The sequence below is a fragment of the Acidovorax sp. T1 genome (assembly GCF_002176815.1).
Classification (GTDB): domain Bacteria; phylum Pseudomonadota; class Gammaproteobacteria; order Burkholderiales; family Burkholderiaceae_C; genus Acidovorax.
Genome location: NZ_CP021648.1, coordinates 1,072,515 through 1,128,616, shown reverse-complemented (window position 1 = coordinate 1,128,616; position 56,102 = coordinate 1,072,515). Strand labels below are relative to the sequence as shown.

At 64.2% G+C, this 56,102-nt stretch carries 57 protein-coding genes and 1 pseudogene (2 of these 58 cut by a window edge); 31 read left to right on the top strand and 27 right to left on the bottom strand.

Annotated elements, in window-relative coordinates:
- The 4 genes from CCX87_RS05425 to CCX87_RS05410 all read left to right on the top strand — a co-directional run.
- Nucleotides 1-313, top strand: the 3' portion of a protein-coding gene (locus tag CCX87_RS05425; RefSeq protein WP_087744415.1) for an Mth938-like domain-containing protein. The gene continues 68 nt to the left of window position 1, outside the view; only the last 313 of its 381 coding nucleotides appear in the window; its start codon lies off the left edge, out of view; its stop codon occupies nt 311-313.
- A gap of 134 nt (nt 314-447) precedes the next feature.
- Nucleotides 448-933 (top strand): peroxiredoxin, encoded by a 486-nt coding sequence (locus CCX87_RS05420; protein ID WP_087744413.1) that lies wholly within the window; start codon nt 448-450, stop codon nt 931-933.
- Nucleotides 934-1,115: 182 nt separating this feature from the next.
- On the top strand, nt 1,116-2,873 hold the full coding sequence (locus tag CCX87_RS05415; RefSeq protein WP_087744411.1) for a PhoH family protein: 1,758 nt from the start codon (nt 1,116-1,118) through the stop codon (nt 2,871-2,873).
- A gap of 2 nt (nt 2,874-2,875) precedes the next feature.
- Complete coding sequence (locus tag CCX87_RS05410) at nt 2,876-3,265, top strand: hypothetical protein (RefSeq protein ID WP_087744408.1); 390 nt, start codon at nt 2,876-2,878, stop codon at nt 3,263-3,265.
- Nucleotides 3,266-3,343: 78 nt separating this feature from the next.
- Here CCX87_RS05410 and dnaB read toward each other — a convergent pair whose 3' ends face one another.
- From dnaB to rpsF, 5 genes are all read right to left on the bottom strand, one after another.
- Nucleotides 3,344-4,762: a replicative DNA helicase gene (gene dnaB, locus CCX87_RS05405; protein ID WP_087744406.1), complete on the bottom strand. Its 1,419-nt coding sequence runs from the start codon at nt 4,760-4,762 to the stop codon at nt 3,344-3,346.
- A 167-nt stretch (nt 4,763-4,929) separates the two neighbouring features.
- Nucleotides 4,930-5,382, bottom strand: coding sequence for a 50S ribosomal protein L9 (gene rplI, locus CCX87_RS05400; RefSeq protein WP_087744403.1), 453 nt, complete (start codon nt 5,380-5,382; stop codon nt 4,930-4,932).
- 12 nt (nt 5,383-5,394) lie between these two features.
- Entirely contained in the window at nt 5,395-5,676 is a 282-nt protein-coding gene (gene rpsR, locus CCX87_RS05395) for a 30S ribosomal protein S18 (RefSeq protein ID WP_005795932.1), read from the bottom strand.
- Between the two features lie 17 nt (nt 5,677-5,693).
- Nucleotides 5,694-5,984, bottom strand: a complete 291-nt coding sequence (priB, locus tag CCX87_RS05390) for a primosomal replication protein N (protein ID WP_087744402.1) — start codon at nt 5,982-5,984, stop codon at nt 5,694-5,696.
- Between the two features lie 20 nt (nt 5,985-6,004).
- On the bottom strand, nt 6,005-6,415 hold the full coding sequence (gene rpsF, locus CCX87_RS05385) for a 30S ribosomal protein S6 (RefSeq protein WP_086927867.1): 411 nt from the start codon (nt 6,413-6,415) through the stop codon (nt 6,005-6,007).
- Nucleotides 6,416-6,657: 242 nt separating this feature from the next.
- Here rpsF and grpE point away from each other — a divergent pair, with 242 nt between their 5' ends.
- The 16 genes and pseudogenes from grpE (at nt 6,658) to accD (ending at nt 25,559) form a co-directional block, all read left to right on the top strand.
- Complete coding sequence (gene grpE, locus CCX87_RS05380) at nt 6,658-7,209, top strand: nucleotide exchange factor GrpE (RefSeq protein ID WP_087744400.1); 552 nt, start codon at nt 6,658-6,660, stop codon at nt 7,207-7,209.
- An 80-nt stretch (nt 7,210-7,289) separates the two neighbouring features.
- Entirely contained in the window at nt 7,290-9,236 is a 1,947-nt protein-coding gene (gene dnaK, locus CCX87_RS05375) for a molecular chaperone DnaK (protein WP_087744398.1), read from the top strand.
- A 105-nt stretch (nt 9,237-9,341) separates the two neighbouring features.
- Entirely contained in the window at nt 9,342-10,484 is a 1,143-nt protein-coding gene (gene dnaJ, locus CCX87_RS05370; protein ID WP_087744396.1) for a molecular chaperone DnaJ, read from the top strand.
- Between the two features lie 281 nt (nt 10,485-10,765).
- Nucleotides 10,766-12,130: an MBL fold metallo-hydrolase gene (locus tag CCX87_RS05365; RefSeq protein ID WP_087744395.1), complete on the top strand. Its 1,365-nt coding sequence runs from the start codon at nt 10,766-10,768 to the stop codon at nt 12,128-12,130.
- A 132-nt stretch (nt 12,131-12,262) separates the two neighbouring features.
- Nucleotides 12,263-13,201 carry a LysR family transcriptional regulator gene (locus tag CCX87_RS05360; RefSeq protein ID WP_087744393.1) on the top strand — a complete coding sequence of 313 codons (939 nt, stop codon included), beginning with the start codon at nt 12,263-12,265 and terminating at the stop codon, nt 13,199-13,201.
- Nucleotides 13,202-13,237: 36 nt separating this feature from the next.
- Nucleotides 13,238-14,659: a 3-isopropylmalate dehydratase large subunit gene (gene leuC, locus CCX87_RS05355; protein WP_087744391.1), complete on the top strand. Its 1,422-nt coding sequence runs from the start codon at nt 13,238-13,240 to the stop codon at nt 14,657-14,659.
- A gap of 11 nt (nt 14,660-14,670) precedes the next feature.
- Entirely contained in the window at nt 14,671-14,796 is a 126-nt protein-coding gene (locus tag CCX87_RS05350) for an entericidin A/B family lipoprotein (protein ID WP_087744389.1), read from the top strand.
- Nucleotides 14,797-14,807: 11 nt separating this feature from the next.
- Nucleotides 14,808-15,458 (top strand): 3-isopropylmalate dehydratase small subunit, encoded by a 651-nt coding sequence (gene leuD, locus CCX87_RS05345; RefSeq protein WP_087744387.1) that lies wholly within the window; start codon nt 14,808-14,810, stop codon nt 15,456-15,458.
- A 77-nt stretch (nt 15,459-15,535) separates the two neighbouring features.
- Nucleotides 15,536-16,606, top strand: coding sequence for a 3-isopropylmalate dehydrogenase (leuB, locus tag CCX87_RS05340; protein ID WP_087744386.1), 1,071 nt, complete (start codon nt 15,536-15,538; stop codon nt 16,604-16,606).
- Between the two features lie 311 nt (nt 16,607-16,917).
- Nucleotides 16,918-18,048: an aspartate-semialdehyde dehydrogenase gene (gene asd / locus CCX87_RS05335; protein WP_087744384.1), complete on the top strand. Its 1,131-nt coding sequence runs from the start codon at nt 16,918-16,920 to the stop codon at nt 18,046-18,048.
- 285 nt (nt 18,049-18,333) lie between these two features.
- The gene (locus CCX87_RS05330; RefSeq protein ID WP_232476490.1) at nt 18,334-20,874 is read left to right on the top strand and encodes a FimV/HubP family polar landmark protein; all 2,541 of its coding nucleotides are present in this window, start codon (nt 18,334-18,336) and stop codon (nt 20,872-20,874) included.
- Entirely contained in the window at nt 20,874-21,743 is an 870-nt protein-coding gene (truA, locus tag CCX87_RS05325; protein WP_087744381.1) for a tRNA pseudouridine(38-40) synthase TruA, read from the top strand. Before CCX87_RS05330 ends, truA begins: the two co-directional genes overlap by 1 nt.
- A pseudogene (locus CCX87_RS05320) lies at nt 21,740-22,502 on the top strand (phosphoribosylanthranilate isomerase). Before truA ends, CCX87_RS05320 begins: the two are co-directional and overlap by 4 nt.
- Nucleotides 22,480-23,775 (top strand): tryptophan synthase subunit beta, encoded by a 1,296-nt coding sequence (trpB, locus tag CCX87_RS05315; RefSeq protein WP_087744377.1) that lies wholly within the window; start codon nt 22,480-22,482, stop codon nt 23,773-23,775. The pseudogene CCX87_RS05320 and the gene trpB overlap by 23 nt, the downstream one beginning before the upstream one ends.
- Nucleotides 23,772-24,581, top strand: a complete 810-nt coding sequence (gene trpA / locus CCX87_RS05310) for a tryptophan synthase subunit alpha (protein ID WP_087744376.1) — start codon at nt 23,772-23,774, stop codon at nt 24,579-24,581. Before trpB ends, trpA begins: the two co-directional genes overlap by 4 nt.
- A gap of 105 nt (nt 24,582-24,686) precedes the next feature.
- A complete protein-coding gene (gene accD / locus CCX87_RS05305; protein ID WP_087744375.1) occupies nt 24,687-25,559 on the top strand; it encodes an acetyl-CoA carboxylase, carboxyltransferase subunit beta in 873 nt (290 codons plus the stop codon).
- Nucleotides 25,560-25,694: 135 nt separating this feature from the next.
- Here accD and CCX87_RS05300 read toward each other — a convergent pair whose 3' ends face one another.
- Nucleotides 25,695-26,243 carry a YggT family protein gene (locus CCX87_RS05300; protein WP_087744374.1) on the bottom strand — a complete coding sequence of 183 codons (549 nt, stop codon included), beginning with the start codon at nt 26,241-26,243 and terminating at the stop codon, nt 25,695-25,697.
- Nucleotides 26,244-26,320: 77 nt separating this feature from the next.
- On the opposite strand from CCX87_RS05300, the gene CCX87_RS05295 reads away from it, so the two are divergent.
- From CCX87_RS05295 to lysS, 10 genes are all read left to right on the top strand, one after another.
- On the top strand, nt 26,321-26,959 hold the full coding sequence (locus CCX87_RS05295; protein WP_087744372.1) for an LON peptidase substrate-binding domain-containing protein: 639 nt from the start codon (nt 26,321-26,323) through the stop codon (nt 26,957-26,959).
- 4 nt (nt 26,960-26,963) lie between these two features.
- Entirely contained in the window at nt 26,964-28,889 is a 1,926-nt protein-coding gene (locus CCX87_RS05290) for a polysaccharide biosynthesis protein (protein WP_087744370.1), read from the top strand.
- Entirely contained in the window at nt 28,886-30,118 is a 1,233-nt protein-coding gene (locus tag CCX87_RS05285) for a lipopolysaccharide biosynthesis protein (protein WP_087744367.1), read from the top strand. Before CCX87_RS05290 ends, CCX87_RS05285 begins: the two co-directional genes overlap by 4 nt.
- The gene (locus tag CCX87_RS05280; protein WP_087744364.1) at nt 30,102-30,704 is read left to right on the top strand and encodes an acyltransferase; all 603 of its coding nucleotides are present in this window, start codon (nt 30,102-30,104) and stop codon (nt 30,702-30,704) included. Before CCX87_RS05285 ends, CCX87_RS05280 begins: the two co-directional genes overlap by 17 nt.
- A 1-nt stretch (nt 30,705) precedes the next feature.
- Nucleotides 30,706-31,755, top strand: coding sequence for a glycosyltransferase (locus tag CCX87_RS05275; protein ID WP_087744362.1), 1,050 nt, complete (start codon nt 30,706-30,708; stop codon nt 31,753-31,755).
- The gene (locus tag CCX87_RS05270; protein WP_087744360.1) at nt 31,752-32,780 is read left to right on the top strand and encodes a glycosyltransferase family 2 protein; all 1,029 of its coding nucleotides are present in this window, start codon (nt 31,752-31,754) and stop codon (nt 32,778-32,780) included. Before CCX87_RS05275 ends, CCX87_RS05270 begins: the two co-directional genes overlap by 4 nt.
- Nucleotides 32,777-33,475, top strand: coding sequence for a class I SAM-dependent methyltransferase (locus CCX87_RS05265; protein ID WP_087744358.1), 699 nt, complete (start codon nt 32,777-32,779; stop codon nt 33,473-33,475). Before CCX87_RS05270 ends, CCX87_RS05265 begins: the two co-directional genes overlap by 4 nt.
- A gap of 73 nt (nt 33,476-33,548) precedes the next feature.
- Nucleotides 33,549-34,724 carry a DegT/DnrJ/EryC1/StrS family aminotransferase gene (locus tag CCX87_RS05260; protein ID WP_087748190.1) on the top strand — a complete coding sequence of 392 codons (1,176 nt, stop codon included), beginning with the start codon at nt 33,549-33,551 and terminating at the stop codon, nt 34,722-34,724.
- 7 nt (nt 34,725-34,731) lie between these two features.
- On the top strand, nt 34,732-35,364 hold the full coding sequence (locus CCX87_RS05255; RefSeq protein WP_087744355.1) for a sugar transferase: 633 nt from the start codon (nt 34,732-34,734) through the stop codon (nt 35,362-35,364).
- A gap of 58 nt (nt 35,365-35,422) precedes the next feature.
- A complete protein-coding gene (gene lysS, locus CCX87_RS05250) occupies nt 35,423-36,967 on the top strand; it encodes a lysine--tRNA ligase (protein ID WP_087744353.1) in 1,545 nt (514 codons plus the stop codon).
- Nucleotides 36,968-37,035: 68 nt separating this feature from the next.
- Here the strand turns inward: lysS and nagZ are convergent, their stop codons facing one another.
- The 21 genes from nagZ to CCX87_RS05145 form a co-directional block, all read right to left on the bottom strand.
- On the bottom strand, nt 37,036-38,127 hold the full coding sequence (gene nagZ, locus CCX87_RS05245; RefSeq protein WP_087744351.1) for a beta-N-acetylhexosaminidase: 1,092 nt from the start codon (nt 38,125-38,127) through the stop codon (nt 37,036-37,038).
- A 73-nt stretch (nt 38,128-38,200) separates the two neighbouring features.
- Nucleotides 38,201-38,596 (bottom strand): holo-ACP synthase, encoded by a 396-nt coding sequence (gene acpS / locus CCX87_RS05240; protein ID WP_087744349.1) that lies wholly within the window; start codon nt 38,594-38,596, stop codon nt 38,201-38,203.
- 58 nt (nt 38,597-38,654) lie between these two features.
- Nucleotides 38,655-39,446 carry a pyridoxine 5'-phosphate synthase gene (locus tag CCX87_RS05235; RefSeq protein WP_369825322.1) on the bottom strand — a complete coding sequence of 264 codons (792 nt, stop codon included), beginning with the start codon at nt 39,444-39,446 and terminating at the stop codon, nt 38,655-38,657.
- Nucleotides 39,447-39,448: 2 nt separating this feature from the next.
- Complete coding sequence (recO, locus tag CCX87_RS05230; protein ID WP_087744344.1) at nt 39,449-40,213, bottom strand: DNA repair protein RecO; 765 nt, start codon at nt 40,211-40,213, stop codon at nt 39,449-39,451.
- Between the two features lie 10 nt (nt 40,214-40,223).
- Nucleotides 40,224-41,228 (bottom strand): GTPase Era, encoded by a 1,005-nt coding sequence (era, locus tag CCX87_RS05225; protein ID WP_087744342.1) that lies wholly within the window; start codon nt 41,226-41,228, stop codon nt 40,224-40,226.
- Nucleotides 41,225-41,908, bottom strand: a complete 684-nt coding sequence (gene rnc / locus CCX87_RS05220) for a ribonuclease III (protein WP_087744340.1) — start codon at nt 41,906-41,908, stop codon at nt 41,225-41,227. The genes era and rnc overlap by 4 nt, the downstream gene beginning before the upstream one ends.
- Entirely contained in the window at nt 41,909-42,271 is a 363-nt protein-coding gene (locus CCX87_RS05215; protein ID WP_087744338.1) for a DUF4845 domain-containing protein, read from the bottom strand. It abuts the gene before it with no gap.
- Between the two features lie 33 nt (nt 42,272-42,304).
- The gene (lepB, locus tag CCX87_RS05210) at nt 42,305-43,279 is read right to left on the bottom strand and encodes a signal peptidase I (protein ID WP_087744336.1); all 975 of its coding nucleotides are present in this window, start codon (nt 43,277-43,279) and stop codon (nt 42,305-42,307) included.
- Entirely contained in the window at nt 43,279-45,087 is a 1,809-nt protein-coding gene (lepA, locus tag CCX87_RS05205; RefSeq protein ID WP_087744335.1) for a translation elongation factor 4, read from the bottom strand. The genes lepB and lepA overlap by 1 nt, the downstream gene beginning before the upstream one ends.
- 507 nt (nt 45,088-45,594) lie before the next feature.
- Nucleotides 45,595-47,061, bottom strand: coding sequence for a DegQ family serine endoprotease (locus CCX87_RS05200; RefSeq protein WP_087748189.1), 1,467 nt, complete (start codon nt 47,059-47,061; stop codon nt 45,595-45,597).
- A 269-nt stretch (nt 47,062-47,330) separates the two neighbouring features.
- A complete protein-coding gene (locus tag CCX87_RS05195) occupies nt 47,331-47,951 on the bottom strand; it encodes a sigma-E factor negative regulatory protein (protein ID WP_087744333.1) in 621 nt (206 codons plus the stop codon).
- A 68-nt stretch (nt 47,952-48,019) separates the two neighbouring features.
- Nucleotides 48,020-48,646, bottom strand: a complete 627-nt coding sequence (gene rpoE, locus CCX87_RS05190; RefSeq protein ID WP_087744331.1) for an RNA polymerase sigma factor RpoE — start codon at nt 48,644-48,646, stop codon at nt 48,020-48,022.
- 13 nt (nt 48,647-48,659) lie between these two features.
- Nucleotides 48,660-49,178 carry a hypothetical protein gene (locus CCX87_RS05185; RefSeq protein ID WP_143218408.1) on the bottom strand — a complete coding sequence of 173 codons (519 nt, stop codon included), beginning with the start codon at nt 49,176-49,178 and terminating at the stop codon, nt 48,660-48,662.
- 125 nt (nt 49,179-49,303) lie between these two features.
- Complete coding sequence (fabF, locus tag CCX87_RS05180; protein ID WP_087744327.1) at nt 49,304-50,548, bottom strand: beta-ketoacyl-ACP synthase II; 1,245 nt, start codon at nt 50,546-50,548, stop codon at nt 49,304-49,306.
- A 48-nt stretch (nt 50,549-50,596) separates the two neighbouring features.
- Complete coding sequence (gene acpP, locus CCX87_RS05175; RefSeq protein WP_003058049.1) at nt 50,597-50,836, bottom strand: acyl carrier protein; 240 nt, start codon at nt 50,834-50,836, stop codon at nt 50,597-50,599.
- 103 nt (nt 50,837-50,939) lie between these two features.
- On the bottom strand, nt 50,940-51,686 hold the full coding sequence (gene fabG, locus CCX87_RS05170; protein WP_087744325.1) for a 3-oxoacyl-ACP reductase FabG: 747 nt from the start codon (nt 51,684-51,686) through the stop codon (nt 50,940-50,942).
- Complete coding sequence (gene fabD / locus CCX87_RS05165; RefSeq protein WP_087744323.1) at nt 51,683-52,633, bottom strand: ACP S-malonyltransferase; 951 nt, start codon at nt 52,631-52,633, stop codon at nt 51,683-51,685. The genes fabG and fabD overlap by 4 nt, the downstream gene beginning before the upstream one ends.
- 57 nt (nt 52,634-52,690) lie before the next feature.
- Complete coding sequence (locus CCX87_RS05160; RefSeq protein WP_087744321.1) at nt 52,691-53,668, bottom strand: beta-ketoacyl-ACP synthase III; 978 nt, start codon at nt 53,666-53,668, stop codon at nt 52,691-52,693.
- Entirely contained in the window at nt 53,668-54,720 is a 1,053-nt protein-coding gene (gene plsX / locus CCX87_RS05155) for a phosphate acyltransferase PlsX (RefSeq protein WP_087744319.1), read from the bottom strand. The genes CCX87_RS05160 and plsX overlap by 1 nt, the downstream gene beginning before the upstream one ends.
- Before the next feature lie 105 nt (nt 54,721-54,825).
- Nucleotides 54,826-55,008 carry a 50S ribosomal protein L32 gene (gene rpmF, locus CCX87_RS05150; protein WP_005794249.1) on the bottom strand — a complete coding sequence of 61 codons (183 nt, stop codon included), beginning with the start codon at nt 55,006-55,008 and terminating at the stop codon, nt 54,826-54,828.
- A 100-nt stretch (nt 55,009-55,108) separates the two neighbouring features.
- Nucleotides 55,109-55,660, bottom strand: coding sequence for a YceD family protein (locus CCX87_RS05145; protein WP_087744316.1), 552 nt, complete (start codon nt 55,658-55,660; stop codon nt 55,109-55,111).
- A 25-nt stretch (nt 55,661-55,685) separates the two neighbouring features.
- On the opposite strand from CCX87_RS05145, the gene CCX87_RS05140 reads away from it, so the two are divergent.
- Nucleotides 55,686-56,102 carry the 5' portion of a Maf family nucleotide pyrophosphatase gene (locus CCX87_RS05140; RefSeq protein WP_087744314.1) on the top strand. Its footprint extends 183 nt past the window's final position, so the window shows 417 of its 600 coding nt (coding positions 1-417); it begins with the start codon at nt 55,686-55,688; its stop codon lies beyond the right edge, outside the window.

Genomic DNA, 56,102 nt, shown 5'->3' with positions numbered 1-56,102 from the left:
GGATGCGGAAAAGATCACGACCAGCATCATCCTGGGCTCGGGCGGCCTGCGCATGGTCTGGCCCTGCGCCCGCTTCGAAGACCTGACGCCAGACCATTTCGCCCAGCTGGCCACGCTGGAAGCGGAACTGATCGTCTTTGGCAGCGGCCTACGCAACCGCTTTCCGCCGCCGGCCTGGCTGCAGCCGCTGATGGCCCGGCGCCTGGGCCTGGAAACCATGGACACCCCCGCCGCCTGCCGCACCTACAACATCCTCGCCAGCGAAGGCCGCAATGTCGTGGCCGCGCTCATCCTGGAATCACCCGGGTCTTAGAGAAGGCCTTGGAGATTGGTCCTGGGGCGTTTTCAGGGTAAAATCACGGGTTGCGGTCGGGGGCACCACCAAGATCAATAACACCCCAGCTCCCCCGGCTTTTCAACGACTACATCCTGAGAGATTGAAGTGCTATGGCGATCGTTGTCAACAAACCCCTCCCTGAATTTGAAGCCAACGCGACCGGCGGAATCAAGGTCTCCAACACCTCCCACCTCGGCCAGATTGTGATTCTGTACTTCTATCCCAAGGACAACACACCTGGCTGCACCACGGAAGCCATGCAGTTCCGGGACAAGTACAAGGACTTCGCGAAAGCGGGCGCTGCCGTTTTCGGCGTGTCGCGCGACAACATGAAGTCGCACGACGAGTTCAAGGAAAAGCTGGAGCTGCCCTTCGAGCTCATCGCTGACACCGAAGAAAAAATGTGCCACATGTTCGGCGTGGTCAAGAACAAGATCATGTACGGCAAGAAGGTCAAGGGCATCGAGCGCAGCACCTTCCTGATCGGCCCCGACGGCATTCTTCAAAATGAATGGCGCGGCCTCAAGGTGCCAGGCCACGTGGAAGAAGTGCTCAAGGCCGTCAAGACCATCAAGGCCCTGAAAAAGGCCGCCTGAAGCTCTACGCTGCAGGCTCCCCCACACGGACTGCGGACACCTTCCGCGGTCCGACATGGTGAATGGGCATAATGGTTCAATGCTTCTGAAAACAGCCACGCTTTTTTCCTCCCCCCCAAGCCGCCTTGGCCTCCAGGCGGCTTTTTGCTTTCTGAACACCCACTGACCGAGGCCCTGCCAACATGCCCCTGCCCCCCGCCCCCAGCCGGCGCGCTGCCCTGCTTGCGCCCGAAGACTACGAAGCCAGCGCGCCCCCCCGTCATACGGAAAATCTGCTCCCCGACGTTGCCATCAAGGCAGAACCGGCCAGCCGCGTCGGCCGCAAGAGCGAACGCAGCCAGGCCGCCGCCGTCGAGCTGGCCGCGGCGCCCGCGCTCATCCAGGTAGAGACCAAGTCACGCACACCGGCACCCGCCCCCGAGCCAGCCGTCGCCCCCGCACCGGCCGCGCGCCGTACCAACCGGACACGCAGCAACGGCTCCAGCAAAACCGCCGCCACCGTGCCCACGGCCCCCGTTGCTTCGCGCAGCAAAAAATCAGCACCACAAGGGCCGACCAAGCTGTTTGTGCTGGACACCAACGTGCTGCTGCACGACCCGACCAGCCTGTTCCGCTTCGAGGAACATGACATCTTCCTGCCGATGATCGTGCTGGAAGAGCTTGACGGGCACAAGAAAGGCATGACCGAAGTGGCGCGCAATGGCCGCCAGACCAGCCGCACGCTGGATGCACTGGCAGGCGTCCATGGTGCCGACATCGCACACGGCCTCAAGCTCGACTCCACTGGCCAGCGCGCCGCCGGCGGCCACCTGTTCTTCCAGACAGTGCCGCTCGACTACAGCCTGCCCACCAGCCTGCCGCAAGGCAAGGCCGACAACCAGATCTTGGGCGTGGTGGAAGCCCTGCGCAAACTGCATGCGCCGCGCGAGGTGGTGCTGGTGTCCAAGGACATCAACATGCGCGTCAAGGCGCGCGCGCTGGGACTGAACGCCGAGGACTACCAGAACGACAAGACGCTGGAAGACGGCGACCTGCTCTACTCCGGCGTGCTGGCCCTGCCCACTGATTTCTGGGTGAAAAGCGGCAAGAACGTGGAAAGCTGGCAAAGCGGCGCGCACACCTACTACCGCATCGGCGGCCCCATCGTGCCGCAACTGCTGATCAACCAGTTCGTCTACTTCGAGGCACCGGGCGAGCCCAGCCTGTTTGCCCGGGTCAGCGAAATCCGCGAGAAGACCGCGGTGCTGCAAACGCTCAAGGACTATGGCTCGGCCAAGCACGCGGTGTGGGGCGTGACCACGCGCAACCGCGAGCAGAACTACGCCATGAACCTGCTCATGGACCCGGAGGTCGATTTCGTCACGCTGACCGGCACGGCCGGCACCGGCAAGACCCTGCTGGCGCTGGCCGCCGGCCTCACGCAGGTGCTGGACGACCGCCGCTACACCGAAATCATCATGACCCGCGCCACCGTGAGCGTGGGCGAGGACATCGGTTTTCTGCCCGGCACCGAAGAGGAAAAGATGGGCCCGTGGATGGGCGCGCTGGACGACAACCTCGAATTTCTGGCCAAGGGCGACGGCGGCAACGCGGGCGAATGGGGCCGCGCCGCCACCAATGAGCTCATCCGCAGCCGCATCAAGATCAAGAGCATGAACTTCATGCGCGGGCGCACCTTCCTGAACAAGTACGTGATCATCGACGAAGCGCAGAACCTGACGCCCAAGCAGATGAAGACGCTCATCACGCGCGCCGGCCCGGGCACCAAGATCATCTGCATGGGCAACCTGGCGCAGATCGACACGCCTTACCTCACCGAAGGCTCTTCGGGCCTGACCTACGCCGTGGACCGCTTCAAGGGCTGGCCGCACAGCGGCCACATCACCCTGGCACGCGGTGAACGCTCACGCCTGGCAGACTTTGCCAGCGAGGTACTCTGAAGATGGCGCTCGGCTGGGTTGCAGCCCTCAAGCTGGTGCCCTGGGGCGACGTCCTGGAGGCGACGCCCCAGATTCTGCAGGCGGCCAAAAAGCTGCTGGGCAGCACGCGCCAGGGCACGGCAGATGCCGCTGCGGGCACGCTGGCGGGTGCGGGCGACGCAGCAGCCACGCCCCCGGTCGCACTGCAGCTGCAGCAATTGCGCGAACGCGTGGCACGGCTGGAGCAGGAGCAGCAAGAGTCCGCCGTCCTGATCCAGTCCCTGGCCGAACAGAATGCCCAGGTGGTGCAGGCGGTGGAAGTGCTGCGCCTGCGCAACCAGCGCCTCACGGCAGTCATCGCGGTGCTGGGGGCGGGATGCGTGGGGCTGGTCGTGTGGGCATTGCGGCAGTAGCGCTGTCGGCCCCTGCACAAACGCTTCAATTTTGATAGCTGCTAGCGCTTACCTAGAAAGCGCTAGCAGCTATTTTTATTAGAAATCGTCGCCCGAGCCCATCGCCAGGCTCTCGAAGCGCGTCTGCGACTTCTGGAAGAACAGCTTCACGGTGCCGGTGGGACCGTTACGCTGTTTGCCGATGATGACCTCGGCCACGTTCGGCTCCTTGCTGTCCTTGTTGTAATAGTCGTCGCGGTAGATGAACATGATGATGTCGGCATCCTGCTCGATGGCGCCGGATTCGCGCAGATCGCTCATCATGGGGCGCTTGTCGGTGCGCTGCTCCACCGAGCGGTTGAGCTGCGACAGCGCAATCACCGGGCACTGCAGCTCCTTGGCCAGCATCTTCAGGCCGCGCGAAATTTCGCCCAGCTCGGTGGCCCGGTTTTCACCCTGCGAGCCGCTGGAGCCACTCATCAGCTGCAAATAGTCCACCACGATCAGGCCCAGCTTGCCGCACTGGCGCGCCAGGCGCCGTGCGTTGGCGCGCAGCTCCGATGGCGTGAGACCCGGCGTTTCATCGATGTGCAGCGACACGGTGCGCAGCTTTTCGATGGCTTCGGTCAGGCGCGGCCATTCCTCATCGCTCAACTTGCCGGTGCGCAGATTGCCCTGGTTGATGCGGCCAATCGAGCCCACGATACGCACGGCCAGCTGCGCTGCGCCCATTTCCATCGAGAAAATGGCCACGGGCAGGCCTTCGTTGAGCGCCACATGCTCGGCAATGTTCACGGCAAACGCCGTCTTGCCCATGGACGGGCGCGCGGCCAGCACCACCATGTCGCCAGCCTGCAGGCCGGAAGTCATGCGGTCCAGGTCGATGAACCCGGTGGGCACGCCGGTGATGTCGTTGGGGTTGTCGGCCATCTCCTGCACGCGGTCGAGCAGGTCCACCACCAGGGTGTCCATGGCCTGAAAGCCCTGCTTCATGCGCGAGCCTTCTTCACCGATGTTGAAGATCTTTTGCTCGGCCTCGTCGAGGATCTTGTCCACCGGCTTGCCCTGCGGATTGAAGGCGTTGGTGGCGATTTCATCGCTGGCCGTGACCAGCTTGCGCAGGATGGCCCGCTCGCGCACGATTTCGGCGTAGCGGCGGATATTGCTGGCGCTGGGCACATATTGCGCCAGGTTGTTCAGATACCCCAGGCCACCGATTTCCTCGGCCTTGCCCAGCCCCTGCAGCTGTTCATACACCGTGATCACGTCGGCCGGCTTGCTGCCATTGATCAGGCCGCCAATGGCGGCGTAGATCAGCTTGTGCTCGTAGCGATAGAAGTCGCCATCCTTGAGCAGATCGCCCACGCGATCCCATGCGTTGTTGTCGAGCAGCAGCCCGCCGAGCACGCTCGACTCCGCCTCGATCGAGTGCGGGGGCACGCGCAGCTGGGCAATCTCGCGGTCCGGCATGGACGGGGCGAAACCGTGGTCTTCGAGCGGGGGGAAAACAGCGGACATGGGGTTCCTTGGGGCAAGCTTTCAATGCTAGCGCAGAGCAGCCTGACGGGATGGGGACAAGCCTGTGGACAACCAGGGGGCAGACTGTGGGTGACCCTGTATGGACGCAGCGCACCAAAAACAAAAGCCGCCCGAGGGCGGCTTTTGCGACTAGTCACGAATGACGATCAGGCGGTTTCGCCGTAGACCGACACGTTGACTTCCACAACCACGTCGGTGTGCAGAGCCACGCTTACCGAGGTGTCGCTCACGACCTTGATGGGGCCGTTGGGCAGGCGGATCTGGGCCTTGGCAACCTTGTAGCCTTGCTTGTTCAGCTCTTCGGCGATGTCATGGTTGGTCACGGAACCAAACAGACGGCCGTCCACGCCAGCCTTTTGCGTCAGCTTGACGGTGGTGCCGGCCAGCTTCTCGCCTTGGACCTGGGCTTCTGCCAGCTTGGCAGCAGCGGCCTTTTCGAGTTCGACGCGCTTGGCTTCGAACTCAGCCTTGTTGGCTTCGGTGGCGCGGCGGGCGCGGCCCGAAGGAATCAGGAAGTTGCGGGCGTAGCCGTCCTTGACCTTGACGATTTCGCCCAGGTTGCCGAGGTTCACAACCTTGTCGAGCAGGATGATTTGCATGGGTTGTGCTCCTTAGATCTTGTGCTGGTCGCTGTAAGGCACCAGCGCCAGGAAGCGCGCGCGCTTGATGGCGGTGTTCAGCTGACGCTGGAAGATGGCGCGCGTGCCGGTCAGGCGCGCGGGGATGATCTTGCCGTTTTCGGCGATGAAATCGCGCAGCGTGTCGACATCCTTGTAGTCGATTTCTTCAACGCCCGTCACCGTGAAGCGGCAAAAGCGCTTGCGCTTGAACAGCAGGGACTGGGTGTTGCGCTTTGGGCGCTTGTCTTTGTTGAACTTCTTGAACGTGGCCATTGCGGACCCCTTGCAAATTAATTTTGTTGAATATCCTGGATGTGGAGCACTGCGTTCTTGCCGTTGCGCGGTGTGGCCAGAAACCCACTGAAAGTCCAGAGACTTCCGATGTTCTGCCTTGCCAGACGCTCGGCCATTGCACCAAAGGCAACGGCTTTCATGGCGGCCTTGACGTCCCGGGGCTGACCTGCTTCTGACTGGCTTGACTCGTGTTCGAGGCGCAAGGCAATGGCAGGCAATCCGGCGGGCGTGTAGCGCAAGGCCTCGGCCTCGGCGATACAAGCGGTCAAGACAACGCGGTTTTCCACTCCTCAGGCGGAACTGTCAATCAGCGATCGCCAGAACGCTCGCCACGGTCACCACCGCGCTCGCCAGCAGCCGCGTATTCGGCTTGGCTGACCTTGCGGGCTTCTTCGCGCTCGACGGTCTTCATCATCGAAGACGGGCCCGTGTCGGCCTTCTTCTTCTGGACCGTCAGGTGGCGCAGCACGGCGTCGTTGAACTTGAAGGCATGCTCCAGTTCAGCCATCACGGCCTGGTCGGCTTCGATGTTCACGCACAGGTAGTGGGCCTTGGCCAGCTTGTTGATCAGGTACGCCAGTTGACGGCGGCCCCAGTCTTCCACGCGGTGCACCTTGCCACCGCCAGCGGTGATCATGCCCTTGTAGCGCTCCAGCATGGCTGGAACTTGTTCGCTTTGATCCGGATGGATCAACAAAATGATTTCGTAATGACGCATGCATACTCCTTCTGGGTAAGACCACCCGTTGCGTCCCAATCCTTGGTGGATTGCGCGGTGTGGCAAGGCAAAGCCGGCGATTATAGCCTGCATCCTGGCGCTTGTACACTCAGACCCTCACCGATGCATCTCCGCGGTGTTATTTCGCCCGACCAAAGCAGCGTTGCGCCACCGCAGACCTTGAAATACAGGCCGCCCGCCCCATTCTTTCCGCGTATCCGTTCGTTTCAAAAAATCCCGACATGTCCGATCACAGCCAGCAATCCCCCCTCCAAAGCAATCCCGCCCCCGAAGAAGTCGAAGCCGCCATGGCTGCCAACGCTTCTGACGAAATGGCCCGCCTGCAGGGCGAACTGGCCGAAATCAAGGCCAAAAGCGCAGAACTGGCCGACCAGTTCCTGCGCGCCAAGGCCGAGGCCGAAAACGCCCGCCGCCGCGCCGAAGACGAGGTCTCCAAGGCCCGCAAATTCGGCATCGAAAGCTTTGCCGAAAGCCTGCTGCCGGTGGCAGACAGCCTGGACGCGGCACTGGCCATCAAGGAAGCCACCCCGCAGCAGCTGCGCGAGGGCGCCGACGCCACGCTGCGCCAGCTGACCTCGGCCCTGGAGCGCAACAAGGTGCTGGCCATCAACCCGGCCGCAGGCGACAAATTCGACCCGCACCAGCACCAGGCCATCAGCGTGGTGCCTGCCGAGCAAGAGCCAAACACCGTGGTGGCCGTGCTGCAAAAAGGCTACGTGATCGCCGAGCGCGTGCTGCGCCCCGCCCTGGTCACCGTGGCCGCCCCCAAATAATTTCAGTGAACAGCTTGAACCCCTTCAGGTTATCCACAAGTTACTAGTCATCCAACCATTCCAACATTGCGGAGAAGAACATGGGAAAAATCATCGGTATCGATCTGGGCACCACCAACAGCTGCGTGTCCGTCATGGAAGGCAACACCACGCGCGTGATCGAAAACAGCGAAGGTGCCCGCACCACGCCGTCGATCGTGGCCTACCAGGAAGATGGTGAAGTGCTGGTCGGTGCCTCGGCCAAGCGCCAGGCCGTGACCAACCCCAAGAACACGCTGTACGCGATCAAGCGCCTGATCGGCCGCAAGTTCACCGAAAAAGAAGTGCAAAAGGACATCGACCTGATGCCCTACAAGATCACGGCTGCCGACAACGGCGACGCCTGGGTCGAAGTGCGCGGCACCAAGATCTCGGCCCAGCAGGTCAGCGCCGACATTCTGCGCAAGATGAAGAAGACCGCCGAAGATTACCTGGGCGAACCCGTCACCGAGGCCGTCATCACCGTGCCCGCCTACTTCAACGACGCCCAGCGCCAGGCCACCAAGGACGCCGGCCGCATTGCCGGCCTGGAAGTCAAGCGCATCATCAACGAGCCCACCGCAGCCGCGCTGGCCTTCGGCCTGGACAAGCAGGAAAAGGGCGACCGCAAGATTGCCGTGTATGACCTCGGTGGCGGCACGTTCGACGTGTCCATCATCGAAATCGCCGACGTGGATGGCGAAAAGCAGTTTGAAGTGCTGTCCACCAACGGCGACACCTTCCTGGGCGGCGAAGACTTCGACCAGCGCATCATCGACTTCATCATTGCCGAGTTCAAGAAAGAGCAAGGCGTCGATCTGTCCAAGGACGTGCTGGCCCTGCAGCGCCTGAAGGAAGCCGCTGAAAAGGCCAAGATCGAGCTGTCCAACAGCGCGCAGACCGACATCAACCTGCCCTACATCACGGCCGACGCCTCGGGCCCCAAGCACCTGAACATCAAGCTCTCGCGCTCCAAGCTCGAAGCCCTGGTGGAAGAGCTCATCGAGCGCACCATCGCCCCCTGCCGCACGGCCATCAAGGACGCCGGCATCAGCGTGTCCGACATCAACGACGTGATCCTGGTCGGCGGCATGACCCGCATGCCCAAGGTGCAAGACAAGGTCAAGGAATTCTTCGGCAAGGAACCCCGCAAGGACGTGAACCCCGACGAAGCCGTGGCCGTGGGCGCGGCCATCCAGGGCCAGGTGCTGTCGGGCGACCGCAAGGACGTGCTGCTGCTGGACGTGACGCCGCTGTCGCTGGGCATTGAGACCCTGGGCGGCGTGATGACCAAGATGATCACCAAGAACACGACCATCCCGACGAAGTTCGCGCAGACCTTCTCGACGGCCGACGACAACCAGCCGGCCGTGACCATCAAGGTCTTCCAGGGCGAGCGCGAGATGGCTTCGGGCAACAAGCTGCTGGGCGAGTTCAACCTGGAAGGCATTCCACCCGCATCGCGCGGCACGCCGCAGATCGAAGTGTCGTTCGACATCGACGCCAACGGCATCCTGCATGTGGGCGCCAAGGACAAGGGCACGGGCAAGGAAAACAAGATCACCATCAAGGCCAACTCGGGCCTGTCGGAAGAAGAAATCCAGCAGATGGTGAAGGACGCCGAGCTGAACGCTGCCGACGACAAGAAAAAGCTCGAACTGATCCAGGCCCGCAACCAGGGCGAAGCCGCCGTGCACAGCGTGAACAAGAGCCTGGCCGAGCATGGCGACAAGCTCGATGCGGGCGAAAAGGACGCCATCACTGCTGCCGTCAAGGCGCTGGAGGAAGTCCTCAAGGGTGAAGACAAGGACGCCATCGATGCCAAGACCACGGCACTGATGACCGCCAGCCAGAAGCTGGGCGAGAAGATGTATGCCGAATCCCAGGCGGCGCAGGCGGCCCAGGCAGCCGGTGGCGCGGACGCGGCCAGTGCATCGGCTTCTTCGGCCAAGCCCGCGGACGACGACAACGTGGTCGATGCTGAAGTGAAGGAAGTCAAGAAGGGCTGAACAAGCCCCCATTGACCCCAGCCGCCGCGCGGGGCCCGAAGGACCTTTCAACCGAGGTTCCAAGGCCGGCGCGGCGTTCCTGTTCCAACCGGGCGCAGAAAGACCATGTCGAAAAGAGACTATTACGAAATCCTGGGTGTTCCCAAAAACGCCTCGGAAGAAGACATCAAGAAGGCCTATCGCAAGCTGGCGATGAAGCACCACCCTGACCGCAACCAGGGGGACACCGCCAAGGGCGCCGAAGAAAAGTTCAAAGAGGCCAAAGAGGCCTACGAGATGCTGTCGGACGCCCAAAAGCGCGCGGCCTACGACCAGTACGGCCACGCCGGCGTGGACCCGAACATGCGCGGCCCCGGCGGGCCCGGTGCCGAAGGCTTTGGCGGCTTTGCCGAGGCCTTTGGCGACATCTTTGGTGACATGTTCGGCCAGCAGGGTGGACGGCGCGGCGCGGGGGGCCGGCAGGTGTACCGCGGCAGCGACCTCAGCTACGCCATGGAAATCACCCTGGAGGAAGCCGCGCGCGGCAAGGATGCGCAGATCCGCATTCCGTCGTGGGAAAGCTGCGACACCTGCCACGGCAGCGGCGCCAAGCCCGGCACCAGCGCCAAGACCTGCTCCACCTGCACGGGCAGCGGCACGGTGCAGATGCGCCAGGGCTTTTTCAGCGTGCAGCAAACCTGCCCGCACTGCCGCGGCACCGGCAAGATCATTCCCGAGCCCTGCACCACCTGCCACGGCCAGGGCAAGCTCAAGAAGCAAAAGACGCTGGAAGTGAAGATTCCGGCCGGCATCGACGACGGCATGCGCATCCGCAGCACCGGCAATGGCGAGCCCGGTACCAACGGCGGCCCGCCGGGCGACCTGTACATCGAGATCCGCCTGAAGAAGCACGACATCTTCGAGCGCGATGGCGATGACCTGCACTGCCAGGTGCCGGTGAGCTTCATCACCGCCGCCCTGGGTGGCGAGATCGAGGTGCCCACGCTGGCCGGCAAGGCGGCCATCGACATTCCCGAAGGCACGCAGGCCGGCAAGCAGTTTCGCCTGCGCGGCAAGGGCATCAAGGGCGTGCGCGCCAGCTACCCCGGCGACCTGTATTGCCACATCGCGGTGGAAACGCCCGTCAAGCTCACCGAACACCAGCGCAAGCTGCTGCGCGAGCTGGAAGAATCGCTCAAGAAGGGCGGCGGTCGCCACTCGCCCAGCGGTGACAGCTGGACCGACCGGCTGAAGAACTTCTTCAGTTGATCACCGGGCGCCGCGCAAGGCGCCCCGCGCCCCGCGCCCCGCGCCCCGCGTTTCGCGTTTCGCGTTTCGCGTTTCGCGTTTCGCGTTTCGCGTTTCGCACCAGGCTGCCCCGCACCACGCCGGGCAGCCTTTTTTCTTACCCCCCGCGAGCCCCTTTCCCGCTTTCCTGCAGTCTTTGCCAACGCAGCTTGACCTGAACCACATGACGCCCCGCTCCGCCGTGAGCCGAAGGACGGCGCAGGCCGCTACGATGGCAGCCATTGCACGCAGGGAGAATCGCTATGGACGTCACCATCACTTTTCTGGGCGGTGCGGGCACCGTCACCGGCTCCAAATACCTGGTGCGCCACAACGGCCACAGCATGCTGGTCGATTGCGGCCTGTTCCAGGGCTACAAGCAGCTGCGCCTGCGCAACTGGCAGCCCCTGCCCCTCACGCCCCACCAGATCGACGCCGTGGTGCTGACCCATGCGCACCTGGACCACAGCGGCTACCTGCCCCTGCTGGCACGCGACGGCTACATCAAGCCCATTCACGCAACCACCGGCACGCGCGACCTGTGCGCCATCCTGCTGCCCGACAGCGGCCACCTACAGGAAGAAGACGCCGCCTTTTTGAACCGCCACCAGCTCTCGCAGTACGCACCGGCGCTGCCGCTGTACACCCGGCTGGATGCGCAGCATTGCATGAAGCAGTTCCGCATCCATGCCTACCACAAGGCGTTTGAGCCCATTGCTGGCTGGCGCGTGAGCTTCACGCCGGCCGGGCATATCCTGGGCGCGGCCAGCGTGCTGCTGGAAGTGGGCGGTCGGCGCATCCTGTTCTCGGGCGACCTGGGCCGCCCCGACGACCTGGTCATGAACCCGCCCGAGGCACCACCCCAGGCCGACACGGTGCTGGTCGAGTCCACCTACGGCGACCGCCAGCACCCGCAAACAGACATCTTGCAGGAACTGGCCCCCGCCCTGCAACGCCTGTCCCAGCGCGGCGGCGTGGCCGTGGTGCCGGTGTTTGCCGTGGGCCGCGCGCAGGCGGTGCTGCATGCGATCAACCTGCTCAAGAAGCAGGGCGTGGTTCCGCGTTCACTGCCGGTGTTTCTGGACAGCCCCATGGCCGTCAGCACCACAGGATTGTTCGCGCACCACGCGGGCGAGCACCGGCTGACGGCGCACGAGGCAGACGCCCTCTCGCACGGCGCCACCATGGTGCAGACCACCGAAGAATCGAAGGCCCTGGCGCGCCGCCACGGCCCCATGGTGATTCTTTCGGCCAGCGGCATGGCCACGGGCGGGCGCGTGCTGCACCACCTGGCGCTGTATGCGGGCGACCACCGCAACATGGTCATCATCACCGGCCACCAGGCGCCAGGCACGCGCGGCGCGCGCATCGCCAGCGGCGAAAAGACCACCCGCATCCACGGGCAGGACATTGAGGTCCGTGCCGAAGTGGTGCAGCTCACCGCCGCCTCGGCCCACGCCGACGCCAACCAGACCCTGGCCTGGCTGCGCAGCATGGGCCATGCGCCCGACCGGGTTTATGTGGTGCACGGCGAGATGGGCGCGGCCGACATGCTGCGCCAGCGCATCGAGCATGAACTGCGCTGGCGCGCCGCAGTGCCCGAGCATGGCAGCACCCTGACCGCCTGAAAGCGCCACATCACCAAGGGGCGCACTGTGGCAGCATCGTGACAAGATGAAAACCATCGCGTTTAGCGATGGCAGACAAATAAAACATGCGGGAAAATACAAAGCCTTCTCCAACCGAGAAGATTCATCCCCATGAAAAGCTCCGAGCGCAGTTTTGCGCGCCGCATTGACCTGACCTCGCTGCAACTCTTTGTCGCGGTGTGCGAGCTCGGCAGCATCGGCCGCGCGGCGGAGCGCGAGTTCATTGCGGCATCGGCCGTCAGCAAGCGCCTGTCCGACCTGGAAACCGCCGTGGACACCGCCCTGCTCTACCGCCACAGCCGGGGCGTCACCCTCACGCCGGCGGGCGAAAGCCTGTTGCACCATGCGCGCACGGTGCTGTTTGGCCTGGAGCGCATGCAGGGCGAACTGAGCGAATACGCCGAAGGGGTGCGCGGCCATGTGCGCATGCACGCCAACATCTCGGCCATCGTGCAGTTTCTGCCCGAAGACCTGGGCGCTTTTGCGCGCGCGCACAGCCAGGTCAAGATCGACCTGCAGGAACACCTCTCCAGCGATGTGCTGCACGCCGTGCAGGAAGGCGCGGCCGATCTGGGCATCTGCAACACCGGCGGGCCCGCCGCCGCCGACCTGCAAAGCCGCCCCTATCGCACCGATCGCTTAGTGCTGGTTGTGCCCGCAGCGCACGCCCTGTCTGCGCAAGCTGCTATTCATTTTGAAGAAGTGCTGGACTGGGACATTGTCGGCCTGCACGCCAACAGCAGCATCAGCCTGGCCATGCGCGCCGCCGCCGCTGCCGCTGGGCGCCCACTGCGCCAGCGCATTCAGGTCACGGGGCTGGATGCCATGTGCCGCATGATCGACAACGGCCTGGGCGTGGGCCTGCTGCCCGACCGGGCCTTTGCCCTCATGCACGGCGTGGGCCGGCTGCAGGCGGTGCCCCTGACCGACCCCTGGGCCCAGCGCGAGTTGCGCGTGGTGGCCCGCGACTTCGATGCCCTGCCCGTCACCGCGCGGCTGCTGGTGGAACACCTGGTTCGCCCGTCGCCCGGCACTTTCACGCCGACCTAAAATCCAACTTACCCCCACCCACGAAAAGAGACCGCCATGGGACGCACCCTGTACGACAAGATCTGGGACGAACACGTCGTCCACACCGAAGAAGATGGCACGTCCATCCTCTACATCGACCGCCATCTGGTGCACGAAGTGACCAGCCCCCAGGCCTTTGAAGGCCTGCGCGAGGCGGGCCGCAAGGTCTGGCGCATGAGTTCCATCGTGGCCACGGCCGACCACAACACGCCCACCACCGGCTGGGAAAACGGCTACGACGGCATCACCGACCCGATCAGCAAGGAACAGATCACCACGCTGAACGACAACATGGCGCAGATCACGCCCGCCGCGTTCTTCCCGTTCATGCACAAGCGCCAGGGCATCGTGCATGTGATTGGCCCCGAAAACGGCGCCACCCTGCCCGGCATGACGGTGGTCTGCGGCGACAGCCACACCAGCACGCACGGTGCGTTTGGCGCGCTGGCCCATGGCATCGGCACCTCCGAGGTCGAGCATGTGATGGCTACGCAGACCCTGCTGGCCAAAAAGGCCAAGAACATGCTGGTGCAGGTGGACGGCACGCTGGCCAAAGGCGTGACCCCCAAGGACGTGGTGCTGGCCATCATCGGCAAGATCGGCACGGCCGGCGGCACGGGCTACACCATCGAGTTCGCCGGCTCGGTGTTCCGCGCCATGAGCATGGAAGGCCGCATGACCGTGTGCAACATGGCCATCGAAGGCGGCGCGCGCGCGGGCCTGGTGGCCGTGGACGACAAGACCATTGAATACGTCAAGGGCCGCCCCCTTTCACCCACGGGTGTCGAATGGGACCAGGCCGTGGCGTACTGGAAGACGCTGCATTCCGACGCCGACGCGAAGTTCGACACGGTGGTAAAGCTCGACGCTGCCGACATCCAGCCGCAAGTCACTTGGGGCACTTCGCCCGAAATGGTGCTGGGCATTGACGCCCGCGTGCCCGACCCGGACAAGGAAAAAGACGCCAACAAGCGCGGCGCCATCGAGCGCGCCTTGACCTACATGGGCCTGCAACCCGGCAAGGCGATCAACGACATCACCATCGACAAGGTGTTCATCGGCAGCTGCACCAACAGCCGCATCGAAGACATGCGCGAAGCCGCCGCCGTGGTGAAGAGCCTGGGCCGCAAGGTGGCCAGCAACGTGAAGCTGGCAATGGTGGTGCCCGGCTCGGGCCTCGTCAAGGAACAGGCCGAGCGCGAAGGCCTGGACAAGATTTTTGTGGCCGCAGGCTTTGAATGGCGCGAACCCGGCTGCAGCATGTGCCTGGCCATGAACGCCGACCGCCTGGAGCCGGGCGAGCGCTGCGCCAGCACCAGCAACCGCAACTTTGAAGGCCGCCAGGGCGCCGGTGGCCGCACCCACCTGGTCAGCCCCGCCATGGCCGCCGCCGCTGCCGTGCACGGCCATTTTGTAGACATTCGCCAATTTGCCTGAAGGAGACCGCCGTGAAAAAGACCGCCACCCTCATCGCCCTGTCCCTGGCCTTCGTGCTCGCCGGCTGCAACACCGTCAAGGGCGTGGGCCAGGACATCGAACGCGCGGGCAGCGCCATCGAACGCGCTGCCAAGTAACAAAGAACACCATGCAGAAATTCACTTTGCTCCAGGGCCTTGTGGCCCCCATGGACCGCGAGAACGTCGATACCGACGCCATCATCCCCAAGCAGTTCCTGAAGTCGATCAAGAAGACCGGCTTTGGCGTGAACCTGTTTGACGAATGGCGCTACCTGGACCACGGCGAACCGGGGCAAGACCCGGCCAGCCGCCAACCCAACCCCGACTTCGTGCTGAACCAGCCGCGCTACGCAGGCGCTTCCATCCTGCTGGCGCGCAAGAACTTCGGCTGCGGGTCGAGTCGCGAACATGCGCCCTGGGCGCTGGACCAGTACGGCTTTCGCGCCGTCATCGCGCCCAGCTTTGCCGACATCTTCTTCAACAACTGCTTCAAGAACGGCCTGCTGCCCATCGTGCTGCCCGAGGCCACGGTGGCCCAGCTGTTTGACGAAGTGCTGGCCTTCCCCGGCTACCAGCTCACCATCGACCTGGAACGGCAGGTCATCGTGCGCCCGCAAGGACAGGAGATTCCGTTCGAGGTGCAAGCCTTCCGCAAATACTGCCTTCTCAACGGTTTTGACGACATCGGCCTGACCCTGCGCCAGTCCGACAAGATCAAGGCCTTTGAAGCCCAGCGGCTGGCCACCAAGCCGTGGCTGGCGCACTCGATGGTCTCCTGATTCAATTTTCAAGCAAAAACAGCCTCTAGCGCTTACCAGACAAGCGCTAGTAGCTATCAAAAGTAAAGCGCAATTCAATGAAAATCGCAGTTCTGCCGGGTGACGGCATTGGCACCGAAATCGTCGCCGAGGCCGTCAAGGTGCTCCAGGCGCTCGACCTGAAGTTCGAGATGGAATCGGCCCTGGTCGGCGGCGCAGCGTATGACGCCCACGGCCACCCGCTGCCCGAATCGACCCTCCAACTCGCCAAGGAAGCCGACGCCATCCTGTTCGGCGCCGTGGGCGACTGGAAATACGACAAGCTCGACCGGCCGCTGCGCCCCGAGCAAGCCATCCTGGGCCTGCGCAAGAACCTGGGCCTGTTCGCCAACTTCCGCCCCGCCATCTGCTACGAGCAGCTGGTGGGCGCATCCAGCCTCAAGCCCGAGCTGATTGCGGGCCTCGACATCCTCATCATCCGCGAGCTGACGGGCGACATCTACTTCGGACAACCGCGTGGCCGCCGCGTGGCCACCGACGGCCACTTCCCCGGCACCGAAGAAGCGTTTGACACCATGCGCTACAGCCGCCCCGAGATCGAACGCATCGCCCACGTCGCCTTCCAGGCTGCCCGCAAGCGCAGCAAGAAGGTCACCAGCGTGGACAAGGCCAACGTGCTCGAAACCTTCCAGTTCTGGAAGGACGTGGTGACCGAAGTGGGCCAGCAGTACCCCGATGTGGAACTGCAGCACATGTACGTGGACAACGCCGCCATGCAGCTGGTGAAGGCGCCCAAGGCGTTTGACGTGGTGGTCACCGGCAATATGTTTGGCGACATCCTCTCGGACGAAGCCTCCATGCTCACCGGCTCGATCGGCATGCTGCCCTCGGCCAGCCTGAACAGCAGCAACCAGGGCCTGTACGAACCCAGCCACGGCAGCGCGCCGGACATCGCCGGCAAGGGCATTGCCAACCCGCTGGCCACCATCCTCAGCGCCGCGATGATGCTGCGCTTCAGCCTGAACCAGGAAGCCGCCGCCCAGCGCATCGAAGCCGCTGTGCAAAAGGTGCTGGCCCAAGGCCTGCGCACGGGCGATATCTGGAGCGAAGGCACCACCAAGGTGGGCACGGCGCAGATGGGGGATGCGGTGGTGAAGGCGCTGGGGTAATCCTTCACTGCATTCCACCAGGGCGGCCATGTGCCGCCCTTTTGCTTTCACGACGCTCGCGACCATTCCCCCTGAAGTTGGCACCATGCAGCCATCCGGTACAATCATCCCCCATGTTTGCCGCCCGCCCGTTCGCCCTGAACACCGCTACTGCCGCCCTGGCAGGCGTGGCTGTGCGCGCAATCACCACCAAAACCACGACCATTAAGGGCTGATCCAGCTCCGGTACCGTCGTGCGCCCTCCCTGGCCAGACGAGCCGGGGCAAACAGTCTGGTCTGGCACTGTTTCTTAATCTGAAAGGGGCGTTGAAATGAGCAAGTTGGTAGGTTTGGTCGGCTGGCGCGGCATGGTCGGCTCGGTGTTGATGGACCGCATGGTCGAAGAGAAAGACTTCGACCTGATCGAGCCATTGTTCTTCTCGACGTCCAATGCAGGCGGCAAAGCCCCCGCACAGGCCAAGAACGAAACCACCCTGCAAGACGCATTCAACATCGACGCCCTCAAGCGCTGCGACATCATCATCACCGCGCAAGGCGGCGACTACACCACGCAAGTCTTTCCCAAGCTGCGCGCTGCGGGCTGGAACGGCCACTGGATCGACGCTGCGTCCACCCTGCGCATGGAAAAAGACGCCGTGATCATCCTGGACCCCGTCAACATGCCCGTCATCAAGGACGCGCTGACCAACGGCGGCAAGAACTGGGTGGGCGGCAACTGCACTGTGAGCTGCATGCTGATGGGCGTGGGCGCACTGTACAAGGCCGGGCTGGTCGAGTGGATGAGCACCCAGACCTACCAGGCGGCATCGGGCGGCGGCGCGCAGCACATGCGCGAATTGCTCACCCAATACGGCACGCTGAATGCCGAAGTGAAATCCCTGCTCGACGACCCCAAGAGCGCCATCCTGGAGATCGACCGCAAGGTCATCGCCAAGCAGCGCAGCCTGTCGGCCACTGAAACCGCCAACTTCGGCGTGCCCCTGGGCGGCTCGCTGATCCCCTGGATCGACAAGGACCTGGGTAACGGCATGTCCAAGGAAGAGTGGAAGGGCATGGCCGAGACCAACAAGATTCTGGGCCTGGGCGAGGGATTCAGCTCTGCCGCCATCCCGGTTGATGGCTTCTGCGTGCGCGTGGGTGCCATGCGCTGCCACAGCCAGGCCCTGACCTTCAAGCTCAAGAAGGATGTGCCCGTGGCCGACCTCGAAGCCATGATCGCCGCCGACAACGAGTGGGTGAAAGTGGTGCCTAACACCCGCGAAGCCACCATCCAGGACCTGACCCCCGTGGCCGTGACCGGCACCATGACCATCCCGGTGGGCCGCATCCGCAAGCTGGCCATGGGCCCCGAGTATGTGGGCGCCTTCACCATCGGCGACCAGTTGCTGTGGGGTGCCGCCGAGCCGCTGCGCCGCATGCTGCGCATTTTGCTGAACGCCTGATACACCCTGCCCAAAAGCGCGCGCAAACCCCAATTGCGCGCGCTTTTTTGCGCCCAGCACGCTGACACAGTCCGTTACGCCGCGTTGGCAATTGGCAACATATCAATACCCCAACACAGAGCATCGTCACCTCGACTAAAGCCTCGGCGCCACCTCAGCTTGTCAGTGCAAAACATTGATGCTATGGTGCTTTTTACATATTTTCACGCGCCGGGGCGGGATCAATCCATGAGAAGAACAACGCCGCTCAACCGAGCCGCACAACCACCACGTTTGATGGCACACATGCATCGTTGGAAATTTTCTGTCCTGGCGGCCGCGGCCGTCGCTTTGACCGGTTTTTATGCCGACGATGCCTCCGCCCTCGCACTGGGCCGCATTACGGTGCAATCTGCTCTTGGTGAGCCACTGCGCGCAGAAATCGACCTGCCCCAAATCACACCGGCCGAGGCCGACACCCTGAGCGCCAAAACGGCATCTCCCGAAGTCTTTCGTGCCCAGGGCATGGAGTTCACTCCGGCGGTGAACAATCTGCGCGTGCAGCTGCAGCGGCGGACCGACGGCACAGCGGTGCTGCGCTTGTCCAGCGACCGCCCTGTCAACGACCCCTTCATAGACCTGGTTCTCGACGCCTCCTGGAGCAGCGGCCACATCGTGCGCAGCTACACCATGCTGTTCGATCCGCCAGCCTTGCGCCGCGCAACGCCCACGGTAACCGCGGCACCGCAGGTTTCGGCCCCCGTGGCCCAGGCGCAAACGGGTTCTGCACCGATCGCCCCGCGTGCAACGGCGCCTTCCGCCCCGCGTGCGCCCCGCAGCGCTGCAGCCGCCAACCCACGCCCCGCTTCAGCCAACAGTGTCACCGTTCGGCCAGGCGACACGGCGGGTCGCCTGGCCAACACGTATCGCCCTGCCAGCGTATCGCTGGACCAGATGCTGGTGGCGCTGATGCGCGCCAACCCGGACGCCTTCATCCAGGGCAACGTCAACCGGATCAAGGCCGGTGCCGTGCTGCAAATGCCGGACGAGGCAACCGCATTGGCGACCCCACCGGGCGAAGCCCGCCAGGTTCTGGCGGCACAAAGCCGGGATTTCAACGTGTTCCGCCGCAAACTCGCTGCGGCAGCGCCCACCGCCCAAGTGGCGGCCGCAGAGCGCTCTGCCAGCGGCACGGTGCAAGCCCAGGTCGAAGACAAGAAACCCGCAACCGCCGCGCCCGACAAGCTGACCCTGTCCAAGGGCGCCATGACGGGCCAGAAGGCGGCAGAAGACCAGCTGGCCAAAGACAAGCAGGCCAACGAATCCTCGGCCCGCATGGCCGAACTGGCCAAAAACATCAACGAGCTGAACAAGCTCAGCGCGGCGTCTGCGCAGGTCAGTGCACCTGCCGCCGCAGCCTCCAGCGCGCCCGGCGCAGTGGCAGCAGCCATGCCGGCTGCGGCGTCCATCCAGCCAGCGGCCTCCGAGCCCGCGGCCATGGCGGCATCCCCCGCAGCCAGCGTGCCTGCAGAAGCCGCGGCACCCGCATCCGCCCCTGCGCCAAAACCTGTACCCAAGCCCGCACCGGTGCCAGCGCCAGCCCCTGCACCCGAGCCGAGCTTCCTGTCGGGCCTCATGGAAGACCCCCTGGTGCCTGCCGGGGGGCTCCTCGCACTGATCGCGCTGGGCGGTTACGGTGCCTACCGCGTGGTGCAACGACGTCGCGCCAATGCCGGTGTCGACAGTTCGTTCCTGGCAAGCAGCCTGCAACCCGACTCCTTCTTTGGCGCCAGCGGCGGCCAGCAAGTGGACACGGCCAACAGCCAGATGACCACCGGCTCATCTATGGCCTACTCTTCCAGCCAGCTCGATGCCGGCGGTGACGTGGATCCCGTGGCCGAAGCAGACGTTTACCTGGCGTATGGCCGCGACCTCCAGGCCGAAGAAATCCTCAAGGAAGCGATTCGCCACAATCCAGCCCGCGTATCGGTGCACGTCAAGCTGGCCGAGATTTACGCCAAACGGCAGGATCGCAAGGCCCTGGATGCAGTGGCCGCAGATGTGTTCAAGCTGACGCAAGGCGAAGGTCCGGACTGGACCCATGTCAGCGAACTGGGCCGCGATCTGGACCAGGAGAACCCGGTGTACCAGCCTGGCGGCCGTCCTGGCACGAACCAAGGCGATGCCACCGCTCCATCCCCGGCCACTTTGTCGGCCGCCGTGATGGCCATGCCCCCCGCAGCAGCACTGCCACCCGACCTGGATTTCAATCTCGATCTGGATTTGCCCGAAGATGCGCTAACCGAGGCGCCAGCCGCTGCGGGTGGCTTTGCCGCAGCGGCGGCAGCTGCAACCGCCGCCGAGGAAAGCGACACCGAATTGGCAGCCGTTGCGCAACTTGACCTGCCCGCATCGCTGTCTGCCGTCCAGCCCGCCGAGGCAGCCGCACCTGCGATCGCGACGCCGCCGATGGCCGACCTCGATTTCCCGACCTCCGACGACCTCACCATGCTCCCGTCCGACGCCATGTCGCTGACGGACAGCGCCACGGAGGACACCACCGACATGGCCCCCATGGAAACAGCTCCCATGGAGTTCGACCTGGGCGACCTGACGCTGGACCTGGATGCACCTTCCCAGTCTGCCTCAGCCACGGCAATGGCGCCCGCCGCAGCAGACAGCGACGTCGATGCCGACGACCCCTTGGCCACCAAGCTAGCGCTGGCGCATGAGTTCAATGCCATCGGCGATACCGACGGGGCCCGCACCCTGGTCGAAGAAGTGGTTGCCGAATCCACGGGGGCGCTCAAGGCCCGCGCCCAGCGGCTGCTGGCCGACCTGGGCTGATGCGCCCCATCGATCCAGACACCCCGCAAGACACCGACCCAGGCACTCTCTCCAGGGTGGCCATGGGGGTGGCCTACAACGGCCAGCGTTACAGCGGCTGGCAAAGCCAGTTGTCGGGCAACACCATCCAGGATCATCTCGAAGCGGCCTTGGGCCGCTTTGCCACGCACCAGGTCAGCACGCTGTGCGCGGGCCGCACCGATGCGGGGGTGCACGGCCTCATGCAGGTCGTTCACTTTGATACGCCACTGCACCGCCCGGCGTCGTCGTGGGTGCGCGGCACCAACACCTTTTTGCCAGCGGATATTGCGGTGCAATGGGCCCAGCCGGTGCCCAAAGATTTTCACGCGCGTGCCAGCGCGACTGCGCGGCGCTATGCCTATGTGCTGCTGCAGTCGCCCGTGCGCCCCAGCGTCGATGCGGGCCGCGTGGGCTGGGTGTTCTACCCGCTCGACCACGCCGCCATGTTGCAGGCCGCGCAACAGTTGCTGGGTGAACACGACTTCACCTCCTTCCGGGCTTCGGCTTGCCAGGCCAAGTCGCCCGTCAAGACCTTGCAGCGCATCGACATCACGCGCAGGCAATCCGACATGGCAGCGCCGTCCGAAGGCTTTGCACCCTGCTACTGGCGCTTCGAGTTCGAGGCCAACGCCTTTCTGCACCACATGATTCGCAACATCATGGGTTGCCTGATTGCCGTGGGCCAGGGCAAAAAGCCCCCGCAATGGATCGGCGAGGTGCTGGCTGCGCGCTCCCGAGATGCGGCAGCCCCCACCTTTTCACCCGATGGCCTGTATTTTCAGGGCCCCGTCTATGAACCCCACTGGGGCCTGCCCAGCCGCACGGCTGCGTATGATTGGCTGCCATGAGCAGCCTGCCGCCAGAAAAACCACACCCCTCTTCCTGCATTCGCACCCGCATCAAGGTTTGCGGCCTGACACGCGAGCAGGATGTGGACGCAGCCGTTGCCGCCGGCGTGGATGCCATCGGCTTCGTGCTGTATGCCCCAAGCCCCCGGGCCGTCTCCCCACAAAGGGCTGCCGCACTGGCCGACCGCCTGCCACCCTTCGTCACCCCAGTGCTGTTGTTCGTCAACGAGACCGCTTCAAATATCATAGCTGCAAGCGCTTTACTGGCGGGCGCTACAATCCAATTTCACGGGGATGAGTCCCCTGCCGAATGCCTGGCCTCCACCCTGGGGGGCGCCCGGCCGTTTCTGCGCGCAGCCCGCATTCCCCTGGGCGACGGTGCAGCGCGGTTCGACCTCGTAAAATACGCCCATGATTACTCGAAAGCCCAAGCCATCCTGCTCGACGCCCATGTCGACGGTTTTGGCGGCGGCGGCAAGGCATTCAATTGGTCACTCCTTCCACCAAGCGTAGCCTCTCATCTCGTTTTGTCTGGTGGACTCACGCCTGCAAACGTGACCGATGGCATTGTGCAAGTACGCCCGCGAGGCTTCTCGCTGGCCGTTGATGTCAGCTCCGGCGTCGAGGCCGATGGCCCCGATGGCAAGCCCATGAAGGGCATCAAGGACGCCGACAAGATCCATCGCTTCGTGGCCGCCGTGCGTGCGGCCGATGCACAACTTGCAAAGAATCCCCCATGAATTCCTACCAGCAACCTGACTCCTCGGGCCACTTTGGCCCCTACGGCGGCAGCTTCGTCAGCGAGACGTTGACCCACGCCATCCAGGAACTGCGCGAGGCCTATGCCCGCTACCAGCACGACCCCGAGTTCCTGGCCGAGTTCCACTACGAGCTCAAGCACTTCGTGGGTCGCCCCTCGCCCGTGTACCACGCAGCGCGCACCAGCCGCGAGATGGGCGGCGCGCAGATTTATCTCAAGCGCGAAGACCTCAACCACACCGGCGCCCACAAGATCAACAACGTGATCGGCCAGGCCATGCTCGCCAAACGCATGGGCAAGCCGCGCATCATTGCCGAAACCGGCGCCGGCCAGCACGGCGTGGCCACGGCCACCATCTGCGCCCGCTATGGCCTCGAATGCGTGGTGTACATGGGGGCGGAAGACGTCAAGCGCCAAAGCCCCAACGTGTACCGCATGAAGCTGCTGGGCGCCACCGTGGTACCCGTCGAGTCGGGCAGCAAGACGCTGAAAGACGCACTCAACGAAGCCATGCGCGACTGGGTGGCCAACGTGGACAACACCTTCTACATCATCGGCACGGTGGCGGGCCCCCACCCCTACCCCATGATGGTGCGCGACTTCCAGAGCGTGATCGGCAAGGAATGCATCGTGCAGATGCCCGAAATGCTGGCCGCCCAGAAGGCAGCCACAAAGACCTCCACTTTGCAGCCCGATGTGGTGGTGGCCTGCGTGGGCGGCGGCAGCAATGCCATGGGCATCTTCTACCCCTATATTCCGTTTGAAAAGACCCGCCTGATTGGCGTGGAGGCTGCGGGCGAGGGGCTGGAATCGGGCAAGCACTCGGCATCGCTGCAAAAGGGCAGCTCGGGCGTGCTGCATGGCAACCGCACCTTCATCCTGCAGGATGCCAATGGCCAGATCACCGAAACCCACAGCATCAGCGCAGGCCTGGACTACCCCGGCGTGGGCCCCGAGCACGCCTGGCTGCAAGAGATCGGGCGTGCCGAATATGTCGGCATCACCGACCAGGAAGCGCTGGCCGCCTTCCACTACCTGTGCCGCACCGAAGGCATCATCCCCGCGCTGGAATCCAGCCACGCCGTGGCCTACGCCATGAAGCTGGCCAAGACCATGCGCCCCGACCAGTCGATTCTGGTCAACCTCTCGGGCCGTGGCGACAAGGACATCGGCACCGTGGCCGACCTCAGCGGCGCCGATTTTTACTGCCGCCCCAGCTGCCAGGGGCAGTCCGTCAAGGGCGGCGAGCAAACCATCAAGGTGGTCCAATGAGCCGAATCGAATCCACGTTTTCCGCACTCAAGGCCCAGGGCCGCAAGGCGCTCATTCCTTATGTGACCGCCGGTTTCCCGTTTGCCGACATCACCCCCGCCCTCATGCACGGCATGGTCGAGGCCGGTGCCGACGTGATTGAGCTGGGCGTGCCGTTCTCCGACCCCATGGCCGACGGCCCGGTGATCCAGAAGGCGGGCGAAAAGGCCCTCGGCCTGGGCATTGGCATGGTGCAGGTGCTGAACCATGTGCGTGAATTCCGCAAGCGCAACAACACCACGCCCGTGGTGCTGATGGGCTATGCCAACCCCGTGGAGCGCTACGACCAGCAACACGGCACCGATAGCTTCGTGCGCGATGCGGCTGCGGCTGGCGTCGATGGCGTGCTCGTCGTGGACTACCCGCCCGAGGAATGCGAAGCCTTTGCCGCCAGCCTGCGCGCACACGGCATGGACCTGATCTTCCTGCTGGCCCCCACCAGCACCGACGAGCGCATGGCCCAGGTGGCCCGCGTGGCCAGCGGCTATGTGTATTACGTGTCGCTCAAGGGTGTCACAGGTTCTGGCGCACTCGACACCGCTGCGGTGGAGCAGATGCTGCCCCGCATCCGCCAGCATGTGCACATCCCCGTGGGCGTGGGCTTTGGCATCCGCGATGCCGCCACGGCCCAGGCGATCGGCAAGGTGGCCGACGCCGTGGTGATCGGCAGCCGCATCATCCAGCTGATCGAATACCAGGAACACGCCAAGGTGGTGCCCATCACGATCGACTTCCTGCGCGGCATCCGAAAAGCGCTCGACGCATAATGCAGCCCGGCGCACCTCGGGGTGCGCCAACAGATTCACACCCGGCTCGCCCGGCGAACGCCCACCAGCTTCGCCGTAAGCCGGGCCAATGAAGAGGAAAACACCATGTCTTGGCTCGAAAAACTTCTGCCCGCCAAAATCCAGCAAACCGACCCTACCGAGCGCCGCCAGGTGCCCGAAGGTCTGTGGATCAAGTGCCCGAGCTGTGAAACAGTGCTCTACAAGGCCGATCTGGAGCAAAACCAGAACGTCTGCCCCCACTGCAGCCACCACCACCGCATCGGTGCACGGGCCCGGCTGAACACCTTTCTGGACCCCGAAGGCCGCTACGAAATCGGCCAGGAAGTGCTGCCCGTGGACGCGCTCAAGTTCAAGGACAGCCGCAAATATCCCGAGCGCCTGAAGGAAGCATTGGAAAACACCGGTGAGACCGACGCCCTCATCGTCATGGGCGGCGCGGTCAAAAGCATCAACCTGGTGGTGGCCTGCTTCGAGTTCGACTTCATGGGCGGCAGCATGGGCAGCGTGGTGGGCGAACGCTTTGTGCGCGGCGTGGAAACCGCCATCGAGCAGAAAGTGCCGTTTCTCTGCTTCACCGCCACCGGTGGCGCGCGCATGCAGGAAGGCCTGCTGTCGCTCATGCAGATGGCCAAGACCAACGCGGCCCTGACCCGCCTGGCCAAGAAGGGCCTGCCCTACATCAGCGTGCTGACCGACCCGACCATGGGCGGCGTGAGCGCCGGTTTTGCCTTTGTGGGCGACATCGTGATTGCCGAGCCCAAGGCCTTGATCGGCTTTGCCGGCCCCCGCGTGATCGAATCCACTGTGCGCGTGACGCTGCCCGAGGGCTTTCAGCGTGCCGAGTTCCTGCAGACCAAGGGCGCCGTGGACTTCATCTGCGACCGCCGCGAGCTGCGCAACACCGTAGCCAGCAGCCTGGCCATGCTGCAACGCCTGCCTGCCGACGCGGTGATGTGAACCCAGGCAGCCGCGTGCGCAAAGCCGCACACAGGGGCGGTGGGCCACGCGGGCGGCATGAAGATACTATTATTTTGATAGCTATCAGCGCTTTATCCATAAGCGCTAGTTGCCAATTTCGCTGATATTTTCAGATCACCGCAAAACGCTGGCCTGCAAATGGCCCAGCACGATCATCACGACCTGCAGCAGCACCAGCACCACCAGCGGCGACAGATCGATGCCGCCCACCAGCGGAATGACGCGGCGAAACGGCCGCAAGATGGGCTCGCACAACCGTGCAATCACATCGGCCAAGGGTGAGCGCGCCTGCACCCACGACATCACGGCGAAGACAATCAGCAAGCCGATCAGCCCCGACACCGCCACGCGCGCCAGGCCGAACAATGCCAGCCACGGCAGCCAGGCCCATGCCGATGCGGCGCCCAGCAGCAATGTGAGCAAGAAATACTGCACCAGTTGCAGCAGCACGGCGGCCACCAGGCTCGACACATCCCAGCGCCCCACGGGCGGAATCACCCGGCGCAGCGGCATGATGAGCCAGTCCGTCAGCGCAAAAACCAGCCCACCGACCGGATTCGAGAACGAAACACGCTGCCACTGCATGTACAGGCGCAAAAGGCAAGCCCCGGTCAGCAGGCCACCAATGACGTCGAGCAGGAAAGAGGCGATCTGGTAGAGCATGGATGAGACAAATTGGAGTAGGTCGCGAGCGCAAGAAGACCGCGCCATGGGATGATAGCGGCCGAAGACCTGCGCCCATGACACAACCCCTCACCCTGTCCTCCCTTCCGCTGTTTCCGCTCCATTCCGTGCTGTTTCCTGGCGGAGTGCTGGCGCTGCGCGTGTTCGAGGTGCGCTACCTCGACATGGTGCGCAAATGCCACCATGCAGGCGCCCCCTTTGGCGTCGTGGTGCTCACGCAGGGCCAAGAGGTGCGCCATGCGGGCGCGCCCGACGAGCTATTCCACGACATCGGCACCCTGGCCGTGATCGAGAAGATCGACAACCCGCAGCCCGGGTTGATCACCCTGCTGTGCCGCGGCAGCCAGCGTTTTCGCATCACCCAGCGCAGCCATTTACCCCACGGCCTGTGGGTCGCCGATGTGGAGCAACTGGCCGCAGACATGCCCGTGCAGATTCCCGAGGATCTTTTGGCAACGGCAACAGCCCTCGCCCAGGTGCTGGCGTCCCTGCGCGAGCGCTACAACGATGCCGCAACGGCCGCCTCTCCAACCCCCGCTCAACTGTCCGACTGCGGCTGGGTCGCCAACCGCTGGTGTGAACTGCTGCCCATCCCCCTGGAACTCAAGCAGCAGCTGATGGAACTTGACAACCCCCTGGTCCGACTGGAACTGGTGGGCGATGTGCTGGAACGCACCGGAATTGCGCCTCCATAGACGAATGCCCCAAGACCGGTATTTACTGCGCCACGTTCTGGAATGGCCGCGCTCTGCCAAACGACTGTTCGTCGTGGCCATGGATGGCTGCATGGGCATTCTCGCCATGTGGCTGGCTTTCAGCTTGCGGCTGGACACCCTGCATTGGCCCGAAGGCCTGCAATGGCCGGTTTATGCCATGGCGCCCCTGCTTGCCTTCCCCATTCTGGTGAACCAGGGACTTTACCGCGCCATATTTCGCTATACCGGGGTCACAGCGCTGATCACAACAGGCAAGGCTGTGGCAATCTATGGCGCCGTTCTTTTGTCAATATTACTCAGCGTGCAATGGGAAGGTGTTCCCCGAAGCGTGGGCATACTGCAGCCGCTGATTTTGTTGTTGATGATTGGCACCAGTCGCGCTCTGGGTTGGCACTGGCTCAGGGGACGCCCGGGCACTGCACCGAGCCGATTGCTGATTTATGGTGCTGGGAGCGCTGGCGCGCAGACAGCGGCCGGCCTTGGGGGTGCACATCAGTACCTGTTGCAAGGTTTTGTGGATGACGACGCTGCCAAGGCCGGGCGTAGCATCAATGGCACCCGCGTCTATGCACCACAAGACCTGCCCCACATCATTGATCGCCTCGGCATCACCGACGTATTGCTGGCACTGCCCAGCGCCACGCGCCAGCGCCGCCGCCAGATCATCGAAAGCCTGCGCGATTTGCCCGTGCGCATTCGCACCCTGCCCGGGCTGACCGACCTGGCCAGCGGGCGAGTCACCATTACCGACTTTCAGGACCTAGACATTGAAGACCTGCTCGGTCGCGAACCTGTAACGGCCAATCCCGAGCTGCTAAGCCGCAATTTGGCAGGCAAGGTAATCATGGTCACCGGCGCAGGCGGCAGCATCGGCAGCGAACTGTGCCGTCAGATCGTGCAGGAAGGCCCGGCGAGGCTGCTGCTGGTAGATCACAGCGAATACGCGCTCTACGCCATCCACCACGAGTTGCAGGCGCTGCACGACCAAGGCGTGCACGCCTGCGAACTCGTGCCACTGCTGGCCAGCGTGGCCGACCCGCGGCGCATGGCTGATATCTACCATGCGCACTGCCCCGGCTCCATTTACCACGCCGCCGCCTACAAACATGTGCCGATGGTCGAGGCCAATGCGGGCGAAGGCGTGCTCAACAATGTGTTCGGCACGCTCAATATGGTGCGCATGGCGCTGGAATATGGGGCACGGCATTTCGTGCTCGTTTCCACCGACAAGGCCGTACGCCCCACCAACATCATGGGCGCGAGCAAGCGCGTGGCCGAACTGGTTCTGCAGGCCATCGCGGCCAGCGACCAGCCGCCGTTTGACGCGGCAGTGACCACGCCCCCCTGGCACTGCCCTACGCGCTTTTCTATGGTGCGCTTCGGCAACGTGTTGGGCTCCAGCGGCAGCGTGATTCCGCTGTTCCGCCGCCAGATCGCTGCGGGCGGCCCCATCACGGTCACGCACCCGGAGGTCACGCGCTATTTCATGACCATCCCCGAGGCGGCGCAGCTTGTGCTCCAAGCCGGCGCCATGGCTGAGGGCGGCGATCTGTTCCTGCTCGACATGGGCGAGCCCATCCGCATCGTGGAGCTGGCCCGGCGCATGGTGGCGCTGTCGGGTCTGACCGTGCGCGACGATCAGCATCCGGGCGGCGACATCGCCATCGAGTTCACCGGCCTGCGCCCTGGCGAAAAACTCTACGAGGAACTGCTCATCGGCGACCACCCCCTGCCCACCGCGCACCCGCGCATCCTGCGCGCACGCGAGGAACACGCCCCCTGGGAAGGTATGCAGGCCACGCTGGAGGCCTTGCGCAACGCGGCCCTCGCGGACGACACCCTCACCATCAAGGCCCTGTTGCGCCAGCTGGTGCCCGGCTACCAGCCCGCCGATTCCACCCAACCATGACGTCCGGCCTGCTGCGCGCCACGTTGACGCTGCTCACGGGCAGCGTGCTGGCCCACGCCCTGCCGCTGCTGCTGGGCCCGGTGCTCACGCGGCTGTACGCGCCGGGGGATTTCGGCCAGTACGCGCTGCTCTGGGCCGTGGCCACCAACCTGGCCGTGGTGGCCTGCGCGCGCTACGAATTCGCCCTGCCGCTCGAAAAGAAACCCCAGGGCGTGTCGCTACTCATGGCCCTGTGCGTGCGCCTGCTGCTGGTCACCACGGCCGCATCCGTCCTTCTGGCCGGAGTGCTGCTCTTCTGGCCGGGCATGGCCCTGGCCTGGTTGCTGCCGGCGGGCGTGCTGGCCATCGGCACCACCCAGTGGCTGACCCTGTGGGCCACACGCGGGCAGCGCTTTGGCCTGCTGTCGGCGGCGCGCCTGGTGCAGCAGGGCGGCGGCGCCATTCTGCAGGTGCTGCTGGGCCTGCTCAAGATGGGGCCCGTGGGCCTGCTGCTCGGCCCCATCGTGGCGGGCCTGGGCGCCGCCTGGCTGCTGGCCCGGCCGGCCCCGCAAGGTGGCTGGCGGCGCATGGCATGCCATCCGCTGCCACGCCTCAAGGCCATGGCCGCACGGCACCGCGACTTTCCGCTCTACAACACGCCACACGCCTTCATCGGCGCACTGCAGGACACGCTGGCCCTGCTGCTCATCGCCGCCTGGGCGGGGGACGCGGCCGCCGGCTTCTGGGCCTTGGCGCTGCGCTACCTCAAGGCGCCCGCCACGCTACTGGGAGGCGCGCTCTCGCAGGCGCTGTACCCCCAGCTGCTGCAGGCCCGCAGCGCGGCCGAGGCCCGCGCCCTGGTGCGTCGCACCATGCTGGCGCTGGCACTGCTCGCCGCGCCACTGGCCGCCGTGCTGGGGCTGTGGGGGCCTGAGTTGTTCACCTGGATCTTCGGCGCGCAGTGGTCCGATGCCGGAGCGCTGGCACGCGGCCTGGCGCTCTACATCGGGCTGCACTTCATCGCCTCGCCGCTCTCTGTGGTCACGCTGGCCTGGCGCGCCCAGCCCTGGGCGCTGCGGGTCTCGCTCTTCGGGCAGGCGGTGTTTTTCGCCGGGCTGGCAGCCGGGCTCCACTGGGGCGGGCTCGCAGGTGCAGCCTGGGGCGTTTCGGCCGCGATGGCAGCGTACTTCCTCTACTATTTCCGGGCCCTCGCGTTCTGGAGCGATATTCCCCATGAGAGCCTTGCTTAACCGCTGGCGCCGCTGGCTCTGGCGGCAGCTTTTCTACCGCATGGTGTTCGGCGAGCAAGGCCGCACGGGCCAGGCCCTTCCGCATACCCGCATCGCACCCAGCACCTGCATCGAGGGCGAGGCCGGACTGGAGCTGGCGGACCATGTGTTCATCGGCCAGTTCAATTTCCTCGACGCCACGGCCGGTCTGCGCATCGCCGAGGGGGTGCAGATCACCAACTTTGTCAGCATCGTCACGCACAGTTCGCACCGCAGCATCCGGCTGCTGGGCCGCGCCTACGCCAGCCACCAGGGTGAGGTGCCGACTTATGTGCGCGCCCTGATCGAGATCGGTGCCTACAGCTTCATCGGCCCGCACAGCGTGGTCGAGGCCGGCAGCCGCATCGGCAAGGGCGTGGTGGTGTGCGCCCATTCCCGGGTGCGCGGCGAAGTGCCGGACTTCGCCATCATGGCGGGCTCGCCCGCCGCCATCATCGGGGACGTGCGCACGGGTGACGCCCGCCTGCTGGCACAGCACCCCGAACTGGCAACCCACTATGCCGCCTGGGCCGGCGAACTGCCCCGTGCACCACAGGAACCGCGCTGACATGGCCCCGCACCTGTGCCTGTTGGGCGACGCCAACAGCCCCCACACCCGGCGCTGGGCGATGGAGATGCTGGCGCGCGGCTGGCGTGTATCCCTCGTCACGGCGCGGCCCGAGCCACTCGACGGCGTGGAGCAGCGCATCCTGCCGCCGGTGCGGCGCCAGGCCGACTGGCTGCTGCGCGTGGCCGACGCCCAGCGCCATGTGCGCGAACTGGCCCCGGACATCGTGCACGCGCACTATGTCACCTCCTACGGCTACCTAGCCGCGCGCTGTGACCACCACCCGCTGGTGATAACGGCCTGGGGCAGCGACCTGCTGGTAACGCCGCGCACCCGTTCATGGATGCGCTGGCTCACCGGCTGGATCCTGCGCCGCGCCGATCTCATTACAGGCGACTCAGCCAGCCTGGTCGACGCCGCGCGGCAGTACCGCCCACGCGCCCCAGTGCACGAGATCCACTGGGGCGTGGACCGCGCGCGCTTCGCCCCAGCGCCCAGGGAAGACAAGAACGGCGTGCAGATCGTGAGCCTGCGCGCCTGGGAACCCAATTACCAGATAGCCACGCTGATCGATGCCTTCGCGCTGCTGTGCCAGCAACTGCCCGGCACACCGCTCCAGTTGCACCTGCTCGGTGGCGGCTCGCTCGAAGCGCAATTGCGCAGCCAAGTGCAGGCACGGGGACTCGATCGAAGCGTCAACTTCCACGGCCGCCTGGACGACGCAGGCATGGCCGCCGTGCTGGCGCGCTGCAAGATTTCGGTCAGCGTGCCCACGAGCGACGCTACCTCCGTGGCCATGCTCGAAAGCATGGCCTGTGGCCTGGCGGTGGTGGCGAGCGACCTGCCGGCCAACCGGCAATGGATCACACCCGACCTGCTGGTGCCCGCGGGCGACGCACGCGCGCTGGCCGGGGTGCTGCAGCAACTTGCCAGCGACGACGCCCGCATGCACCAGGTCGGAGCGCACAATGCCGAGCGCATCGCGCTCGACGGCGACCGCAAGACGCAGATGGACCATATCGACCGGCTGTACCGGCAACTCCTGCAATGACACACGCCACCATGCCCCGCCTGCTCAGCGTGATTGCCCCCTGCCGCAACGAAGCGGCCTTCATCGACGCGTTCTGCGACTCGGTGCTGCGCCAGCAGCTCCCCGAGGGCTGGCGTATGGAGGTGCTGATCGCAGATGGCGAGAGCGGTGACTGCACGCGCGAGCGCCTGCAGCAGCGTTGCGCACGCGACGGGCGGCTGGTGTGCGTGGACAACCCAGGCCGTATCGTCTCCACCGGGCTCAACGCCTGCATCGCGCGCGCCCAGGGCACAGTGATTGCCCGGCTCGACATCCACACAGTGTTCGCCCCGGACTACTTGGCACGATGCATTGAAACCCTGGAGCGCAGCGGTGCCGACAACGTGGGCGGCCCCTGGGTCGCGCAGGGCGCCGGCCCCATGGGCGAAGCCATCGCGGCGGCCTTCCAGTGCCGCTGGGTGGTGGGTGGCGCGCGCTCGCGCGACCAGGCCTACGAAGGCGCGGTCGATACCGTGTACCTGGGCTGCTGGCGGCGCGAAGCGTTCGCGCGCTTCGGCCTGTTCGACGAGGCGCTGGTGCGCAACCAGGACGACGAACACAACCTGCGCCTGCGCCTGGGCGGTGGCCGCGTCTGGCAAAGTGGCACCATCCGCTCGGTCTACCACCCGCGCGATTCGCTGCGCCACCTCTACGCCCAGCAGCAGCAGTACGGCTACTGGCGGCCCTTCGTGGTGCGCAAGCACGGCCAGCCGGGTTCACTGCGCCAGCTCGTGCCAGCGCTGTTCGTCGCCGCGCTGGGTCTAGCTGCCCTGCTGCTTTCATGGACGCCGTGGCCCACCATCGCGCTGCTGGCGCTCTACGGACTCTACCTCCTGCTGGCCAGCGCGGCCGCCGCGCGTGCCGCGGGGGGCTGGCACACACTGTGGCGCTTACCCGCCGTGATCGCCGCTTTCCACATCGGCTACGGCTGTGGAACCTGGCAGGGCTTATGGGATGTGCTGCGCGCACGCGGGCCTTCATCGCGCTTCGCAAGGATCACCAGGTGAGCACGCCCGAAACCCGCGCCGTCGAAAACCGCTACGCATGCCGCGACAGCAATGCCGACGCGCAGCGCTACAGCCTGTACGCCAATGCTGCAGCCCTGCAGGCGCAGCAGGAGCGCTTGCGCGCCATGGCCGCCCTGTGGCGCGCGCACGGCTGGGACAGCCTGGTCGGCCGAACCCTGCTCGAAGTGGGCTGCGGCAGCGGCGGCAACCTGTTGGACCTATTGCGCCTAGGCGCCTTGCCCGGACAGCTCACTGGCATCGAGCTGCTGCCCGAACGCGCCACGGTGGCGCGAGCAGCCCTGCCGGAGCCGGTACGCATCGTTCAGGGCGACGCCTGCACTACGCCGATCACCGACGGCAGCCAGCAGGCCGTGCTGGCCTTCACCGTGTTCAGCTCGCTACTTGACCCCGGCTACCGGCAACAGTTTGCACGCACGCTGTGGCGCTGGGTGGCACCGGGCGGTGGCGTGCTGGTCTATGACTTTGTCGTCAACAACCCACACAATGCCGATGTGCGCAAGGTGCCTGCAGACGAACTGCGAGCACTGTTCCCTGAAGCACGGTTACATGCGCGGCGCTTGACGCTCGCGCCGCCGGTCGCACGGCGGCTGCCAGCGCCACTGATCGGCGCGGCGTCACTGCTGCTGCACCCGCTGCGCACCCACCGCCTGACCTGGGCGGTCAAACCCCGATGAACACCCCTGGACAGCCATGCAGGCATTGGGGCAGGAAAACCACACCATCGGCCGCTGCGCCCCTGAACACACCATGCCCCAAACCGCACCACCCTCCCCGCCTTTTCTGCCCTTCGCCCGCCCCGACATCGGCGACGCGGAAATCGTCGCCGTGACCGAGGCCCTGCGTTCGGGCTGGGTGACCACCGGGCCCAAGGCCAGAGAATTCGAGCAGGCTTTCACCGACTTCCTTGGCGGTAATGGCCTGCAGTCCATTGCCGTCAACTCCGCCACGGCCGGCCTGCACCTGGCGCTCGAAGCGCTGGGCTTTGGCCCGGGCGACGAGGTGATTGCGCCCACGCTGACTTTCACCGCCACGGTGGAAGTGGTGCGCTACCTGGGTGCCGACCCGGTGCTGGTGGACGTAGACCCGGTCACACTGAACATGCACCCCGAAGCCATCCGCGCCGCCATCACCCCGCGTACCAAGGCCATCATGCCGGTGCACTACGGGGGCTTGGCCTGCGATATGGACGCCATTCTGGCCATTGCGAGCGAGCACGGCCTCAAGGTGGTGGAAGACGCCGCGCACGCCCTGCCCACCACCTGGCACGGCACGCTGGTAGGCCAGCTGACATCCGACGTGACAGTGTTCAGCTTCTACGCCAACAAGACCATCACCACCGGAGAGGGCGGCATGGCCGTGACACGCGACCCAAAGCTGGCCGAGCGCATGCGCGTAATGCGCCTGCACGGCATGAGCCGCGACGCCTTTGACCGCTTCACTTCCAAGACCCCGGCGTGGTACTACGAGGTGGTGGCCCCCGGCTTCAAGTACAACATGACCGACGTCGCCGCCGCCATGGGCGTGGTCCAGCTGCAGCGCCTGCCGCAATTCGTGCGGCGCCGTCAGCATCTGGCAGCGCGCTACCAGGCGCAGCTGGCCCACTTGCCCCTGGTGCTGCCTGCAGACGCGCCGGCGGGCGATGTGCACGCCTGGCACCTCTACGTCATCCGGCTGGCGCAGGGCGCGCGCATGGGCCGCGACGAGCTCATCCAGGCGCTGTCGGACCGGGGCATCGGCACCAGCGTGCACTACGTGCCATTGCACCGCCACCCCTACTGGCGCGACCGCTACGGGCTCACGCCAGAGCAATTTCCGCAGGCCGATGCGGCCTACCAGGCCATGCTCAGCCTGCCGCTGTTCACGGCTATGCAAGATGCCCACCAGGACCGCGTGATTGCCGCGCTGCACGAGTTGCTGGGCTGAACCTTCCATGGCCAAACGCCTGTTCGACATCGCTTTTGCCGCCTTGGCTCTGCTGCTGCTGGGCCCGGTGCTGCTGACCGTGGCGCTGTGGGTGCGGCTGGATTCGCCGGGCCCGATGTTCTTTCGGCAGCAACGTGTGGGGCAAGGTGGGCGACTGTTTGGCATCTATAAGTTCCGCACCATGCAGACCGGTGCCGAGGCGGCGGGCCCACAAATTACGGTGGGCCAAGACGCCCGCATCACACGCGCGGGCGCCTGGCTGCGCCGCAGCAAGCTGGACGAGTTGCCGCAGTTCCTCAACGTGCTTTGCGGCGACATGAGCGTGGTCGGCCCACGCCCCGAGGTGCCGCGCTATGTGGCGCACTACCCCGCCAACCTGCGCACGGTGGTGCTCAGCGTGCGCCCCGGCATTACCGACCTGGCCTCCATCGCATACCGCAACGAGAGCGATCTGCTGGCGCAGAGCCCTGACCCCGAACGCACCTATTTGGAGCAGATCCTGCCCACCAAACTGCACTATGCACAGCAGTACGTGCACACGCGCAGCCTGTGGCTGGATCTGCAGATCATTGCCTGGACGGCGCTGGCTGTGCTGGGCCTGTATTCCGCGCGGCACCAGAACCCTGCCGATAACCCATAAAATCCATAGTTTGGCTGCCACCAGCCCCTACATTCCACGCCCCGTAGCCACGGCACCTATGTCAGAACAACACCAAGCCCCCGCCCCCCACGACGAAAACCAGCTCATCGCAGAGCGCCGGGACAAGCTGCGCGCCTTGCGCGAGGCCCATGCCGAGGGCGCAGGCGTCACGTTCCCCAATGATTTCAAACCGGCGCACCACGCTGCCACGCTGCAGGATCAGCATGCCAGCAAAGACGCAGAGTCGCTTGAAACCCACGCCGTTCATGTGAGCGTGGCCGGGCGCATGATGCTCAAGCGCGTGATGGGCAAGGCCAGTTTTGCCACCGTGCAAGATGGCTCGCTGGGCGAAACCGGGGGGCGCATCCAGCTCTACATCACGCGCGACGCGCTGGGCGAGGATCTTTACGCCGCCTTCAAGCACTGGGACCTGGGCGACATCATCGGCGCCGAAGGCACGCTGATGAAAACCAAGACCGGCGAGCTGTCGGTCAAGGTGACCACGCTGCGGCTGCTGACCAAGAGCCTGCGCCCCATGCCCGACAAGTTCCACGGCGTGGCCGACCAGGAGGTCAAATACCGCCAGCGCTATATCGACCTGATGACCGACGAGGCCGCGCGCAAGCGCTTCGTGGCGCGCAGCCGGGCCGTCAGCGGCATCCGCGACTTCATGGTGCAGCATGGCTTTTTGGAGGTCGAGACGCCCATGCTGCATCCCATTCCGGGCGGCGCCAATGCCAAGCCGTTTGTCACGCACCACAACGCGCTCGAACAACAAATGTATCTGCGCATCGCCCCCGAGCTGTACCTCAAGCGCCTGCTGGTGGGCGGCTTTGAGCGCGTGTTCGAGATCAACCGCAACTTCCGCAACGAAGGCATCTCGGTGCGCCACAACCCCGAGTTCACGATGATGGAGTTCTATGCGGCCTACTGGAACTACCAGGACCTCATGGGCTTTACCGAGCAGCTGGTGCGCGATGCCGCCCTGAAAGCCGCGGGCACCCTGCAGCTGTCGTACCAGGGCCGCGAGGTGGACCTGAACCAGCCGTTTGCCCGCCTGACGATCCGCGAAGCCATCTTCCAGCACACCGAAGCGGGCGCGCATGTGGACGATGCGGCCTGGCTGATCAGCGCGCTGAAAAAGCTGGGCATGTCGGAAGAAAAGAACCAGCTGTCCGGGCGCACCCTGGCCAGCCTGCAGGTGCTGTACTTTGAAGAAACGGTGGAAGACAAGCTGTGGCAGCCCACCTTCATCATGGAGCACCCCACCGAGATCTCGCCGCTGGCCCGCGCCAACGACACCCGCCCCGAGGTCACCGAGCGTTTCGAGCTCTACATCACCGGGCGCGAATTCGGCAACGGTTTTTCGGAATTGAACGACGCCGAAGACCAGGCCGCGCGCTTTCAAGCCCAGGTGGCCGCCAAGGACAGCGGCGACGATGAGGCCATGTACTACGACCACGACTTTGTGCGCGCGCTCGAATACGGCATGCCCCCCGCAGGCGGCTGCGGCATTGGCATCGACCGCCTGATGATGCTGCTGACCGACAGCCCCAGCATCCGCGACGTGATCCTGTTCCCGGCCCTGCGGCGCGAGTCCTGATTCGTTGCCTTGCGGGCGGTCTGGGCGCCCGCCTGCATCCGCTGGGACGCAGGCAGGCCCCTGCTCTGTCAGGGCAGCAAATCCAGCGCCTGCAGATAGGCGGGCTGGTACATCAGCTCATCCCACGCCTGCGGCAAGGTTTCGGGCAGCAGCGCCAGGCGGCGGGATTCGCTGTCCACGCTGGGCTGCCAGCGGCCTTGTGCCAGGGCCTGCTCCAGGCCTTCCAGCAGTTCATCCACCGCCTTGCCATCGCCCACGCTCTGGTTGCACAGCAGCACCAGGTCGCAGCCTGCGGCCAGCGCCGCGATGGCTGCGTCGGTGTAGCTGACCACCTGGCCATCGAGGCGGCGCGCGCCTTCCATGCTGAGGTCGTCGCTGAAAATGGCGCCGTCAAAGCGCAGCTGGCGGCGCAAGATGTCCTGCAGCCAGCGCTGCGAGAAACCGGCGGGGCGGCTGTCCACCTTGGGGTAGATCACATGGGCGGGCATCACGCTGGTGAGCGTGCTGCTGAGCCAGGGGTACGGCGCGGCGTCGTCGGCCAGGATGGCCTTCAAGCTGCGCTTGTCCACCGGCACTTCGGTGTGCGAGTCGGCCTTGACGAAACCGTGGCCGGGAAAGTGCTTGCCGCAGTTGGCCATGCCGGCCTGCAGCAGGCCGTGCATGAGGCTCTTGGCGAGCAGGGCCACCACGCGCGGGTCACGGTGAAACGACCGGTCGCCGATCACGCCGCTTTCGCCATGGTCCAGATCAAGCACGGGCGTGAACGAGAAGTCCACGCCGCAGGCGCGCAGCTCGGTGCCCAGCACATAGCCCGCCGCCGTGGCCGCGTTGGTGGCGCGCAGCGCGCCGCTGCCGGGCACGGCCTTGGCGCCCTTGCCGTCATCCATCCACATTTCGCCCAAAGCGCGCATGGGCGGCAGATGCGTGAAGCCATCGGTGCGAAAGCGCTGCACGCGGCCGCCTTCGTGGTCCACACAGATCAGCAGGTCGTCGCGCACGGCCTTGATGCTGCTGGTGAGCTGCAGCAGCTGGGCACGGTTTTCCCAATTGCGGGCAAACAAAATCACGCCGCCGGTGAGCGGGTGGGCCAGGCGGCGGCGGTCGGCGGCGCTGAGCGTGGTGCCAGCCACGTCGAGGATGAGGGGTGCGTGTTCGGTCATAAGGTGTCAAACATCAGGTTGCTACTCAAAACATAGCTGCCAGCGCTTATCCATCCAGCGCTAGAGCCTATTTTTATTCAGACTTTTCTACCACACAGAAGCTGGCGGCATAGTCGGTCTCGTCGGTCACGCTCAGGTGCGCCGTGAGCCCTTTGGCGTCAAACCATTCCTTGAGTGCGCCATGCAGCACGATCACCGGCTGGCCGCTGGGCAGCTTGGCGACTTCGCAGTGGCGCCAGGTCATGGGCATGCGCATGCCCAGGCCAATGGCCTTGCTGAACGCCTCTTTGGCCGAAAAGCGCGTGGCCAGGTAGCGCAGGCCCCGGTCGGGCCAGCGGCTGCTGCGCTCGCGCCAGGTGGCCAGCTCGCCATCGGCCAGCACTTTTTCGGCAAAGCGCTCGCCATGGCGCGCCAGGCTGGCCGCGATGCGGCGCACGTCGCAGATGTCGGTTCCGATGCCGTAGATCATGGAATATGAATAAAAATGGCCTCTAGCGCTTTATGGATAAGCGCCAGCAGCTATCAAATCAGGAGTTTTTGATGGGCGCAAAGCCCGCTGCAATACAGCCCAGATACGCCTGCACCGTGGCGGCATAACCGAGCTCCAGCGCATCCGCAATGAGGGCGTGGCCGATCGACACCTCCAGCACACCGGGCACCTCGCGCACAAAGGCGGCGAGGTTGTCGCGGTTCAGGTCGTGGCCGGCGTTCACCCCCAGGCCTGCATCCAGGGCGGCCTGGGCGGCGGCGGCGTAGCGTTGCAGCTCCACGGCTTGCTGCGGCGTGCCCCAGGCGGCGGCGTAGGGTTCGGTGTACAGCTCCACCCTGTCCGCGCCCACCGCCCTGGCTGCGGCCATCTGCTCCGGGACCGGGTCCATGAACAGGCTCACACGCACGCCCAGGCTGCGGCATTCGGCAATCAGCGGCGCCAGGCGCTCGGCATCCTTCGGAAAGCTCCAGCCATGGTCGCTGGTGAACTGGTCTTCGCTGTCGGGCACAAAGGTGGCCTGGTGGGGCCGCATGCCCTGGCCCGCCAGCTCGCGAATGAACTCCATCAGGTTCTGCGACGGATTGCCTTCGATGTTGTATTCGCACTCGGGCCAGGCCTGCATCAGCGCTGCCAGCGCGAACACATCCTGGCGGCGGATGTGGCGCTCATCGGGCCGGGGGTGCACCGTGATGCCCTGCGCACCCGCCTGCAGGCACAGCTCGGCCGCGCGCGTGACGCTGGGAATGCCCAGGTGGCGCGTGTTGCGCACCAGGGCCACCTTGTTGACGTTGACCGACAAGGCGGTGCGGTGCGGGATGGGTTCGGACATGTTCATAGAGACTGCAGGTCGATCATGAGCTGGCGGGTGCGCAGCGTGGGGCTGCCGCAATGGTATTGCAGCAGGGCACGCAGCTGGGGCTTGAGTTCGGCGGCTACGGGCGCACAGGCGCGCAAGGTGGCGGTGTAGCTGGCCACGCCATCCAGCGCGCGCTGCAGGGCCTGCCACTGGCTGCCGAGCAGGCCGGCACGGTCTGCCGTCGATGCAGCGCGCAAGCCGCCTTCAGGCACCAGCGTGTAGCGCGTGCCGGGCTGCAACGGCGCAAAAGTCATGGTCTGGGCATCCAGGCTGGGCAGCAGTCCGATCTCGCGCAGCAAGAGCAGCTCAAAGCTGCGCAATACCGGCTCCAGCGCTTCGCCGTGTTCACTGGCCAGCACACGCACTACGCCGGCATAGGCATCGAACAGCGCAGCGTGCGGGTCGGCCCGGGCCAACAGGCGCAGCAGCAGTTCGTTGAGGTACAGGCCCGACAGCAGTGCATCGCCCGTGGGCATCACATGGCCACCCACCCACTCGGCGCCCTTGAGCGTGTGGATGTCGGCCGTGCCGTCACCGGCCAGGGTGTAGGTCACGAGCAGCGGCTGCAGCGGCAGCAGCACCGGACGGAAGTTGGAACTGGGCTTTTTCGCGCCCTTGGCCACCAGGGCCACACGCCCCTGGCGGCGGCAAAACACTTCCAGGATCAGGCTGGACTCGCTCCAGTCGTAGCTGTGCAGCACGAAGGCGGGTTCATCGGAAATGCGCTTCGCGGCAGCCACGGAACGGAGGTCACTCGTAGCCGAAGGAGCGCACCCGGGCTTCGTCGTCGGCCCAGCCGGAGCGGACCTTGACCCACAGCTCCAGGAACACCTTGGCGTCCATGAGCTTTTCCAGCTCCTGGCGGGCTTCGGTGCCGATGCGCTTCAGGCGCTCGCCCTTGTCGCCAATGACCATCATCTTGTGGTTGTCGCGCTCGACCACGATGGTGGCGGCGATCTTCACCATGCGTTTGTGCGCCTTGCTGGCTTCTTCTTCAAACTTGTCGATGACCACCGTGGAGGTGTAAGGCAGCTCATCACCGGTAAAACGGAACAGCTTTTCGCGCACCGTCTCGGAGGCCAGGAACTTTTCGCTGCGGTCGGTCAGCTCATCTTCGGCGTACCACCAGGCCTGCTCGGGCAGGTATTTGGCGCAGATGCCAAACAGGCGCTCGATGTCGCCCTTGTTCTTGGCCGACATGGGCACGAACTCGGTAAACGGGTGGCGCTCCTGCATGCTCTTGAGCCAGGGCGCCAGCTCGGCACGGCGGTGCACCATGTCGAGCTTGTTGGCCACCAGCAGCGTGGGGATGCCGGGCTTGAACAGGCTCAAGACCTTGGCATCGGCCAGCGTGAAGTTGCCGGCTTCGACCACAAACAGGATCAGGTCCACGTCGCCAATCGCGCCCATCACGGTCTTGTTGAGCGACTTGTTGAGCGCCGTGGCGTGGCGGGTCTGGAATCCGGGCGTATCGACAAAGACGAACTGCGTCTGCTCGCGCGTGCGGATGCCGGTGATGCGGTGGCGCGTGGTCTGCGCCTTGCGCGAGGTGATGCTGATCTTCTGGCCCACCAGGGCATTGAGCAGGGTGGACTTGCCCACGTTGGGCTTGCCCACGATGGCGATCACGCCACAGCGCTGGCCCGGCACGGCCGCTGGAGCGCCGGCGGCAGCCAGCATGGCTTCTAGGTCATTTTGTACCGGAGCGCTTTCAGCGCCTGCGTCACCAGCTACATCTTTGGTAGCATCATTCATAAGTTCTTTGCTTTCAGTGTGGCCAGCATGGCGGCGGCGGCGGCCTGTTCGCCGGCACGGCGCGAACCGCCGATGCCCCGTTCGGCCAGGCCCAGTTCGGTGATTTCGCACTCCACGTCAAAGGTCTGGCGGTGCGCCGCCCCTACCGTGGCCACCACGCTGTATTGCGGCAGCTTCATTTTGCGGCCCTGGAGCCACTCCTGCAACGCGGTCTTGGGGTCCTTGGCGGCAGCCTGCATCTGGGGGTTGATCTCCACGCGCTCAAACAGGCGGTGCACCAGCGCTTCGGCGCTGGTGTAACCGGCGTCCAGATAAACGGCGCCAATCAGGGCTTCGAGGGCATCGGCCAGAATGGACGGCCGCAACTGGCCGCCGGACTTGGACTCGCCCTCGCCCAGGCGCAGCACCTCCGACACCTGCAGGCGCAGTGCCAGCTGGTGCAGGGTGTCCTGCTTGACGAGATTGGCGCGCACGCGCGAGAGATCGCCCTCGGGCAGATCGCTCAGCCGCTGGTAGAGCAGGCTGGCCACGGCCAGGTTGAGCACCGAATCGCCCAGAAACTCCAGGCGTTCATTGTGGTCCGCCGAAAAACTGCGGTGCGTGACGGCACGTTGCAGCAGCGAGGCGTTGGAGAAGGTGTGCTGCAGACGGTTCTGCAGCGCTGACAGAGCCGGCTGCACCTAGTTGGTCTGCGCGTCAAAGCGATACACCAGGAAGGCAGGGCCTGCCAGTGCAATCTCGCGCGCATATTTGAATGACACCACCACCTTGTCGTCACGCTTGGTGATTTCAAGGTCCGCCCCTTTGACCGAATGGATATCGTCAATGGCGGCGGCGCGGTCAAAGGCGGCACGAATGGCGGGCACAGTGGTCTCGCTCTTGGCCTTCTCGATGGCCTTTTTGGCCGCGACATATTCCAGAAAGATCGGAATGGACTGCCCGCCAATGGCAAAGGCCGCCACGGCAAACAAGCCAATGAAGATCACGCCAAAAAACGACACCCCTCGCTGGCGTGACCGGCTGGCTGTGCGATGCATGCTCATGTTTTTACCCTCTCGTTATTGAGTCTGCTGTCTTCAATGAAACGAACCAATCCGCTTGAGGTTGCCAAAATTCATCCAGACAAAGAACGCCTTGCCCACGATGTTGGCCTCTGGCACAAACCCCCAGTAACGTGAATCCAGCGAATTATCGCGGTTGTCACCCATCATGAAATAGTGCCCCTGTGGCACCTTGCAGACGACGCCTTCCACGCTGTAGCGGCAGTTGTCGCGGTAAGCGAAGCTGCTGGCACCTTGCACAAACGCCGGCACTTCGGGGTTGTTCAGCAGCCGGTGCGGCTGGCCACCCAGCTGCTCCTCGTACTGCTTGAAATAGCGCATGGCGTCTTCATCAAAGAAATCGGGCACCGCCGTGGTTTCGACCGGCTTGCCGTTCACGGTGAGGCGCTTATTGAGATAGGCCACCTCATCGCCGGGCACGCCCACCACGCGCTTGATGTAATCCAGGCTGGGCTGCGGCGGATAGCGAAAGACCATCACATCGCCACGCGCAGGCGAGTTGCCCTCGATGATTTTGGTGTTGATGACCGGCAGCCGCACGCCATAGGTGAACTTGTTCACCAGAATCAGGTCGCCCACGAGCAGCGTCGGAATCATGGAGCCGGACGGGATCTTGAAGGGCTCGAAAAGGAACGAGCGCAGGAAGAACACCGCAGCGATCACCGGAAACAACCCGGCAGTCCAGTCCAGCCACCAGGGCTGCATCAGGATGCGGCCCTTGGCCTCCTGCACATCCACATCCACCTTCTGGATGCCCATGCGGTCGAGTTCGGCGCGGCGCTGCACGGCCGCATCCTCGATGGCCTGGGCCGCGCGGCGCCTGCGTGGCAGAAAAACCAGGCGCTCGGCCAGCCAGTAGGCCCCGGTGACCACCGTGGCCAGAAACAACAGCAAGGCGAAGTTGCCCTCGATCGCCCCCGTGTACCAGGCACCCACATAGCCCACGAAGGCGGCGAGCACCAGCGAAGTCAGAATTTGCATGAACTGCATCAATCTTCCACCTGCAAAATGGCGAGGAAGGCCTCCTGGGGCACCTCGACCGAGCCAATCTGTTTCATGCGCTTCTTGCCTGCCTTCTGCTTTTCGAGGAGCTTGCGCTTGCGGCTGACGTCGCCGCCGTAACATTTTGCCAGCACGTTCTTGCGCAGCGCCTTGATGGTTTCGCGCGCGATGATGTTGGCGCCAATGGCTGCCTGAATGGCCACGTCGTACATCTGGCGGCTGATGATCTCGCGCATCTTGGCCACCACGGCGCGGCCGCGGTACTGCGACTGCGAGCGGTGCACGATGATGGACAGCGCGTCCACCTTCTCGCCATTGAGCAGGATGTCGACCTTCACCACGTCGGAGGCGCGGTATTCCTTGAACTCATAGTCCATGGAGGCATAACCGCGCGACACGGATTTGAGCTTGTCGAAGAAGTCGAGCACGATCTCTCCGAGCGGCATTTCATAGGTCAGCATGACCTGGCGGCCGTGGTAGGCCATGTTCATCTGCACACCGCGCTTTTGGTTGGCCAGCGTCATCACCGGGCCCACGTAGTCCTGGGGCATGTACAGGTGCACCGTGACGATGGGCTCGCGGATTTCTTCCAGCCGCCCCTGGTCGGGCATCTTGGAGGGGTTCTCGACCATGATGACTTCGCCATCGGCCCGGACCACCTGGTAGACCACGCTGGGCGCGGTGGTGATGAGGTCCTGGTCGAACTCGCGCTCCAGCCGCTCCTGCACGATTTCCATGTGCAGCAGGCCCAGAAAGCCGCAGCGGAAACCAAAACCCAGCGCCTGGCTGACCTCGGGCTCGTAATGCAGCGATGCATCGTTGAGCTTGAGCTTTTCGAGCGCATCGCGCAGCGAGTCGTATTCGCTGGCCTCGGTGGGGTACAGCCCGGCAAACACCTGGGGCTGGATTTCCTTGAAGCCCGGCAGCGCTTGCGTTGCGGGGCCCGCGTTGTTGGGCAGCTTCTTTTCAAGCGTGATGGTGTCGCCGACCTTGGCGGCCTGCAGTTCCTTGATGCCGGCGATGATGTAGCCCACCTGGCCGGCATCGAGCGAGTTGCGCGGCTCGTTGGCGGGCGTGAACACGCCCAGGTTGTCGGCGTTGTACACGGCGCCGCTGGCCATCATCTTGAAACGTTCGCCCTTGAGCAAGCGGCCATCGACCACGCGCACCAGCATCACCACGCCCACATAGCTGTCGAACCAGCTGTCGATGATCATCGCGCGCAGCGGGCCATCCGGGTTGCCCTTGGGCGCAGGCACCTTGGCCACGATGGCTTCAAGAATTTCGTCAATGCCCATGCCAGTCTTGGCAGAGCAGGGAATGGCATCGGTCGCGTCAATGCCGATCACATCTTCGATTTCGGCCTTGGCGTTGTCGGGATCGGCGTTGGGCAGATCCATCTTGTTGAGCACGGGAACCACTTCCACCCCGAGGTCGAGCGCGGTGTAGCAGTTGGCCACGGTCTGCGCTTCCACGCCTTGCGATGCATCGACCACCAGCAGCGCACCTTCGCAGGCCGACAGGGAACGGCTCACTTCATACGAGAAGTCCACATGCCCGGGCGTGTCGATCAGGTTGAGGTTGTAGACCTGCCCATCCTGGGCCTTGTATTGCAGCGCGGCGGTCTGCGCCTTGATGGTTATCCCACGCTCTTTCTCGATGTCCATCGAGTCAAGCACCTGCGCCTCCATATCGCGATCAGCAAGCCCGCCGCACCGCTGGATCAAGCGATCAGCCAACGTCGATTTGCCATGGTCGATGTGCGCAATGATGGAAAAATTTCGAATGTGTTTCATCAACGGAAAACGTCAAGTAATTGAATTGAAACGGCGCGGACAAGAAAAAAGGGCGCGTCGAATGGCGACGCGCCCTGAACCAACAATCATTGGCAACTGCGAAGGTTGGGCGTTCATTGTAGGCAAAAAGCCTGCGCCAATGGGCCACAACCCCGCAAGTGAAGCGCGTTGCTGCAGTGCAACAAGCATTTTACACACAGCTTATTCACAATCGGCACCCAACCATATGAACAACTTGTGCGCTCGCTGTGGATCCGCTGTGCATGGGCTACGCCCCATTCCACAATGCGGCCGCAACGCCGACTGTTATGTCGATATGTGTTGAACAAAGGCTCGTATTCTATCCAGAATGCTGAATGAGCAACTCACCAAGTGAGCGAACGCCAACTTCCAATTCCCCGAAGAAATTTAAATCTGCTCGCTGCCTGTGGCCATCCAGGCACAAGAAACCCCGGGAAAACACCCGGGATTTCGCCATGTACCTGGGGCGTAAGCCTCAACGCGGGGTCACTTCGAAGGGCGGATCAAGGCGTATTGGGCCCATTCGCCCCGCCGGAACAACACATTGATGGGCTTGCTCTTGTCCACCTTGGCCAGCACCGCTTCGAAATCCCGGACCCCGCTGATTTCTGTGTTGGCGATGGAAAGGAGGATGTCGCCTTCGCGCAGACCGGCACGGGCAGCGGCGTCGGTGGCCGCATTCACCACCACGCCGCCGCGAATTTTCAACGCTTTCTTTTGCGCATCGGTCAACGCACTCACCGACAACCCGAGCAACTGTGCAGCAGCGGAAGCCTTGGGCTTTTCTTCCCGTTCTGCGGGCTTGCTCGCCGGCTTGTCACCCTCGATTTCCGCGATGGTGATGCCCAGGTCCTTGGCGCTGCCACGACGGAACACCGTGACCGTGCTTTTGGTGCCGGGCTTGGTGCTGCCCACCATGCGCGGAAGATCCGCCAGCTTGTCGATCACCTTGCCATCAAAACGGGTGATGATGTCGCCCGCCTCGATGCCCGCCTTGTCGGCCGGCGATCCCGCTTCCACCCCGGTCACCAGTGCGCCCGATGCCTTGCCCAGCCCAATGGATTCGGCAACTTCCTTGGTGACCTGGCCAATCTGCACGCCAATGCGCCCACGGGTCACACGGCCGGTGGCGCGCAGCTGCTCGCTCACCCGCACGGCCTCGTCCATGGGAATCGCAAACGAGATGCCCATGAATCCGCCAGACCGCGAATAGATCTGGCTGTTGATGCCCACCACCTCACCGCGCATGTTGATCAACGGCCCGCCCGAGTTGCCGGGGTTGATGGCCACGTCGGTCTGGATGAACGGCAGATAGTCGCCCGTGTCGCGCTGCTTGGCGCTCACGATCCCTGCCGTGACGGTGCTCTCCAGGCCAAACGGCGAACCGATGGCCATCACCCATTCGCCCACCTTCAGGCGGCTGACATCACCCACCTTCACGGCGGGAAGCCCGGTGGCGTCGATCTTGACCACTGCCACATCGGTGCGTTTGTCGGCCCCCACGATCTTGGCCTTGAACTCGCGCTTGTCCGTCAACGTGACGATGACCTCGTCAGCGCCCTCGACAACATGGGCATTGGTCATCACATAACCGTCGGCGGTCAGGATGAATCCCGAGCCCACGCCGCGCGGCTGTTCTTCATCGGGCTGCGGCCGCTGGGGCCTTTGTTGCCGGGGCATATTGGGAATGGGCACGCCAAAACGCTTGAAGAACTCGAGCATTTCTTCGTCCATGCCATTCGTATTGGTGCGGGCCGACACCTTTTCGGAGGTGCGGATGTTCACCACCGACGGCCCCACCTGCTCCACCAGTTCGGTGAAGTCGGGCAAGCCCCGCGCTACAGCGGGTTGCGCCAGGGCCGCGCCGTGCGGCACGGCCAACAGACTTGCCGCCCCCATCAGCGCGCTGGCCAGCGCATAGGACTGCAGTTTTTTCCAATCGATCCTGAGCATCATCGACCCTTCTTGAATGGTGGTGTTGGTTACAAACAAATGTGATGTTGTATGACTGTGAAGGAAACCGCAGGGGCTTGGTTCCCTGATCCACGCGCGCTCTTTTTTCCCACGTTGACTTGGGGCCCATGCCAATCACCCGTGCAGCCACGACGTGGTGCTGCGATCAAGTCACAGCACCGCAGCCCACAGCGTGAAACAGGCCACCACAGCGCATCGCGCGCACCGGCCGCCATGCATCATTCCCGACAGAATCGCCCGTCAGGACATCAGCGGTCAGACCTCTCGAACGTGGCATTGCGCAGAAACCCTGCTGGCATCTGCAATGCAGAGGTGCTTCCAAATTGCTTGTGCGCGGCAAGAAGCTCGTCCAGGCGCGGATCGCGAATCATGACCTGCTGCCCCTCGTTGCCCGCAGCGGCAACCACGGGTGCGGCGGGCGGCTGGGCCGGCGCAGGCGCTACGGCCAGTGGAGCACCGGGAGATCCCGCGCCTTGCAGTCCCGCGAAAGAACTCCAGCCAATGGCCGCCACAGCGGCCAATGATGCGAATCCCGCCGCCAGCTTCCAACGGTACACCGCGGCATTGGCGGCAACCGCTGCTTCTGGGCGTTCGATCTGCGCCGCCACGGGTGCGCCTTCCGGCAGCCGTCCGTGCAGGGGTTCTTGCGCCAATTGCTCCCGCACACGCATCACCATGGAACGCGTGCCATGCTGGTGTTGGGCCAACTCGGGCGAGCGCAGAACATCACCCACCAAATGGTAAAGCTGCCAGGTAGTTTGCCCGTCTTCCTGTGCAGCGAACTGCAGGGCCTGCGCCCATTCGTCGCCTTGCAATTGCCCGTCGGCCAAGGCCGACAACTGTTCGCGTTGCATCAAATCTGTGTTCATAGCGTCACCCGCCCCATCTCATCCAGCCACTGCGGCCGCAACCAAGAGCGGCCTCCAAAAAATCTGACTCACCACCGCTTGCCCGACTGGTTTTCCAGCAACGGGCGCACGCGCGCGGATATCGCCTCGCGTGCCCGAAAAATCCGTGACCGCACCGTGCCGATGGGGCACTCCATCGCAGTGGCAATCTCTTCGTAAGTCAATCCCTCGATCTCACGCAAGGTGACCGCCTGCCGCAAATCGTCCGGCAATGCCTCCATGGCCGCGTTCACGGCCTCGGCAATTTCACGGGCTGCAAGAACGGTTTCGGGCGTTTCTTCGGAAGTTAGTTCATGTCCAAGGCGGGAAGTTTCATCGTCCTCATCACTGCCGCGCAAGGCATTTTCTGAAATGACGGGATTGCGCTTCATGTCCATCAGCGCCTTTTTGGCCGTGTTCACGGCAATCCGGTACAACCAGGTATAAAACTGCGCTTCGCCCCGAAACTGGTGCAGCGCCCGGTAGGCGCGAATAAAGGTTTCCTGCGCAATGTCGGGCACGAGGTCCGTGTCTCGCACCATGCGGCCAATCAGGCGCTCTATGCGCCTCTGGTATTTGATGACCAGCAATTCGTAGGCGCGCTGGTCACCCGCCACCGTGCGCTCCACCAGTTGGAGGTCGCTGTCTAAGGGAGTTGCGGGGGGAGTTGCGGTCATTGTCACTTTGAAATCACGCCTGCGGGCGGTGCACCGCTGCGGGTTCGTCTGCGCGGGAGCCCCCCGGCCTGGGGCGCGAATATACAGCACGCCGCAGATCGCCCCAGCGTTCTGGCGCGCCTTGGCGCTCCAGCCACAACCAGGCGTGGCGCCCGTCTTGCCCATCCAGACAAACCCAGAGGTGATTTTGAAGGTCCAGCCGCACCCACAGGGTTCCTTCGAAGGAATGCGCCGACCGGCCAAGCTGGTCGATTTCCAGACGCCAGTGCACTCCGTCCCACTGCAGCAGCCCACGGATCCGCTTCCGCCAGAAATGCCATACCGCAGACGCGGCAACGGACCAGACCAGCATGGCAACGAACAGTCGCATCGCCGAATCGCCGGCCCCCTGCAAGAGCCAGAAAACCAACACAGCGCCGCCAGTACCGAGCAGGATTAGCAAGCCCCAACGCAGTACCGAACCCGGCCCCACGGGATAACGCACAGGCGGTGCGGAGAAATGGCGAGAAACGCGTCGCGTGGTCAGCGCCATTCGCTACTCCACCAAGCGAGAACAGACAGCCGCACACGGACGGCCAAACCCGCTGAACAGGCCGCTGCATGGTAGAACGCCGTCTCCCAGGCTGTCACCAACAGGGCCTGGTGACAGCAAGCGCATCAGATCCGCTTGAAGACCAGCGTGCCGTTGGTGCCACCAAAGCCGAAGTTGTTTTTGACGGCCACGTTGATGGGCATATCACGCGCCGTGTTGGCGCAGTAGTCCAGGTCACACTCGGGGTCCTGGTTGAAGATATTAATGGTGGGCGGCACCTTCTGGTGGTGCAGAGCCAGCACCGTGAACACGCTTTCAATACCGCCAGCGCCACCGAGCAGGTGACCCGTCATGGACTTGGTGGAGCTCACCACGGTCTTGTAGGCATGCGCGCCCAATGCCGCCTTGATGGCGTTGGTCTCGTTCAGGTCGCCCAGCGGAGTGGATGTGCCGTGGGCATTGAGATAGTCCACCTGGTCGGCGTTGATGCCCGCGTTGTGCATGGCGCTCAGCATGGCGCGGCGGGGGCCGTCCATGTTGGGAGCGGTCATGTGGCCAGCATCGGCACTCATGCCAAAGCCGGTCAGTTCGGCGTAAATCTTGGCACCGCGCGCCTTGGCGTGTTCGTACTCTTCGAGCACCATGACGCCAGCGCCCTCGCCCAGCACAAAGCCATCACGGTCTTTGTCCCAGGGGCGGGAAGCCGTTTGGGGGTCGTCGTTGCGTGTGGACAGTGCACGCATGGCGGCAAAGCCACCCACGCCCAGGGGCGACACAGTGGACTCGGTGCCGCCGGCCACGGCCACGTCGGCATCGCCGTATTCAATCATGCGACCAGCCTGGCCAATGCAGTGCAAGCCCGTGGTGCAGGCGGTCACCACCGAAAGGTTGGGCCCCTTGAAGCCGAATCGCATGGAAACATGCCCTGCCACCATGTTGATGATGGAAGCGGGCACGAAAAAAGGAGTGATACGCCGAGGACCTCGGGCGGTCAACTCGGCGTGTGTGTTCTCGATCAGCGGCAAGCCGCCAATTCCGGAACCGATCACACAGGCAATGCGCGTTGCCAGGTCATCGTGCAGTGCGTCCCCCGTGGGCAAGCCTGCGTCCTGCACAGCCTGGGCCGCCGCAGCGATGCCGAAATGGATGAAAGTGTCCATCGCGCGCGCATCCTTGGCGCTGATGTACGACTCCAGATCAAATCCCTTGACCTCGCCTGCAATCTTGCAGGAAAAGTTCGACGTGTCGAACTTGGTGATGAGATCAATGCCGGACTTACCGGCCAGGACATTGGCCCAGGAATCCGCCACCGTGTTACCCACGGGACTGACACACCCCAGGCCGGTCACGACAACGCGACGACGGCTCATGCGTAAAAACCTTCTGCTGATCGCTCAAGTCAGGCGTAGGACGCCCGCTCAGGCTTTCTGGTGGGTGTTGGCGTAGTCGATGGCGTTTTGCACCGTCGTGATCTTCTCTGCGTCTTCGTCAGGAATTTCGATGCCGAATTCGTCTTCGAGTGCCATCACGAGTTCGACGGTATCCAACGAATCAGCGCCGAGGTCGGCCACAAAGGCTTTTTCGTTGGTGACCTGGGACTCTTCAACGCCGAGTTGCTCAGCAATGATTTTTTTGACGCGTGCTTCGATATCGCTCATGGTTTCCCTCTGGGGGTTGTGAATGAATCCGCGATTCTAGCCGCTTGAGGAAAGCCCCCAAGCCGACCCGTCGCACGGATGAACCGACGTTAACTCTCAACAATTACATGTACATGCCGCCATTGACGTGCAATTCCTGCCCCGTCACATAGCCCGCCTCGCGCGATGCCAGGTAGGCCACCGCATGGGCGATGTCGGCTGGCTTGCCCAGATGGCCCAGGGCGATCTGCGCTTGCAGGGCTTTTTGCTGCTCTTCGGGCAGGTTGGCCGTCATGTCGGTTTCAATGAATCCGGGTGCCACGCAATTGACCGTGATGCTGCGGCTGCCCAGCTCGCGGGCCAGTGCACGCGTCATGCCGGCCACACCGGCCTTGGCGGCCGCATAGTTAGCCTGCCCTGCGTTGCCCGATGCGCCCACCACGCTCGTGATGCTGATGATGCGCCCAAAGCGTTGCTTCATCATCGGACGAATCGCCGCACGGCTCACGCGGAAAACGGCCTTGAGATTGGTGTCCAGCACGGAATCCCAGTCCTCGTCCTTCATGCGCATGGCCAGCGTGTCGCGCGTGATGCCGGCATTGTTCACCAGCACATGCAAACCGCCTTGCTGCTTGACGATGGAGTCCATCAGCGCCTCGATGGCCGCGCCATCGTTGACGTTCAGGTTGGCGCCCCGGCAGCCCGGATAGGCCGACAGCGCCTGGCTGATGCGTTCTGCGCCCTCGTCCGTGGTGGCGGTGCCCACCACCTGGTAGCCGCGCACGGCCAGCTCCAGGGCAATCGCCGCGCCAATGCCGCGCGATGCGCCGGTGACCAGCGCCACTTGCGCTTCAGATGCAGATTGCGTCATGCCAACAACTCCCGGGTTTCGGCCAGTGTGGCCGGGTCAAACAGTGCGGCGCCGACCAGTTCGGGGTCGATGCGCCGGGTCAGGCCCGCCAGCACTTTGCCGGGGCCGCATTCAATGAGATGGGTGATGCCGCGCGCCTTGAGCGCCTGCACGCACTCGACCCAGCGCACCGGGCCAAAGGCCTGGCGGTACAACGCGTCCCGAATGGCGTCGGCGTCCTGCTGCACGGCCACGTCCACGTTGTTGAGCACTGGAATCTGCGGCGCAGCCAGTGCCACATCGGCCAGCGCCACGCGCAGTTTTTCTGCGGCAGGCTTCATCAGGCTCGAGTGGAACGGCGCCGACACGGGCAGCGGCAGCGCACGCTTGGCACCCGCCGCCTTCAGTAACTCGCAGGCCTTGTCCACGCCCGCCTTGGTGCCGGCGATCACGGTCTGTATTGGATCGTTGAAATTCACGGCCTCGACCACTTCGGTCGAACCCGCGCCAAAGGAAGCCGCCGCCTCGGCGCAGCCCGCAATAACCCGCGAGGCCTCCATGCCCAGAATGGCCGCCATGGCCCCGGTACCCACCGGCACGGCCTCCTGCATGGCGGCGGCGCGCAGACGCACCAGCGGTGCCGCCTGGGCCAGCGTCAGCACGCCCGCCGCCACCAGCGCCGAATACTCGCCCAGCGAATGCCCGGCCACAGCCAGCGGCAGGGCGCCACCTTCGGCGCGCCAGACGCGCCATGCGGCAACGCCGGCCACCAGCATGACCGGCTGGGTGTTGGTCGTCAGGGCCAGCGCCTCCTTGGGGCCTTCCTGGATCAACCGGGCAAGGTTCTCCCCCAGGGCGTCAGAGGCTTCCTGAAGCGTCTGGACCACGACGGGGTGATCGCCCCAGGCGTCGAGCATGCCCACCGATTGCGAGCCCTGCCCCGGAAAGACAAATGCAAAGGATTTCATAAAACCAAAAATTTATAAGAAATATACCTGTAGCGCTTATTCAGAAAGCGCTAGCAGCTATAACTTCAGGAGCACAGCACCCCAGGTGAAACCACCCCCGACTCCTTCGAGCAGCAGGGTTTCACCCTTCTTGACCTGGCCCGAGCGCACCGCGTGGTCCAGCGCCAGCGGAATCGACGCGGCCGACGTATTGCCATGCTGGTCCACCGTGACCACCACCTTGTCCATGGACAGCTTCAGTTTTTTGGCGGTGCTCTGCATGATGCGGATATTGGCCTGGTGCGGGACCAGCCAGTCGATGTCGGCCTCGGTCAGGTTGGCCTTGGCCAGCGTGGCGCGGGCGGCTTTGTCGAGCACGCCCACCGCCAGCTTGAACACGGCCTGGCCATCCATCTTGAGCACGGGATCACCCAGCACCGCGCCGCCCGATACACTGCCCGGCACACACAGAATATCGACATACCGGCCATCGGCATGCAGGTCGCTGGCCAGGATGCCGGGCGTGTCCGAAGCTTCCAGCACCACCGCGCCCGCGCCATCGCCAAACAGCACACAGGTGGTGCGGTCCTTGAAATCCAGAATGCGGCTGAAGACCTCGGCTCCCACCACCAGCGCGCGCTTGGCGGTGCCGGTCTGGATCATGGCATCGGCCACCGTGAGGGCATAGACGAAGCCGCTGCACACGGCCTGCACATCAAACGCGGGGCACCCATTGGCACCCAACTTGTTCTGCAAGATGCAGGCCGCCGAAGGAAACACCATGTCGGGCGTGGAGGTGGCGACGATGATCAGGTCGATGTCTTGCGGCTGGCAGCCTGCGGCCTCCAGCGCCCTCTTGGCCGCCTCCAGGCCCAGGTCGCTGCAAGTCACATCCGGCGCCGCAAAGTGGCGCGCCCGGATTCCGGTGCGCTCCACGATCCATTCGTCGGAGGTTTCGATACCGCTCTGTGCCAGTTCGGCCACCAGATCGGCGTTGGTCACCCGGCGAGGGGGCAGATAGCTGCCGGTGCCGGTAATGCGGGAATAGCGTCTCATCAATGGGTTGTCGCTGAAGCACCGGGCGCAGACTGGGCCGCAGCAGGCACCAGCAGGGGCGCCGCATGCGCAATCCGGGTCCGGACACGATCGAGCAGGTTGTTGCGGGCTGCATCATACGCCCGGTTCAATGCCTGCTCGAAGGCCATGATGTCAGCCGAACCGTGGCTCTTGAACACCAGGCCGCGCAGACCCAACAGCGCCGCGCCGTTGTAACGCCGGTAGTCCATGCGATTCATGAGCGCTTTAAGAACCGGATAGGCAAAGATGGCAGCAGCCTTGGTGAAGATGTTGCGTGAAAACTCGCGCTTGAGCCCGCCCACCACCATGGATGCCACGCCTTCGCTGGCCTTCAATGCGACATTGCCCACAAAACCGTCACACACCACGATGTCCACAGTGCCTTTGAAGATGTCATTGCCTTCGACATTGCCGTAAAAATTCAGATCACCAGAATTCGCAGCAGATCGCAGGAGTTCGCCCGCTTTTTTGATGACTTCACTGCCTTTGATGATTTCTTCACCAATATTGAGCAAGCCTACGGTGGGCTCTTCAACACCCTTGAGCACCGACACGAGCGCCGAGCCCATGACGGCAAACTGCAGCAAATGCTCGGCCGAGCAGTCCACATTGGCACCCAGATCAAGCACGGTGGTGGCGCCTCCCTGGGCGTTGGGCATCTGGGTGGCAATGGCCGGACGGTCAATGCCATCGAGCGTCTTGAGGATATAGCGGGCAATGGCCATCAGGGCACCCGTATTGCCGGCGGAAACCGCCGCGGCAGCCGTGCCATCCTTGACCTGCTGGATGGCAACGCGCATGGACGAGTCCTTCTTGCGGCGCAGGGCAATCTCCACCGGGTCGTCCATGGCGACCACTTCGGTGGCCGGCACCACGGTGGCGCGCTCGTGCGAGAAGGATTGCAGACTGTCCTTCAGGCCGACCAGCAGCAGATGGGCATCGGGATGATTGTCGAGGAACTGACGGCACGCCGCGAGCGTGACGCGGGGGCCGTGGTCGCCCCCCATGCAGTCAACAGCCAGTGTGATCATGGGCGACTTGTCCGGTCAGCAGTGCGGACCGAAAGATAAATGCAACAAAAACAAAGGCCCGCGCTACAGCCAAAGTAGCAACGGGCCTTGTGAAGGAGGCTAAAGTCAGGCTTCAGACTTGTTTTTCAGCACCTGGCGGCCACGGTAGAAACCGTTGGGGCTGATGTGGTGGCGCAGATGCGTTTCACCGGTGGTGGGCTCCACGGCAATGCCCGGCACGTTCAGGGCATTGTGCGAGCGGTGCATGCCGCGCTTGGAAGGGGACTTTTTGTTTTGCTGAACGGCCATGATGGCTCCTGGTCTTGAATAGGGTTGGTAAAAACGCGATCAGCCCATTAAAGACACGAGGGGATTCGCGTGAAGCCCTCGATTATATCCCAAACGCCAATTACTGTCCCTTTTCTTCTTTGCGCAGGCTGGCCAGCGCAGCAAAGGGGTTGGGCTTTTCGGCACTGGCGGCCTCGAAATCGTCGTCGCTGGAGGCCAGCGGCACGGCGGTGGGGCACTCATCGTGGCGGGGCACCACAGGCAGGGCCATCAGCAACTCATCCTCGATCAGTTCGGACAGATCGAACTCGCGGCTCAGGGCCAGCAGATCTTCCTCGCTCTCATCGTCGAGCGCCTCGGCCGTGGCTTCATCGGCCACAAAACGGAAAGACCGCTCCACGGCCAACGGCACATCCACCGGTGTCAGGCAGCGCTGGCATTCCATGGGAAAGGTGGCCTGCGCTTGCACATGCAGCCACACCTGCCCAATGCCGCCCAGCGCAGTGCGTACTTCACCCGTGGCCGTCCAGTCCACGCGCAGATCGGGATGCAGGCTCTTGGCCTCCTGGGACAAGCGCTCGTATTTCAGCAGCGAGTCATGCCCGGACAGCTGCCCGCCCGCCTGCGCAAAAGCCTTGACGTCGAGCCGATCGGGGGAGAATTCCTTGGTCATGGCGGCAGTGTAAGAGAATCGGCCGATGCATCCATCTTCCCACCCGCAACGCCCCCTGGTATTGGGCTCCACTTCGCGTTACCGCCACGAACTGCTGTCGCGGCTGAACCTGCCTTTCGCGGTGGCAGCCCCAGAGGTTGACGAAACCCCGCTCGCGGCAGAAACGCCCCGCGCCCTGGCCCTGCGCCTGGCCCTGGCCAAGGCCCACGCTGTGGCCCGCCAGCACCCACAAGCGGTGGTGATCGGTTCGGACCAGGTGGCCGACCTGGGCGGCCAGCCACTGGGCAAGCCCGGCACGCACGAGCGCGCGGTGGTCCAGTTGCGCCAGATGCGCGGCCAGACCGTGGTCTTTCAGACGGCGGTGGCGGTGGTCTGTGCCGCCACGGGGTTCGAGCAGGTGGATCTGGCGCCGGTCGAGGTGCGCTTTCGCATGCTGACCGAC

What these genes read in the sequence shown, in the direction of transcription:
- CCX87_RS05420 (WP_087744413.1), top strand. Translation starts at nt 448, where the DNA reads ATGGCGATCGTTGTCAACAAACCCCTCCCTGAATTTGAAGCCAACGCG.
- CCX87_RS05415 (WP_087744411.1), top strand. Translation starts at nt 1,116, where the DNA reads ATGCCCCTGCCCCCCGCCCCCAGCCGGCGCGCTGCCCTGCTTGCGCCC.
- CCX87_RS05410 (WP_087744408.1), top strand. Translation starts at nt 2,876, where the DNA reads ATGGCGCTCGGCTGGGTTGCAGCCCTCAAGCTGGTGCCCTGGGGCGAC.
- dnaB (WP_087744406.1), bottom strand. Translation starts at nt 4,762, where the DNA reads ATGTCCGCTGTTTTCCCCCCGCTCGAAGACCACGGTTTCGCCCCGTCC.
- rplI (WP_087744403.1), bottom strand. Translation starts at nt 5,382, where the DNA reads ATGCAAATCATCCTGCTCGACAAGGTTGTGAACCTCGGCAACCTGGGC.
- rpsR (WP_005795932.1), bottom strand. Translation starts at nt 5,676, where the DNA reads ATGGCCACGTTCAAGAAGTTCAACAAAGACAAGCGCCCAAAGCGCAAC.
- rpsF (WP_086927867.1), bottom strand. Translation starts at nt 6,415, where the DNA reads ATGCGTCATTACGAAATCATTTTGTTGATCCATCCGGATCAAAGCGAA.
- grpE (WP_087744400.1), top strand. Translation starts at nt 6,658, where the DNA reads ATGTCCGATCACAGCCAGCAATCCCCCCTCCAAAGCAATCCCGCCCCC.
- dnaK (WP_087744398.1), top strand. Translation starts at nt 7,290, where the DNA reads ATGGGAAAAATCATCGGTATCGATCTGGGCACCACCAACAGCTGCGTG.
- dnaJ (WP_087744396.1), top strand. Translation starts at nt 9,342, where the DNA reads ATGTCGAAAAGAGACTATTACGAAATCCTGGGTGTTCCCAAAAACGCC.
- CCX87_RS05365 (WP_087744395.1), top strand. Translation starts at nt 10,766, where the DNA reads ATGGACGTCACCATCACTTTTCTGGGCGGTGCGGGCACCGTCACCGGC.
- CCX87_RS05360 (WP_087744393.1), top strand. Translation starts at nt 12,263, where the DNA reads ATGAAAAGCTCCGAGCGCAGTTTTGCGCGCCGCATTGACCTGACCTCG.
- leuC (WP_087744391.1), top strand. Translation starts at nt 13,238, where the DNA reads ATGGGACGCACCCTGTACGACAAGATCTGGGACGAACACGTCGTCCAC.
- leuD (WP_087744387.1), top strand. Translation starts at nt 14,808, where the DNA reads ATGCAGAAATTCACTTTGCTCCAGGGCCTTGTGGCCCCCATGGACCGC.
- leuB (WP_087744386.1), top strand. Translation starts at nt 15,536, where the DNA reads ATGAAAATCGCAGTTCTGCCGGGTGACGGCATTGGCACCGAAATCGTC.
- asd (WP_087744384.1), top strand. Translation starts at nt 16,918, where the DNA reads ATGAGCAAGTTGGTAGGTTTGGTCGGCTGGCGCGGCATGGTCGGCTCG.
- CCX87_RS05330 (WP_232476490.1), top strand. Translation starts at nt 18,334, where the DNA reads ATGCATCGTTGGAAATTTTCTGTCCTGGCGGCCGCGGCCGTCGCTTTG.
- truA (WP_087744381.1), top strand. Translation starts at nt 20,874, where the DNA reads ATGCGCCCCATCGATCCAGACACCCCGCAAGACACCGACCCAGGCACT.
- trpB (WP_087744377.1), top strand. Translation starts at nt 22,480, where the DNA reads ATGAATTCCTACCAGCAACCTGACTCCTCGGGCCACTTTGGCCCCTAC.
- trpA (WP_087744376.1), top strand. Translation starts at nt 23,772, where the DNA reads ATGAGCCGAATCGAATCCACGTTTTCCGCACTCAAGGCCCAGGGCCGC.
- accD (WP_087744375.1), top strand. Translation starts at nt 24,687, where the DNA reads ATGTCTTGGCTCGAAAAACTTCTGCCCGCCAAAATCCAGCAAACCGAC.
- CCX87_RS05300 (WP_087744374.1), bottom strand. Translation starts at nt 26,243, where the DNA reads ATGCTCTACCAGATCGCCTCTTTCCTGCTCGACGTCATTGGTGGCCTG.
- CCX87_RS05295 (WP_087744372.1), top strand. Translation starts at nt 26,321, where the DNA reads ATGACACAACCCCTCACCCTGTCCTCCCTTCCGCTGTTTCCGCTCCAT.
- CCX87_RS05290 (WP_087744370.1), top strand. Translation starts at nt 26,964, where the DNA reads ATGCCCCAAGACCGGTATTTACTGCGCCACGTTCTGGAATGGCCGCGC.
- CCX87_RS05285 (WP_087744367.1), top strand. Translation starts at nt 28,886, where the DNA reads ATGACGTCCGGCCTGCTGCGCGCCACGTTGACGCTGCTCACGGGCAGC.
- CCX87_RS05280 (WP_087744364.1), top strand. Translation starts at nt 30,102, where the DNA reads ATGAGAGCCTTGCTTAACCGCTGGCGCCGCTGGCTCTGGCGGCAGCTT.
- CCX87_RS05275 (WP_087744362.1), top strand. Translation starts at nt 30,706, where the DNA reads ATGGCCCCGCACCTGTGCCTGTTGGGCGACGCCAACAGCCCCCACACC.
- CCX87_RS05270 (WP_087744360.1), top strand. Translation starts at nt 31,752, where the DNA reads ATGACACACGCCACCATGCCCCGCCTGCTCAGCGTGATTGCCCCCTGC.
- CCX87_RS05260 (WP_087748190.1), top strand. Translation starts at nt 33,549, where the DNA reads ATGCCCCAAACCGCACCACCCTCCCCGCCTTTTCTGCCCTTCGCCCGC.
- CCX87_RS05255 (WP_087744355.1), top strand. Translation starts at nt 34,732, where the DNA reads ATGGCCAAACGCCTGTTCGACATCGCTTTTGCCGCCTTGGCTCTGCTG.
- lysS (WP_087744353.1), top strand. Translation starts at nt 35,423, where the DNA reads ATGTCAGAACAACACCAAGCCCCCGCCCCCCACGACGAAAACCAGCTC.
- nagZ (WP_087744351.1), bottom strand. Translation starts at nt 38,127, where the DNA reads ATGACCGAACACGCACCCCTCATCCTCGACGTGGCTGGCACCACGCTC.
- acpS (WP_087744349.1), bottom strand. Translation starts at nt 38,596, where the DNA reads ATGATCTACGGCATCGGAACCGACATCTGCGACGTGCGCCGCATCGCG.
- CCX87_RS05235 (WP_369825322.1), bottom strand. Translation starts at nt 39,446, where the DNA reads ATGTCCGAACCCATCCCGCACCGCACCGCCTTGTCGGTCAACGTCAAC.
- era (WP_087744342.1), bottom strand. Translation starts at nt 41,228, where the DNA reads ATGAATGATGCTACCAAAGATGTAGCTGGTGACGCAGGCGCTGAAAGC.
- CCX87_RS05215 (WP_087744338.1), bottom strand. Translation starts at nt 42,271, where the DNA reads ATGAGCATGCATCGCACAGCCAGCCGGTCACGCCAGCGAGGGGTGTCG.
- lepB (WP_087744336.1), bottom strand. Translation starts at nt 43,279, where the DNA reads ATGCAGTTCATGCAAATTCTGACTTCGCTGGTGCTCGCCGCCTTCGTG.
- lepA (WP_087744335.1), bottom strand. Translation starts at nt 45,087, where the DNA reads ATGAAACACATTCGAAATTTTTCCATCATTGCGCACATCGACCATGGC.
- CCX87_RS05200 (WP_087748189.1), bottom strand. Translation starts at nt 47,061, where the DNA reads ATGCTCAGGATCGATTGGAAAAAACTGCAGTCCTATGCGCTGGCCAGC.
- CCX87_RS05195 (WP_087744333.1), bottom strand. Translation starts at nt 47,951, where the DNA reads ATGAACACAGATTTGATGCAACGCGAACAGTTGTCGGCCTTGGCCGAC.
- rpoE (WP_087744331.1), bottom strand. Translation starts at nt 48,646, where the DNA reads ATGACCGCAACTCCCCCCGCAACTCCCTTAGACAGCGACCTCCAACTG.
- CCX87_RS05185 (WP_143218408.1), bottom strand. Translation starts at nt 49,178, where the DNA reads ATGGCGCTGACCACGCGACGCGTTTCTCGCCATTTCTCCGCACCGCCT.
- fabF (WP_087744327.1), bottom strand. Translation starts at nt 50,548, where the DNA reads ATGAGCCGTCGTCGCGTTGTCGTGACCGGCCTGGGGTGTGTCAGTCCC.
- acpP (WP_003058049.1), bottom strand. Translation starts at nt 50,836, where the DNA reads ATGAGCGATATCGAAGCACGCGTCAAAAAAATCATTGCTGAGCAACTC.
- fabG (WP_087744325.1), bottom strand. Translation starts at nt 51,686, where the DNA reads ATGACGCAATCTGCATCTGAAGCGCAAGTGGCGCTGGTCACCGGCGCA.
- fabD (WP_087744323.1), bottom strand. Translation starts at nt 52,633, where the DNA reads ATGAAATCCTTTGCATTTGTCTTTCCGGGGCAGGGCTCGCAATCGGTG.
- CCX87_RS05160 (WP_087744321.1), bottom strand. Translation starts at nt 53,668, where the DNA reads ATGAGACGCTATTCCCGCATTACCGGCACCGGCAGCTATCTGCCCCCT.
- plsX (WP_087744319.1), bottom strand. Translation starts at nt 54,720, where the DNA reads ATGATCACACTGGCTGTTGACTGCATGGGGGGCGACCACGGCCCCCGC.
- rpmF (WP_005794249.1), bottom strand. Translation starts at nt 55,008, where the DNA reads ATGGCCGTTCAGCAAAACAAAAAGTCCCCTTCCAAGCGCGGCATGCAC.
- CCX87_RS05145 (WP_087744316.1), bottom strand. Translation starts at nt 55,660, where the DNA reads ATGACCAAGGAATTCTCCCCCGATCGGCTCGACGTCAAGGCTTTTGCG.